The sequence below is a fragment of the Paraburkholderia sp. BL18I3N2 genome, assembly GCF_003001875.1.
GTDB classification, from domain to species: Bacteria; Pseudomonadota; Gammaproteobacteria; order Burkholderiales; family Burkholderiaceae; genus Paraburkholderia; species Paraburkholderia phytofirmans.
Genome location: NZ_PVNC01000008.1, coordinates 56,603 through 114,273, shown reverse-complemented (window position 1 = coordinate 114,273; position 57,671 = coordinate 56,603). Strand labels below are relative to the sequence as shown.

Sequence of the window (57,671 nt, the reverse complement as noted above, 5' to 3'; positions counted from 1 at the left end):
CTCGGTTATCTGCGGCTCGACGAAACGCTGGGGAAATACGCGCTCGACGCGGGTGTGTTGTCGCTCGGTTTCGCGCTGCTTTCGGGTACGGACACGCTCGAACTCGCGCGCCCGCACATGCGCGTATTCGCACGCGACGTAGGCGCGGCAGTTTCGCTGGGTTGCCGCGACGGGCTCGACATGATTTATCTGGAGACGATCCGCAGTGAGACCGCGTTGACGCTTGGGCTGGCGTCCGGCTCGAAACTGTCGATGCTGACGAGTTCGATGGGCCGCGCCTATCTGGCCGTGCAACCGCTCGACGTGCGCGCCGCGTTATTGGCGGAATTGAAAAAAGCGGCGGGCAAAACAGGCGCCGAACTGGTCGCCGACGCCGAGCAAGAGATCGCCGAGTTCGCCGAGCAGCGCTGCTGCTATTCGTTCCGCGCGTGGCATGACGACGTGAACGCGGTCGCCGTGCCATTTCGCGAGGCGCGCGACGGGCGCTGGCTGGTGCTGAGCTGCAGCGGGCCGGCGTCGTCGATGGGAGAGGATGTGTTTCGTGACAACGTCGCGCCGCGGCTGAAAGCGCTTGCGCGGCGTTTAGGCGATACCGGTTGACGCGAGCGGCGCGCGTTTGTCAATGCACCAGGCCAACCCGCTGCTCAAACCGCCCGGTCGTGATAATGCGCATTGAACAACGGCCCTTGCACGAAGCGCACGTCGTACTGCTGCAAAGCCTCGAACTGCGTTTCATCCACCACGCGGTTGAAGATCAGCGGAATCCGCAGCCGGCCCGCATAACCCACTAGCGGTTTAACCGTGGCATCGCGCAAAGCGGTCCCTGCATCCATCTTGAGAAAGTCCAGCCGCGCGGTCTCCGACACCGACAGAATCTGCCCCGCATTGGACAGATTTCCCGCCACCTTGAAGCCGTAGTGCTGGTAGCTCTTGGTCAGATAGCCGAGAAAAGTCTTGTGCGCGACTGCCGCTGCAGGCAGCTCGATCACCACCCGCGACGGGTTCAATCCGAACGACACCAGTACGCTCGAAAAATGCCGCCCGTGGTCGTACTTCACGCTCTTGAGCAGCCGCTCGTGCACGCGCAGAAATAGCAGACCATGCCGCTGGGCGCCAAAAAAATTGATGGCATGCAGCGCACGCGACATGCGGTCGAGCGCGACCAATTCCTGATCGTCGGCGATGCGGTCGAACGGATCGAATACGTCGAACGGCGCCGCGTCGACCTGGTGCGTGACGGCCTGGAAGCCGAGTTCATCGCCGAAACGGTCCACCCCTTCGACTCCGGACGAAAGCGACTGCGCCAACGCATGCACGCTGATATCGAAGATCGGCTCATAGGCACTGGCGAGTTCGAAGCCGTCGAATTGCGCCAGCGCGACGTCGTGATGCAAGCCTTGCCCCATCACCAGATGCTCGCCGAGAAACGGATGATCGGCGGCGCGGGCGATGAGGTTGGGGATGGTCGGCGGAATCATGTAGGCGTATGGATGGCGATAGTGAGGCGCTCGGCGCGCGGCAACGCGACGCGATTGCCGCATCCATTGATGGTAGCAGTCCGTACCGCGCTCACATGAACAAATTGCTCATAACGTTATCCGGCGAACGCTTGTGCCGACGGGCCGTCCGGGGATTTCAGGCGATTTTTCAGGGTTTACGTTAATTTCACTATACGTAATTAGTTTTACTATACGTAAATTACGGCGCGACCGCGAACACGGGATGTCTTGTGCCGTGCATGCAGCCCACCCGCCGGTCACAGGCGCTTCCGGCGGCGCTCAGCCTCATCGCAACCAACGAACAATCCATTCAGTCAGCATCAGGAGACGACCCAATGAGCGCGAAACTGGCCGTGGCCGCCGCCAATGTGATCGAAGTCGAGCACGTGCTCGGTGAAACGCATCACCCGGCATTCCAGTGGCTGCTGCTCGCGCTATGCGGGCTGTGCCTCGTGATCGACGGCTTCGACGCGCAGGCGATGGGCTACGTCGCGCCGAGCGTGATCGGCGAATGGCACGTGTCGAAGGCGGCGCTCGGTCCGGTGTTCAGCGCCAGCCTGTTCGGCATGCTGCTCGGCGCGCTCGGGCTGTCGGTGCTGGCGGACCGCATCGGGCGTCGGCCGGTGCTGATCGGGTCGACGTTTTTCTTCGCGCTGTCGATGCTGGCCACGCCCTTCGTCACCACGATCCCCGCGTTGATCGCGCTGCGCTTCATCACCGGTCTCGGGCTCGGCTGCATCATGCCGAACGCGATGGCGCTGGTGGGCGAATTCTCGACCCCCGCGCATCGCGTCAAGCGCATGATGCTGGTGTCGTGCGGCTTTACGCTGGGTGCGGCGCTCGGCGGCTTTATCAGCGCCGCACTGATTCCGGCTTATGGCTGGCGCGCGGTGTTCTGGGTTGGCGGCGCGGTGCCGCTGCTGCTCGCTTTGGCGATGCTTATTGCGTTGCCGGAGTCGCTGCAATTCCTCGTTCTCAAAGGCCGCAGCGAGCGCGCGTTGCGCTGGCTCGCGAAGTTCAACCCGGCGCTGCCCATCGACGCGAACACGCGGCTCGTCGTGCATGAGAAGGGCAACGGCGGCGCGCCGGTCGCCGAGTTGTTCCGCGCTGGCCGCGGTCCAGTAACCTTGATTTTGTGGGCGATCAGTTTCATGAACCTGATCGATCTGTACTTCCTGTCGAACTGGCTGCCCACCGTGATGCGTGACGCAGGCTATTCGCCGAGCACGGCGGTGATCGTCGGCACGGTGTTGCAGACGGGCGGCGTGGTCGGCACCTTGCTGCTCGGCTGGTTCATCGAACGTTTCGGTTTTGTGCGCGTGCTGTTCGTGTGTTTCGCGGGCGCGGCGCTGGCGGTCGGCACGATCGGCACCGTGGCGCATGCGTTGCCGTGGCTGTTGCTGGTGGTGTTCGCGGGCGGCTTCTGCGTGGTCGGCGGACAGCCGGCGGTCAACGCGCTGGCCGGCCATTTTTATCCGACCACGCTGCGCTCGACGGGCATCGGCTGGAGCCTCGGCATCGGCCGGATCGGCTCGGTGATCGGGCCGCTGATCGGCGGCCAACTGATCGCGCTGAACTGGTCGAACGCCGCGCTGTTTCATGCGGCCGCCCTGCCGGTGCTGTGCTCCGCGCTGCTGGTGATCGCGCTGGCCGCCGCGACGCGCCAACGCGGCCAGCCGTCCGAGCCGCGGACCGCATGAAATGACGAGATCGAGTATCAACGGAGAACCTGACATGGATACCCCAACCCGTACGCCGAACACTGGCAGATCGCGGCTCGAAATCGAGCCCGGTTATCAGTCGGGCTTCGCGAACGAATTCGCCACCGAGGCGTTGCCGGGCGCGTTGCCGGAAGGCCGCAACTCGCCGCAGCGCGCGGCTTATGGTCTATACGCCGAACAACTGTCGGGCACGGCGTTCACCGCGCCGCGCGGCCATAATCGCCGCTCGTGGTTGTACCGGATTCGGCCGGCGGCGGTGCATATGCCGTTCACGCAACTGCCTTCCGAGCGGCTCGTCGCCAACTTCGCCGAGGTGCCGCCGACGCCGCCCAACCAGTTGCGCTGGGACGCGTTGCCGATGCCGGCCGAGCCGACCGACTTCATCGATGGCTGGGTGACGATGGCGGGCAACGGCGCGGCCGAGTCGATGACAGGCTGCGCGATTCACGTGTACGCGGCGAACCGCTCGATGCAGGACCGCTTCTTCTACACCGCCGACGGCGAATTGCTGATCGTGCCGCAGGAAGGACGCCTGCACATCGCCACCGAGTTCGGCAAGCTCGACGTCGAGCCCTTCGAAATCGCGGTGATTCCGCGCGGCGTGCGCTTCGCGGTGAGCCTGCCGGACGGCGTGGCGCGCGGCTACATCTGCGAGAACTTCGGGGCGTTGCTGCGTTTGCCGGATCTGGGTCCGATCGGCTCGAACGGCCTCGCCAATCCGCGTGATTTCCTCACGCCGCACGCGGCCTATGAAGACCGTGAAGGCGACTTCGAACTCGTCGCCAAGATGAACGGCAACCTGTGGCGCGCGGACATCGGCCACTCGCCGCTCGACGTGGTCGCGTGGCACGGCAATTACGCGCCATACAAGTACGATCTGCGCCGCTTCAACACGATCGGCTCGATCAGCTTCGACCATCCGGATCCGTCGATCTTTCTCGTGCTGCAATCGCAAACCGACACGCCGGGCGTCGATAGCATCGACTTCGTGATCTTCCCGCCGCGCTGGCTCGCCGCCGAAGATACGTTCCGCCCGCCCTGGTTCCATCGCAATGTGGCAAGCGAATTCATGGGCCTCGTGCACGGCGTGTACGACGCCAAAGCCGAAGGTTTCGTGCCGGGCGGCGCATCGTTGCATAACTGCATGTCGGGTCATGGCCCCGATGCGGAGACGTTCGAGAAAGCCTCGCACAGCGATACGTCGACGCCGAAGAAAGTCGGCGACACGATGGCCTTCATGTTCGAGACGCGCACGCTGATCAAGCCGACCCGCTTCGCGCTCGAAACGGCGCAATTGCAGGCGCATTACTACGAGTGCTGGCAAGGTCTCACGAAACACTTCAACCCGGAGCAACGATGAACGCATTGAGCGATCTTCAGGCGACGCTCGATCCGTCGCGCAAGAGTTGGGTCGAGTCTGCCAACGATTCGGCCAACGATTTTTCGATTCAGAATCTGCCGTTCGGCGTTTTTAGCGACCACCTGAATGCGACTCGCCGCGTGGGCGTCGCGATCGGCGACAGCATCGTCGATCTGGCCGCGCTTGAAAGCGCGGGTCTGCTGAACGTGCCTTCATCGGCTGCGGGCAACAGCGTGTTCGTGCGCGACGCGTTGAACGATTTCATCGCACTCGGTCGTGACGCATGGCGCGGCGTGCGCATTCAGTTGAGCAAGCTGCTGTCACGCGATAACGCGACATTGCGCGACGACGCCGAACTCCGCAGCCGCGCGCTGATCCGCCAGGCCGATGCGCAATTGCATCTGCCGGTGCAGATTCCGGGCTACACCGATTTCTATTCGTCGAAGGAGCATGCGACGAACGTCGGCTCCATGTTCCGCGATCCGAAGAATGCGCTACTGCCGAACTGGTCGGAGATGCCGATCGGTTACAACGGGCGGGCGTCGTCGGTGGTGGTGAGCGGCACGCCGGTGCGTCGTCCTAATGGGCAGTTGAAGCTGCCGGATCAGGATCGTCCGGTGTTCGGCGCGTGTCGCAAGCTGGATATCGAACTGGAGACGGGCTTCGTGATCGGCGCAGGCAATGCCTTGGGCCAGCCGGTTGCGTGCGCGGATGCGGAAGCGCATATCTTCGGCATGGTGCTGCTGAACGACTGGAGCGCGCGCGATATTCAGCAATGGGAATACGTGCCACTCGGTCCGTTCAATTCCAAGGGTTTCGCCACGACGATCTCGCCGTGGATCGTGACGCTCGACGCGCTCGAACCGTTCCGCGTCGCGCAACCGGCGCAGGAACCGCAGCCGCTCGCGTACCTGCGTCATGAGGGCGAGCATGCGTTCGATATCACGCTGGAAGTGACGCTGCGCCCGCACCGGGCGAAAGAGGCGAGCACGATTTCGCGGACCAACTTCAAGCACATGTACTGGACGATGGCCCAGCAACTAGCGCATCACACGGTATCGGGCTGTAATACGCGCGTGGGCGATCTGATGGGCTCGGGCACGATCAGCGGACCGACGGAAGATTCGTTCGGCAGCCTGCTGGAGTTGACGTGGAACGGCAAGAAGCCGCTGGAGTTGCAGGAAGGCGGCACGCGCAGTTTCATCGAAGACGGAGACGAATTGACGCTCGCCGGATGGTGTCAGGGTGACGGTTATCGTGTGGGTTTTGGCACGTGTGTCGGGGAGATCTTGCCGGCGTTGAAGTGACGCTGTCATAGCGGGCGAGGCGCTCGCAGCGTGCATGACGAAAAACGGGGAAGCCGCGATCGGTGGCTTCGCCGTTTTGTTGTTCGCGCATCATCTTGCGCCGCGCCAGACACTGTTGGTCGAGCTGCGACTGGCGACTGGCGAACCGCCAACTGTGAGCCGCGATCCAACCTCGAGATCCGCACTCGCCGCCTCTCTCAAAGCCGCCGCGAAAAACGCCAAAGCAGCGGAGAGCAGCACGTCGGCGATCGCATCACTGCCGACCCCGCAGTGCCGCACGAAGATCAGCCGATCAACCAGCGACTCGCACCGGCACGCGCCGTCTTTCCCACCAAACCGCCGCCAGAAATGCCAACGCTGCAACGAGCAGCACCGCGACCATCGCGTCATTCCCGACGCCCTTCATCAACGCCCCAGCCACCAGCGGCCCGCCAAAACTCGCCGCGCTCCACGACGCGCCCACCAGCGAACTCGCGGACACCAGTGCGACACCGCGAAAGCGTTCGCCGCAGGCAACCAGCGACAGCGTATAAATCGCGCCGGCTGCCGCGCCGAGCACATACAGCAGCGGCCAGCACAGCCACGGCGAGGCGATCGCCCACGGCAGCAAGGGCAGCAGCGCCACGACGATTACACCGCAACCAATATGCACGCGCTCTCGTCCAAGCCGGTCAGCAAGCCAGCCGATCGGAAATTGCATCGTCGTATCGCCGAGCAACAACGCCGACGCGAACAGCACGGCCACCTCGCTCGTCATGCCGTGCGACATCGCGAAGAGCGGCAGCAACGAGAGCGCGATCGTATCGAACAACGCGAAGAAGCCGGTGCCGATCACGAGCGCGGGCATCCGCGGTAAAACACGACGCCAACTGCCGTGCGCCGCGTGCTCATCCTTGGATGCCTGCGGCGTCTTGCGGATCGTGGCGAGCATCGGCAGCGCCAGCAGGAAGATCACGCCGCAAATCAGGAAGCGCCATTGCGCGAAGCCGGCAATCTGACTCACCAGCACAGGACCGGCCATCTGGAACAGCGTGAAGTTGGTCGCGTAGATAGCGATGACGCGGCCGCGCGTGGCGTCGTCGGCCAGCTGGTTGACCCAGGCTTCGCCGATCGTGAAGAGGAGCATCAGCGCGGCGCCGCACAGCACGCGTAGCACGGCCCAAAGCCACAGGTTCGAGGTGAGTTGCATCAGCGCGGTGGCGTACGCCACCACCAGCACCGCGCCGACGATCACCTGGCGGCCGCCGAAACGCGCGGCGATCCATCCCGCGAGCGGCACGATGACGAGCCCGCCGCCCGCTTGCGCGGCGGTCAGCAGGCCGACGACGTCGGTGCCGTAGCCTGCTTGCGTGAGCGCGAGGGCGGTGAGGGGAAGCGTCGCGCCGCTGCCGAGTCCGACAACGGCGACGCTCAGGATCAAAGCAAGGAAATCGCGAGTGAAGATGACTTTCATCGGCCGAGATGCTACTACGGCCGTGAGTGAACCGCACCTGCGTGCGGTTTGAGAAGACGGCGGAGAGGGGGCGCTTAACCCACCATCGCCATGCGTTGCGCACGCCGGTCGATCGACACCGACCACAGCGTCAGCACCAGCGCGCCGATCGACGTCGCCACGCCGACCCACGGCAGCGTCGTGAGCGGTGCGCCGGCGCCGATCGCCATGCCGCCGAGCCAGGCGCCCGTCGCATTGCCGAGGTTGAAGGCACCCTGATTCAAGGTCGAGGCCAGATTCGGCGCATGGCTCGCGCGGTCGACGATCAGCATTTGCAGCGGCGGCACGATCGCGAAGGCCAGAATGCCCCACACGAAAATCGTGATCATCGCCGGGATCTCCGCATGCATGGTGCCCGCGAAAATGGTCAGGATCACGACGATCGCCAGTAGGAACGCCACCGGCGAGGGCATCAGCCGCCAGTCCGCGAGCTTGCCGCCAAGCGTGCTGCCCACCGTCAGGCCGAGGCCGAACAGCAGCAACACGAGCGTGACGGCGTGCGGCGTGAAGCCGGTCACGTCTTCGAGAATCGGCGTGATGTACGTGAAGGTGGAAAAGAGGCTCGCCGACGCCAGCACGCTGATGCCGAGCACCATCAGCACTTGCGGGTTCTTCAGCACGCTGAATTCGCGCACGAGGCTCGCCTTCTGCATCTCGATCTTCGCCGGCAGGCACACGGCAAGCGCGGCCGCCGCGACGACGCCGATGCCTGTCACCGCCCAGAAGGTGGCGCGCCAGCCGACCGCCTGGCCGAGCGCGGTACCGAGCGGCACACCCAGCACGTTGGCGAGCGTGAGGCCGGTGAACATCAACGCGATGGCTTGCGCGCGACGGTTCGGCGCGACGAGGCCCGCAGCCACCACCGAGCCGATGCCGAAGAACGCGCCATGGCAGAACGCCGTCACGATGCGCGCGGCCATCAGCACCGCGTAGCCCGGCGCAACCGCGCACAGCAGATTGCCGACGATGAACACGCCGATCAGGCTCATCAGCGCCTTTTTACGCGGCATGTTGGCGACGGCGATCGCGACGATGGGCGCGCCGATGGTGACGCCGAGCGCATACGCCGACACCAGCATGCCGGCCGCCGGGATCGACACGGACAGGTCGCGCGCGACATCGGGCAGCAGCCCCATGATCACGAATTCGGTGGTACCGATTCCAAACGCGGCAACGGCAAGAGCAAGCAGGGGTAAAGGCATGGCGAAGGAGCGTGAATCGGCGTGACGGGAAGCGTCGCGCGGCCGGCGCGCGTTTTCGGGGCGAAAACACGTGCGCCGTGCAGGGTAAAGCAGTAGGGGATTCTACCTAAGTCAAAACGGGCTTGCTGATCGTCGGCACGGATGTTGTTTTTTGCAGAAAGCCGCTGTCAGCCGCGAGCCTCGCTGCGTTTTTAGCGGCCGCCGTCATTGGGATCGAGCGAACTGCCGTGCCGACCGGCGCCACTCGCGAAGTGTGCCGCGCCCGCCACGCCCTCGTCGAAAACCGCTTGATAGCCGCCGGCGCCTTCACGGCGCAATGCTTCCGCGACATCGTCGAGCATGCTGTTTTCCAGCACCGAACGACGGTCGGCGAGCAGCGCGGCCTGCGGAAAGGCGGCCAGGTCGGCGGCCAGCTGCTCGGCCGCCGCGCGTGCCGTGCCTTTCGGTACGACACGATTGGCAAGACCGAAGCCCAGCGCTTCCTGCGCGCTCACCGCACGGCCGGTCAGGATCAGGTCCAGCGCGCGTGACAGTCCGATCAAGCGCGGCAAGCGGATCGTGCCGCCGTCGATCAGCGGAATTCCGACGCGTCGGCAAAACACGCCGAGCACCGCGTCCTCTTCGACGACTCGAAGATCGCACAGCACCGCCAGTTCCAGCCCGCCCGCCACCGCATAGCCCGCAATCGCGGCAATCACCGGCTTGCTGAAGCTCATGCGCGTCGGTCCCATCGGACCGGGGCCGCTGCCGTCTGCGTGCAGTTCGTTGCGGCGGGTGTCGTCGGCGAGAGCGGTCAGGTCCGCGCCGGCGCAAAAGGTGCCGCCGGCGCCGAACAGCACCGCCGCGCGCCAGGCCGGCTCCGCCTCGAAGCAGGCGAACGCGGCGCTGAGCGCCTCGGCGACAGGACGATCCACGGCATTTCGACGCGCGGGACGCTCAAGGACGATCGTGGCCACGCCGATATCCCGATTAGCTTCGATGCGCACGTGGTCGTTGAAATTTTGCGTGGTTATCATCGTTGTCACCGTAGAAGTCATCAGCGTCTGCCCGCTCGTTGCGGGGTTGTGAGCAGTGTGCTCATGCAGAGTAATTAATACCGTGGTCTGTCATGCTTCTTACACAATCGGCTCGTAGCGTAAGCGCTCTTCTAACACGCTGGCGTCTTTTCGCCAGCTTATCGAGCCTGCCTTTGCCCTTGTCCAATTCATCGTCAGCCGCCGCGCCGGCTTGTGCCGAAACGGTCTGGACCGTGCCTCTGCAAGAGCATCCATGGTACGACCATGCGCGCCTGAAACGCGTCTTCGTCACTGACGGCACGCGTCATCAGGTCGTGCTCGTCGACGTGCGCAAGCTGCTCGCGTGCGCCGATCGCGACAATACCGATTACGTGCTGAAGCCGGTCGCCGAATGGCATTCGGGCAAGGTGCGCGGCATTCGCGAGTTTCTCGATCCGGAGAATCCGCGTATTCCGCAGATGCCGTACGTGACCATCTCGACGCGTCGCGCGCCGGGTCTCCTGGGCTGGTTCGGACTCGAACGCGAAGGCGTGGTGGCGTTTCGCAACGGCCAGCATCGTGCGCGCTATCTGGCCGATGCGGGCGCGCGCTGGTTTCCGGTGGAAGTGCACGAACGCGAGGCGACGTTGCTGCGCGAACTCTGCGGCGCCGCGGACGACGCGCGCACCGTGGTCCGCGCGACACCGCTGAGCACCGGCGGCGTCTAGGCGGGCGCGCGCACCACGTTGCGCGGCGTGCCGGCTTGCCAGGCCGCGACGTTGTCCAGCGTGGTCAGGGCGATCTCGTTCATCGCCTCGCGCGTGAAGAACGCCTGATGCGCGGTGACGATCACGTTCGGGAACATCAACAGACGCGCGAGCACATCGTCCTGCAAAGGCAGGTTCGAGTGATCCTCGAAGAACAGGCCACTTTCTTCCTCGTACACGTCTAGCCCAAGATGGCCGAGCTGGCCATCCTTCAGGGCGCCGATCAGCGCATTGCTTTCGACGAGGCCGCCACGGCCCGTATTGATCAGCATCGCGCCGCGCTTCATCTTGGCGAGCGCGGGGCCGTCGATGAGATGGTACGTGTCCGGCACCAGCGGACAATGCAGGCTGACCACGTCGGACTCGGCGAGCAGCGCGTCGAGCGGCACATAGCGGGCGCCGAGCGCGAGCAGATCGTCGGCGGGCTTGCCGGGATCGTACGCGAGCACCCGCATGCCGAAGCCCGCCATGATGCGCCCGAATACGCGGCCGATCATGCCGGTGCCGATCACGCCCACGGTCTTGCCATGCAGATCGAAACCGAGCAGACCGTGCAGCGAAAAGTCGCCTTCGCGCGTACGTGCGACGGCGCGCGGCAGCCGCCGGTTCAGCGCCAGAATCAAGCCGACCGCATGTTCGGCCACCGCGTGCGGCGAATAGGCCGGCACCCGCGCGACCGTGATGCCGAGGCGCTCGGCCGCGGCCAGATCGACGTGATTGAAGCCCGCGGAGCGCAGCGCGATCATGCGCGTGCCGCCGGCATGAAGCCGCGCAAGGACCGCCGCGTCGACGTTGTCGTTGACGAACGGACACACCACGTCGTAGCCCTGCGCGAGAATGGCCGTCTCGCTGTCGAGGTGCGACTCCTGGCAGTGCAGCTCATAGCGATGCGTGGCATTGGCTTCGGTGAACGTGTCGCGGTCGTATTGGCGGCTGCTGAACAGGATCATGCGCATATCGGGCTCCGAAGAATGCATGCCGGCGCTAAAGAAGCGGACTCATGACACGGCAGCGAGCGATCCAGTATAGGTTAGCCTCGCGGACGCGACTGCATTGTCAATCCATTCGCCTTTGCTATAAATCATTGTTTTGTGAAGTCAAGTGAAACGCGAGTTAAAAATGATATTGACAGCCACACGAAATTACAATATTTATTAAAAAAGCAGTTCCAAAAATGCGTGTTCACTCATGCTGTATTTAAATTGGCCATCAGCAGGCGATGTCTTTTTCAAGGCGCAACGCGGCTTCGCGAGGGAACAGTGACTGTCGAGCTATCGAAGACTGTTTCAGTAACTGCCGCTGCAGTGCGGCAAATCAGCTCCGGCGCAATTCGCGTCATTTCATTGCCATAAATTAAGTTTCCACTCAATCGCGATGCGGGTTGAGTAAAGCGTGCGTCATACTGCGACGAATTAATCTATTCGAGTTTTTCGAGTGGTTATTCAGTCTCCTGCTAATAAACCCGTCAAGCGGCGAGCCAACATGATCGGTGAATTGCTGAGGTCTCAACCGGAGATCGCGCTGTTCGCAAGCCTTGCAATTGGATATTTCATTGGTTCGTTCCGCATCGGTCCGATTCAGCTCGGCGGCGTGTGCGGCACGTTGATCGTCGCGTTGTTGCTGGGCCAGACGGGCGCGCGCATCGCCCCGGATCTGAAGAACATCGCTTTCGCGCTGTTCATCTTCGCGCTGGGCTTTACCGGCGGCCCGCAGTTCTTTGCCAACATCGGGCGCGGCTGGCGTTACGGGCTGCTGTCGGTGGTCGAGATCGTGTCGGTGCTGGTGCTGATCATGATCGCGGTGGCCGTCATGCGGCTCGATGCCGGCACTGCGGCCGGTTTGCTGGCCGGTGCCGCGACGGAATCGGCCGTGATCGGCACGGCGTCTGAAGCGATCGCCAAGCTTGGCTTCGGCGACGCGGAAACCGTCCGCCTGCAGGCCAATATCGTGACCGCATACAGCGTGAGCTACCTGTTCGGCCTGATCACCATCGTGCTCTTTACGAGCCAGTTCGCGCCGCTGCTGTTACGCGTCAATCTGCGCGACGAAGCCGAGCGCGTATGGCGCAAGCTCGGCGGCGAGGGCTCGTTCGGCGAGGGCCAGCGCGCGGCTGCGCCGGCGCTGGTGGGGCGAACGTTTCTCGTCGGCGCGGCGGCCGGCGCGACGATCCAGGCGTTCGAACAGCAGTACGGCTTCAACCTGACGGTCGAGCGCGTGCGGCGCAACGGCGCGAACGTGGCGGCCGAACCGCAACTGACACTGGCGCCCAACGATGTCATTCTGCTGGCGGGGCGGCGTGAAGCGATCGTGGCGGCCGCGGCCAGTCTCGGCGACGAAGTGAGCGGCGCGGACTTCGGCCTCGTGATCGCCGAAAAGGTCGATGTCGTGCTGACGCGCCGCGATCTGCACGGCCGGACTATCGCGCAGGTGCGCGAACAGGCGACGCCGGAAAATGGCCGCGGCGTCTACATCGCGGCGGTCACGCGGCTCGAAACCACGGTGCCGGCGCTGCCTGGCACCGAACTGAATCGCGGCGACGTATTGACGCTAGTGGGCGCAAAGGCCGATGTCGAACGCGGCGCGAAGCGTCTGGGCTACATAGTCGTCGCGACGCAGAAGACCGACTTCGTCTATCTGGCTCTGGGCGTTCTGGTCGGTATGGCGATCGGCCATCTCGGCGGACGGGTGGGCGGCGTGTCGGTCGCGCTCGGTACCGGCGGCGGTTGCCTGCTGTCGGGGCTGCTGTTCGGCTGGATCCGTTCGCGGTATCCGCTGATCGGTTCGCTGCCTTCGGCGGCCGCGCAAATCCTCAAGGACTTTGGTCTTGCCACTTTTATCGCGGCAGTGGGACTGTCGGCGGGACCGGACGCCATCAAGCTGGTGCGTGAATACGGGCTCGCGTTGCCGGTGGCCGGAATTGTGATGGTGCTCGTGCCGGGACTGCTGTCGCTATGGATCGGCCGCATGTTCCTCAAGCTCGAGGCGCCCATGCTGCTCGGCGCGATTGCCGGCCAGCAATGCAGCACGCCGGCGATCAGCGCACTCGTGGGCGTCACGGGAAATTCCACACCGGTGATCGGCTACACGATCACGTATGCACTCTCGAACATTCTGTTGCCGCTGATGGGGCCGGTAGTAGTCGGCCTCGCCGGGAAATTCCACTAGGCGGGCAGATGTGCCGGAGGTGGCGCGCCATGCCACGTCCGGCCGATGCAGCAGGCGGCATGTGGCGCGCGACACGATGGCGCTCCGTGTACACAGGGCGTACTCAGTAAAGTACTCAGCATCGCCAACTATTCAGCGAGGGCACGATGGACTGGCTACATCACATCTTTCAGAAATCACCCGAGATTGCGCTGTTTCTTTCGCTCGCAGTCGGCTACTTCATCGGGCAGATCAACTTCGGCAAGTTCCAGTTGGGCGGCGTGGGCGGGTCGCTGCTGGCCGCGGTCGTGATCAGCCAGGCGGGCGTGACGATCGATAACGGCGTGAAGTCGGTCATGTTCGCCGTCTTCATCTACGCGGTCGGCTACGACTCCGGGCCTGGGTTCTTCAATTCTCTGAACCGCAAGACGCTGCGCGAGATCGCGATGGCCTTGTTTCTGGCGGCCAGCGCGCTGGTTACGGTGGTTATCTGCGCGAAGCTGTTCCACCTGAACAAGGGACTCGCCGCCGGGCTCGCGGGCGGCGCGCTCACGCAGTCGGCGATTATCGGCACGGCGGGCGACGCGATCGCGCGTCTCGGCTTGCCCGCCGATCAGGTCAAGTCGCTGCAATCGGATGTGGCGATCGCCTACGCGGTGACCTACGTGTTCGGCTCGCTGGGCGCGATCATCGTGTGCGTGAATATTCTGCCCAAATTCATGGGCCAAAGTTTGCGCGACGCCTCGATCCAGGCGGAACGCGAGTTGACGTCAGGCGCGCCGTCCGTCGCGCCGGGGCAGCTCTCCGCGTTGCCCGAGATGGTCGGGCGCGCGTACAAGATCGACGTCAGCGCCGGGAAAACGGTGAAGGCCGTCGAAACGCAGCATCAGGACCTGTTGACGATCGAGCGGATCAAGCGCGATGGCCAGCAACTCGACCCGGCGCCCGACCTCGTATTGAAGCCCGATGACGTGGTGCTGGTCGTTGGCCGCCGCGAGGCCGTGGTCGCATTCGGCGCGAGCGGCGGCGAGGTGGCCACCGTCGAGGACGTCGGCGTGGTCATGCAGACGCGCCAAGGCGTGTTCACGCGCAAAGGTATGAATCACACCACGATCGCCGCCGCGCGAGAAGTGGTCGACCGCGATATGCGCCACGGTGTCTACATCCAGGGTATTTCGCGCGCCGGTCAGCCGTTGCCGATTCTGCCGGAGACCCAACTCGAGCACGGCGACGTCATCACCTTCTATGGTTCGCCGAAAGACACCAAGCGCGCCGTCGATGCCGCCGGCTACGAGTTGCCGTACAGCATCAAAACCGACTTCATCTACATGGGCGTCGGCCTCGTGCTCGGTTTGCTGATCGGGCTGATCGTGATCAACGTCGGCGGTATCCCGCTCACGCTCGGCTCGGGCGGCGGCTGTCTGCTGGCCGGCTTGCTGTTCGGCTGGATGCGCGGCAAGCATCCCATGTACGGCGTGATGCCGTCGGCGGCTTCGCGGCTGCTGCAGGATTTCGGTCTGGCGGCATTCGTGGTGGTGGTGGGGCTCAACTCGGGCTTGCAGGCCGTGGTGACGGTCAAGCAACTCGGCATCACGATTTTCCTGCTCGGCGTATTCGTCACGCTGTTTCCGTTGCTGCTCACCATGCTGTTCGGCCGCTACGTGCTGAAGTACAACAACGCGGCCATTCTGGCCGGTGCGCTGTCCGGCTCGCGCAGCGCGAATCCGGCATTCGGCGGCGTCCTCGACAAGGCGGAAAGCGCTGTGCCGACCGTGCCGTTCGCGATTACGTATGCCATCGCGAACGTCGCGTTGACGCTGCTCGGGCCGCTCGTGGTCGGGCTCGTCTAGCGCGGGCGCAATCGATCTCTTGCGCCGGCGCTCATCGAGCGATCATCGCCGCGCCGGCGTCTTTCACTTGACTCATTGGAGAACGCATCATGGCAAAAGAGAAGGGCGACAGGAAGCATGCAGATATGGCGCAAGCAGGCATGGCCGCGCTCAGCCCGTTCGAGTTGAAGGACGAGCTGATCAAGGCGGCCGGTGGCGGCGCTGTGGAGCGGCCAGCCAATGCATCGATGCTCAACGCCGGCCGCGGCAACCCCAATTTTCTGGCGACGATTCCGCGCCACGGCTTCTGGCAACTCGGCCTCTTTGCGATGCGCGAATCGGAGCGCTCGTTTGCCTACATGCCGGAAGGCGTGGGCGGCTTTCCGCGACGCGAGGGCCTCGAAGAGCGCTTCGACCTGTTCCTGCGCGAAAACAGGGGCGTGGCCGGCATCGACTTCCTGCGCGGCGCGGTGTCGTACGTGCGCGACCAGTTGGGATACTCGGCGGGCGACTTCCTGTATGAAATGTGCGAGGGCATTCTGGCTTCGAACTATCCGGTGCCGGACCGCATGCTCAAGCTGTCCGAGCTGATCGTCGGCCAGTATCTGCGCAAGGAGATGATCGGCGACCATCCTTTTGTCGGCGAGTTCGACGTGTTCGCGGTGGAAGGCGGTACGGCGGCGATGACGTACATCTTCAACACGATGCGCGAGAACCACCTGATCAAGGCCGGCGACACAATCGCGCTCGGCATGCCGATCTTCACGCCGTACATCGAGATTCCGCGCCTGAACGACTACAGGCTCAACGTGGTGAATCTCGAAGCCGACGTGGCGAACGGCTGGCAGTATTCGAAGAAGGAACTCGACAAGCTGCGCGATCCGAAAGTGAAGGCGTTCTTCCTCGTGAATCCGAGCAATCCGCCTTCGGTGAAGATCAGTGACGAAAGCCTTCAGTACATTGCCGACATCGTCAAGGAACGGCCCGATCTGATCCTGCTGACCGACGACGTGTACGGCACCTTTGCCGACGACTTCGTATCGCTATTCGCGCTTGCGCCGAAGAACACCATTCTCGTGTACTCGTACTCGAAGTACTTCGGCGCGACCGGCTGGCGTCTGGGCACGATCGCGACGCATCGCGACAACGTGCTCGACAAGCTGATCGCCGATTTGCCGAAAGACGCGAAGAAGCAGTTGCACGAACGTTACGAGTCGATCACGACGGAGCCGGACAAGCTCAAGTTCATCGATCGCCTCGTGGCCGACAGCCGCACCGTCGCGCTGAATCACACGGCTGGTTTGTCGACGCCGCAGCAGGTGCAGATGGTGCTGTTTTCGCTGTTCTCGCTGATGGACACGCCGGACGCATACAAGAACGCGTTGAAGCGGCTGATTCGCAAGCGCAAACAGGCGCTCTACGAAGAGGTCGGCATTTCGTTCAAGGACGACGATCCGAACCAGGTCGACTACTACACGATTCTCGACGTGGAATTCCTCGGCGAGCGGATGTTCGGACGCGAGTTCGTCGAGTGGTTGCTGAAGAACACCGAACCTTCCGAGTTGCTGTTCCGCCTCGCCCGCGAAGCACGGGTCGTGCTGCTGCCGGGGCTTGGTTTCGGCACGCAGCATCCGTCGGGGCGTGTGTCGCTGGCGAACCTCAACGAGTCCGACTACCGGCAGATCGGCCGCGCCTTGCGCAGGCTGATCGAAGAGTATGTGGAGCGTTTCAACGCCGCAACCGGCAAGAAACTCGACAAGACCAAGGTTAAGTGACGGCTTTGTCGACCGTGTCTTGCGGTCAAGCATAGTCAAAAAACTTGCGCAATCGCGCGGATCGGTGAATGATCGAACAGGCGGCCTCGCCAGCGTCAGAGCTGGCGGGGCCGTTTGCTCCTTTGCGTCCTGACATTCACGTACCGATCATCATGCCGACTTCATCATTCACATCCGCATCTTCCGCAGTGCCATGCCCGGTTGTCGAGTCGCTCGACGCCATTCTTCCCGAAGAGCCGCTCCTGATGATGGGCGCCGGCCCCGTGCCGATTCCCGCGGCGGTGGCCAAGGCCAACGCGATCGTGATCAATCACCTGGGCGGCACGATGGTGAAGGTGATCGGGCAGGTGAAGTCGATGGCGCGCTATGTGTTCCAGACGAACTCGAAATGGGTGCTGGGCGTGGCCGGACCGGGATCGGCCGCGATGGAGATGGCGATTTCGAACCTCGCGTGGGAAGGCACGCGGGTGCTTTCCATTAAGAATGGTTTTTTCAGCGAGCGGATGGCTGAGATGGGGCGGCGCGTTGGCGCGCGAGTGAGCACGCTCGATGTCGCTGATCGCGCGGTGGCGAGTCTCGAAGAGATTGCCGAGGCGATTCGGCGTGAGCGTCCCGAGATCGTGACGGTGGTGCAGGGCGAGACGTCGAATACGGTGTGGAATTATCACCTGAAGGAGATTGCCGAGTTGGCGAAGGCTGCTGGCGCGCTGGTAATTGTCGATGCGGTTTGTACGTTGAGTACGATGCCGTTGGAGATGGATGCGTGGGGGATCGATGCGGTTATCACGGGTGGGCAGAAGGGGTTGTCGTCGATTCCTGGGGTCTCGTTGATTGCGTTTTCCGATGCGGCCTGGGAACGGGTCAAGCGGCGCACGGCGCCGAATGCGCACTGGTGTCTGGATGCTTCGCTCGCGGAGAATTTTTGGCATAACGCGGGGTATCACTATACGGCGCCTGTTTCTGGGGTTCTGGCTTTGCATGAAGCTTTGAGGCTTGTTTGTGCGGAGACGCTGGAGAAGCGGTTTGCACGGCATTTGAAGTGCTCGTTGGCGTTGCAGGATGGGGTCGCTGCGATGGGGTTGCGGTTGTATACGCCTGAGGCTTGTCGGTTGAATTCTGTTGTGGGGATTGAGGTGCCTGATGGGTTCAGTCCGGCTGATGTTTGTTCGCATATTTCGCGGATGCATCAGGTTGAGATTTCTGGGTCTTTTGGATTGCCAATTGTTCGTGTCGGGCAGATGGGGGAACAGTGTCGCGAACATAATCTGTTTCGGACTGTGCATGCGCTTGGGAGGACTATGGTGGATCTTGGGGTTAAGGTTGATTTGCCTGCTGGTGTGGCGGCTTTGGAGAGAGGGTTGTCGGGGGGGAGGTAAGGGCTCTTGTTGCCTGGTCGGCGGTTTTGGTTTTTTGTGATCCTCGTTGTTTTGGCCTTTCCTTGAATTGCTTGTGGTCTATTAGCGTTGCCCCTGTGCGGGGCGGCACCTACTTTCTTTGCCGCGGCAAAGAAAGTAGGCAAAGAAAGCCGCTTCAAACCGCTAGCGCATAAGCGGGCGCCTCGCGCAGTTGCAGTAGTGGTGCATCTGGAATCTGTGCTCTCGCGCATTCGGCGCTTGTGACAAGGCGCTCATCCTTCCCGCCTCGCGCTCCGCGCTCGACGGAATGGTTCGCTTCAAACCCTTGGATTGATCTGTGGGTGGTGGGGGCCATCGGCTTCGCCTCGGCGCTGACGCTGCTTACACAGTGGCTTTGATAGCGTCTCAGTCGGTAGACGGATCTCGCGTACCGAGATGGGTCGTCGGCGTAAGAATGGCGCCGTCCTTTTTCACGGCGCTCCAAGCGCGTTGCGTGATGTCGCACTCTGTCAACTGCCTTCAGGCTCGGTAATGGTCATGTACTTTGATCCTATTTGGCGGATTTCTCTCGGAAGTTTCTTTCGCGCTGTAGTCCTGCATTCTGGCCGTCGTTTGGGACGTTTCGGAATTGATTCCGGTGGGCGCGTTTTAGCCTGTTCGGGTGATCAATCGCCGAACGACATGTTTAAACTTGTCCTGTCGTGTACTTCACGACAAACAGGTTTCGCAGCCTGCATGAGACAGAACACGCGTGCTTGCACGAGCAAGTGCACGGCTGCCTTTGCACGTCTGATTACAACGGGCGGGCCTTGGCGGGGGAGCCCAACGGCTCGCCGGTTCTTGGTTCTGTCTGCCGGTCTGCGAATCCCGTCTTGTGCCCGCTCACCACTGCGCACGCGCGTGTTGAGCGATCTAGGTAAGCTTCAGGGAGATCGCGCCATGAGTAAATCCACAAAGCATTCACGAACCGCATCGCGCCCACCCGTTGACGCGCTTCAATACGAGAAACTCGCACTGTCCGCTTTCGGACTGATTGAACGGCAACTGAGTCAACTGGACAAACTGATCACGCTTACGGCCTCGATAGTTAGGAATCCGGCTGTTACGAGAGAGGAGAGATATTCCCAGCGAAAGTTACTGGAGTTGCTGCTCGACACCAGCGAGGACTACCAGCGCGAAGTGGAGATTGACCACGAGTTGTATCAGGTCATCGCGCTCGATGCGAAGGGAATCCCACAAAGCCGGCTCACGGCGCGCCACGCGTCGGACCTCCTTGCGAAGTCCGGGCGAACGGTCTCGGAGGAGCATGAACGTATCGGAGCAACGAGGGTGGCGCAAAGACGAGCATTCCGCTTCAAAACGACCGCGCGATCAATTGCGCCGGCGCATTGATGTAGTCTCGTTGCACGGCACGGCACGGCACGGCACGGCACGGCACGGCACGGCACGGCACGGCACGGCGCAGCTTGGCAAGGGCATGGCGAGATATGACGAAGGGGGCACGGCACGAAGGCGCCATCCTTGCGCCTTTGTGTTATGAGGATACGGGACGCGATTCGGAGTGAGTGTTGTGCTACTTGGTGATGGCTGCGTTTTGAGCGCTGGCGCCAGCAGACGCGAATGCGCTTACAAAGGCAGAAGTCTGCAGCGGCATTTCGGCGGGGGGGGCGGATGGTTTTCGCCGCGCGCATGCGAGCCCGCGGTTTAAGGCAGACCGTTCCGGCGAACGCGGAGCGTGAGGCGGGAAGAATGAGTGCTTTGTCACTGAGGTGGAATGTGCGAGAGCACAGATTCCAGATGTACCACTACCGCAACTGTGCGGGGGACCCGTTTAAGAATTAGCGGTGTGAGCCGCTTTCTTTTGCCTACTTTTCTTTGCGGCAGGCAAAGAAAAGTAGGTGCCGCCCCGCACAGGGGCAACGCTAATAGACCACAAACAAATCAAGGAAAGGCCAACCCCCGCAGCACATAAATAACGAACCCGCACCGAGCAACCAAACCCCCTCACAACGCCGCAGGCAAATTAGTCACCTTAACATTCCGAAGATAAAGCAAAGTAGACAACCCCACACCTGCAGCAGCGGCAACAGCGGCAAAGAGGAAAACCGACCCATACCCAAACTCCCCTGCGATATACCCGGCCAGCGGTCCAGTAATCCCAAGCGAGAGATCCAGAAACACCGAATAAGCCGACAAAGCCGCCCCCCGACTAGCCGGCGGCACGAGCCCCACAGCCTCGACCCCGAGCGCCGGAAACACCAACGCAAACCCAAACCCGGTCAAAGCGGCCCCAGCCAGCGCAACATGAGGCTCAGGCGCCAACCACAACATCAACAACCCGGCACACTCAAACGAAAACGAAGCAATCGCGACCCGAAACCCGCCATAGGTCTTGATCGTATTGGCAAACAACAACCGCGCGCCAATGAACAGCGTCCCGAACACCGTCAACGACAAAGCCGCATTCGGCCAATGCTTAGCCGCATAAAACAGCGTGATAAAAGTAGCAATCGACCCAAACCCGGCCGAACCGAGCGCCAATCCAATCCCATGCGGCAACACCCGCGTGAACACGCTCCGATACGACATGCGCTCGCCATGCACAATCGGCACCGGCGCGATCGGCCGAGCCAGATAAAAACCAAGCGCCGCGAGCAGAATCACCAGAATCCCCAACGCGGCAAACCCAACCGTATGCTCGATCGCCACGCCCAGCGGCGCGCCGACTGCCAGCGCGCCATACGTCGCGATACCGTTCCACGAGATCACCCGGGCATTGTTGCTGGTGCCGACCCGGCCGATGCCCCACAGAATCGCACCCGTGCCGCACAGACTCTCACCGAAGCCCAACACAAGACGGCTGCAGACCAAAAGCCCGAGACTCACCACCGGCCAGCGCCCACACAGCACAGCCAGCAGCAACAAAACCCCGCTCGCACCACAACCTAGCAAACCGATCGTCACAGTCCGCTTCGGCCCCAACGTATCCGCAGAACGTCCAGCCAGCGGCCGCGACGCCAGCGTCGCCAGGTATTGCACGCTGATCGCCGCACCGGCCAGCACGGCGCTATAACCCAGGTCGTCGTGGACGTAGCCCGGCAGCACCGCGAGCGGGATTCCGATCGTCAGATAGCAAAGAAACGTGAAAAAGACGACCGGAATGATCTGCATGGTCGTCGCGAATTCGCTGCGAGGTGTCGCTGAGTCGGTGGACATGGGGAAAACGAGACTTGAAATCGGCGGGAAGGCGTGATTTTCCCATGGAACCGATTCTCTTGCAGGACTTGCTTAATAATTCATCGGACGAAAAGCTGATCCGGGAACCATATAGTGATCCGTTTTTGCCCCTTCGGTGCCTAATTTTTGAGCTCAACCGGCCAAACTGCGCGATTTAAAATGTCCGTTGTGCCGTAGTAAATTCAAAAACACAGCGAAACATCCTAATCACCATAAGCCAAGCACCTCACAAACCCATCTCGATATCTTTTCGCGGATATGTCCCGCATTCGATCCGAGCTATGGGTTGTATTTATTGACGGTGATAGTTTTCGAACCATCACTGCTGCAGGTCCCCACGGACACAGAACATTCGAGAGTAACGAGACATGACTGAGCCGATTCGCTTCTACCACCGCAACGCGATCCGCGAGATCAAGGACGCGCCCGTCACCCGCACCGTCCTGCAATATCTGCGCGAAGATGCGCATTGCACCGGCACCAAGGAAGGCTGCGCCGAAGGCGATTGCGGCGCGTGCACGGTCGTGATCGGCGAGCGAAACGAGGCAGGCGGCGTCGACTTCAAGGCGGTCAACGCCTGCATCCAGTTCGTGCCGACGCTCGACGGCAAAGCGCTCTACACGGTCGAAGACCTGCGCCAGCCGGACGGCTCGCTGCATCCGGTGCAGGAAGCGATGGTGGAGTGCCACGGCTCGCAGTGCGGTTTCTGCACGCCAGGCTTCATCATGTCGATGTGGTCGCTGTACGAAAAGCACGGCCACGAACATAGCTGCGCGAACAAGACCGTGCCGTCGCGCGACACGATCAGCAACGCGCTGACCGGCAACCTGTGCCGCTGCACGGGCTATCGTCCGATCGTCGACGCCGCCGTGCGCATGTTCGAAGCGCCCGCGCCGAAAGCGCCGGTCGACATCGAAGCGCTGTCGAAAACGCTCGCCACGATCGAGCGCAAGGACACCTTCCACTACCAGCACGCCGGCCAGCAATTCGACGCGCCGCGCACGGTCGAGGCGCTCGCGAAGATCAAGGAAGCCGCACCGGCCACGCGCATTCTCGCCGGCAGCACGGACATCGGCCTGTGGGTCACCAAGATGATGCGCGACCTCGGCAACATCGTGTATGTCGGGCAGATCGCCGAGTTGCAGAAGCTCGAAACCAACGACGAATGGATCGAGATCGGCGCAGGCGTGAGCGTCGAAAAGGCCTACACGGAAATCGTCAAGCAGTACCCGGAACTGTTCGAAATGCAGCAGCGCTTCGCGTCGCTGCCGATTCGAAACGCCGGCACGCTCGGCGGCAATATCGCCAACGGTTCGCCGATCGGCGATTCGATGCCGGGCCTGATCGCCCTCGGCGCGCGCGTGATCGTGCGGGGCGGCGAGATCGAGCGCGAAATGCCGCTCGAAGACCTGTACCTCGCGTATCAGAAGAAGGACATGGCGGAGCACGAGTTCGTCGTCGGCCTGAAGGTACCGTCGCGCACCGGTGTACGCAAGAACCTGCAGTTCCGCTCTTACAAACTCTCGAAGCGTTTCGATTCGGATATCTCGGCGGTGTGCGCCGCGTTCTCGTTCATCGCGGACGGCAATGTGATTCGCGAGCCGCGCATCGCGTTCGGCGGCATGGCGGCCACGTCCAAACGCGCGACGCACGCGGAAGCCGTGTTGCGCGATGCCGAATGGCACGAAGCCACGGCACAAGCCGCGATGCTCGCGCTCGGCAACGACTACGCACCGCTCTCGGACATGCGCGCGACCAGCAACTATCGCCTCGAATCGGCGAAGAACACGCTGTACCGCTTCTGGCTCGAAACGCGGCCGAACAATCCGCTGCCCAGGAGCGCGCTCGATGTGCGCGCGGTGGCCGCGGCGTGTGCGCCTGCAGGCGTCTAAGCAGAAGCCCAACGGATACGGAGAACACACACAATGAATCAGCATGCCGAACCGTTCCTGAAAGATCTCAAGGAGCTCGACGACTTCACGCAGGTCCACGTCTCGCGTCCGCACGAGTCCGCGCATTTGCATGTGAGCGGCCGCGCGACCTACACCGACGACATCCCAACGCTCGCCGGCACGCTGCACGCCGCGCTCGGTTTGTCGTCGAAAGCGCATGCGAAGATCGTCTCGATATCGCTCGACAAGGTGCGCGCCACGCCGGGCGTGGTCGCGATCTTCACCGCCGACGACATCCCGGGCGTCAACGACGTCGGCCCGATCATCCACGGCGACGATCCGATTCTCGCCGACGGCCTCGTGCAATACATCGGCCAGCCGATCTTCATCGTAGTCGCAACATCGCATGACATCGCGCGTCTCGCCGCGCGCCGCGCCGAGATCGTCTACGAGGAACTGCCGGCGATCCTGACGGCGCAGCAGGCGCGCGCCGCGAACCAGCACGTGCTGCCGCCGATGAAACTCGCGCGCGGCGAAGCGGACACGAAGATTGCCCGCGCCGCGCGTCGCGAAGCCGGCGAAATGCTGCTTGGCGGCCAGGAGCAGTTCTATCTGGAAGGCCAGATTTCGTACGCGGTGCCGAAGGACGACGACGGCATGCACGTCTACTGTTCGACGCAGCACCCGACCGAAATGCAGCACATGGTCGCGCATGCGTTGGGCGTGGCGTCGCACAACGTGCTGATCGAGTGCCGCCGCATGGGCGGCGGCTTCGGCGGCAAGGAATCGCAATCGGGTCTGTTCGCGTGCTGCGCCGCGCTCGCCGCATGGAAGCTGCTGTGCCCGGTGAAACTGCGTCCGGACCGCGACGACGACATGATGGTCACGGGCAAACGCCACGACTTCCACTACACGTATGAAGTCGGCTACGACGACACGGGCGTGATCGACGGCGTGACGGTCGACATGACCTCGCGCTGCGGCTTCTCCGCCGACCTGTCCGGTCCCGTGATGACGCGCGCGCTGTGCCACTTCGACAACGCGTACTGGCTCTCCGACGTGACGATCGACGGCTTCTGCGGCAAGACCAACACGCAGTCGAATACGGCGTTCCGCGGCTTCGGCGGTCCGCAAGGGGCGTTCGCGATCGAATACATCATGGACAATGTCGCGCGCTCGGTGGGCGAAGATTCGCTCGACGTGCGCCGACGCAATCTGTACGGCAAGACCGAGCGGAACCAAACACCGTACGGCCAGATCGTCGAAGACAACGTGATCCACGAGTTGATCGACGAACTCGAAGCGACCAGCGAATACCGCGCACGTCGCGCGGCGATCAACGAGTTCAACGCGAACAACGAAATCCTGAAGAAGGGCATGGCGCTCACGCCGGTCAAGTTCGGCATCGCGTTCAACGTGACGCACTTCAACCAGGCCGGCGCGCTCGTGCACATCTATACCGACGGCTCGGTGCTGGTGAATCACGGCGGCACCGAAATGGGCCAGGGCTTGAATACCAAGGTCGCGCAAGTCGTCGCGCATGAACTGGGTATTGGCTTTAACCGCATTCGCGTCACGGCGACCGACACCAGCAAGATCGCCAATACGTCGGCGACGGCGGCATCCACAGGCTCCGATCTGAACGGCAAGGCCGCGCAGGACGCCGCGCGCCAGTTGCGCGAACGTCTGTCGGCGTTTGCCGCCGAGCGTTTCGGCGCGGGGAATGTGAGCGCGTCGGAAGTGCGTTTCATGCATGACCGCGTCGTGGTCGGCGAAATGATCGTGCCGTTCGAAGAAGTGATCGCGAAGGCTTATGTCGCGCGTATTCAACTCTGGTCGGACGGTTTCTACGCGACGCCCAAGCTCTACTGGGATCAATCGAAACTGCAAGGCCGGCCGTTCTACTACTACTCGTACGGCGCGGCCGTGTCGGAAGTGGTGATCGATACGCTGACCGGCGAAATGCGCGTGCTGCGCGCGGACGCATTGCATGACGTAGGCGCTTCGTTGAATCCCGCGCTCGACGTCGGCCAGGTGGAAGGCGCGTTCATTCAAGGCATGGGCTGGCTCACGACCGAAGAACTGTGGTGGAACGCGGGCGGCAAGCTGATGACGCATGCGCCGTCCACCTACAAGATTCCGACCGTCAACGATACGCCGCCCGACTTCCGCGTGCGTCTCTTCAAGAACCGCAATGCGGAGGACAGCATCCATCGTTCGAAGGCAACCGGCGAGCCGCCGCTGCTGCTGCCGTTCTCGGTGTTCTTCGCCGTGCGCGATGCGGTATCGGCAGTCGGCGACCACAAGGTCAATCCGCCGCTCAATGCACCCGCGACCAGCGAGGAAATCCTCAAGGCGGTCGGCGCGGTGCGGGCCGCAACCGTAGCGGCGCGTCAATAAGCGTGGCCGTAGCGCAGCAATGAGCCGGGAAAGAAGCACGTGAACAACACACTCACTGGAATGATCGCCATGAACGATTTTTCATCCGTTCAGATCGGCCGAGGCAGCGCCGTGCAGATGCCGCGTCCGGCGCCGATGCATATCGTGCTGTTCGGCGCGGGGCACGTCGGGCACGCACTGATCAAGCTGCTTGGCAGCTTGCCGTGCGTGGTCCAGTGGGTCGACGAACGCGACGAACTGTTCCCCGACGAGACGCCCGCCAACGTGCAAGTCGAAGCGACCGACACGCCGGACGCGATCGTCGATGCCGCACCGCCCGGCGCCTACTTTCTCGTGATGACGCATAACCACGCGCTCGATTTTTCGCTCGCCGCACGCATCATGCGGCGGCGCGATTTCACCTACTTCGGCATGATCGGCTCGAAGACGAAGCGGGTGAAATTCGAGCGTCGTTTGCTCGATCGTGGCGTCGATCTGGATCGGCTGGTGGAGATGACGTGTCCGATCGGCGTGGCCGGCATCGTCGATAAGGCGCCTTCGGCGATTGCCGTGGCGGTGTGCGCCGAGTTATTGCAGATTCGCACGCGGCAGGTCGTGGCGCAACGCGCAACGCAGCAGTTCTGCGCGAGCGTTTGATGTCTGAGCAATAGACCGAATCAGAACGAGACGCTCGACCGGCGCCGATCGAACGGCAAAACTCAAAACGTCAGCCCGTTGCGGCTGACGTTTCCTTTTTGGGCACCCGCTTCGCACGCCGCACCTTCTGCGCGACCAGCGTATCCGACACCTGCGACATGAGCGTACGCAGCCAGCCGACGTCGCTCGGCCGGTCCGGCTGCGGATGCCACAACTGATAGCACTTGATGCGCGGAAACGGAATCGGCACGTCGATCACCGCGAGCGGCAGCATGCCCGCGTAGTGCATCGCAAAGCGGCGCGTCGTCGTGAAGATCAGATCGGATTGCAGCAGCGTCTGCGGCACCAGCCCGAAGTAGGGCAGCGTGGCGACGATGCGGCGCTCGGCGCGCGCCCGTGCGAAGCCGATGTCGATGGCGCCGCTGCTCGCGCCGCTATACGGCGTCGGCGCGAGATGCGGCGCGGCGAGATACGCTTCGCGCGTCAACGGCATGCGCGTCAACGGATGATCGGCGCGCATCATGCACACGACGGTGTCGGAGAACAGATCGCTGCGCTCGAAACGCGGCTCGGGCTTCGGCCAATTGCCGATCACAAGATCCAGTTCGCCGGCGTCGAGCGCGGCGGAATAATCGAGCAAAGGGCTGAGCGAACCGATCTCGAGCCGCGCATGCGGCGCCGCCTCGCGAAACTGCGCGATGACCGTCGGCATGAAGAAGTCGTTCAGATAATCCGGCGCGGCCACGCGAAACGTGCGGCGCGAGCGGCCGGGATCGAAGTCGCCGTGCGGCGTCGCCACGAAGTCCACGTCGCGCAGCACGCGTTGCGCGGAAGCCAGCAGCGATTCGCCATATTCGGTCGGCACCATGCCCGACTTGCCGCGCACGAGGATCGGGTCGTTCAGCGTTTCGCGCAGTTTGCGCAGCGCAGTGCTGATGGCGGGCTGGGTCTGATTCAGACGCAATGCCGTCTGCGTGACGCTACGCTCGACCAGCAGCGTGCGCAGCACGCGCACGAGCCAGATATCGAGGGAAGCGGCGGTGTCGTCCATGGTTTAGGCAAGGCGGGGCAAACGAATCGGATCCGATGAGGCGTCTTACGGAGCCGCACGCGAGATTCTCGCAAGCGCGCAGCGCCAACGCGCAAGGCGCGAAGGTCATAACCTTAGGCCCGTTTGCCGTGTAGCGGCATAGCGGGCACGGTATGGCCGGCATCAGCAAGGCTGTTTTGCCGCGACAAAGCCACGTAAGCGCCGTGCGGCGCGCGTTTTGTCCGAGCTACGCTTACGTATCGCCTACGTTTGAATGTTCGCGAGCCCCGACGGCAGCGAACTGATCCGTTTGACTTCTCTCGATTCGAGCCAGTTCGGCGTGCGCGCGCAGTACAGCACCATGGGCAACGCGTCTTCGCCCCAGAACAATTGATCGTTCAGAAAGAAGGTCGGCACACCGTAGACGCCGAGGCCGATCGCATCCGCGGTATTGCGCTGCAATTGTTCGAGTACGGCTGGGCTTTTGATGATCTCCGGACCGTCGGGCATGCCGACGCGGTCGCACAACTCGGCAAAGGCTGCCTCGGTGGACGGATCACGTCCTTCACGCCAGATGAAACGGAATATCTCGCGCACGAACTGGACGTCGCCGTTCGCCGCGGTGGCTAGCAACAGCGGCTTCATGGAGTCGAACGGATGCGCCGGCGGCATCTTGTACGGAATGCCGAGTTGCTCCGCGCGAAACAGCGCGTGCCGGTACAGGAAAGTGCGTTTCGAGGGCACCCCGTAAGCCGGCCGCTGTCCCCAGTGACGATAGAGATCGTTCAGTACGACCGGCGTAAACACGAAGTCGAAGCCCGGCCATTTGTCGTGTTGCTCGAGCAACAGGTAGGTAAACGGCGAGACAAAGTCGTAAAACCACAGCGGTTGCCTGGCGTCGATGCCAACGGTCATAAATGTCTCCCGAATTGCCTGTTCCTCACGGCGCGTCTGCTGCACCGTCGGAATTGTAATGATCTTACGCGGTGCAGCCGCGGCTTGCACCCGTCAATATGGTTTGGCGTTGCCTTCGTCGCTGCCGTCGCGTGTTTCGCCGATTTCGGCCGCTTCGTTCGCGGCCGGCGGCGTGGGCTCCCTACGACGTTCGCCTGAATGGCTCTGCGCGCTTTCCGTTTCGTTGGCGGCGTCGTCGCGTTGGGCGTCGCGGGCCTGCGTGAGCCGCTGGCGCACGAAGCCGATGTGCTCGCGCAGCACGTAAAACTGATCCGCATAGGCGAGCGGCATCTTCAGACCGTTGACCGACTCCTCGATCGCGTCGAGCCGCTCGATCAGCGTCGCGCGCTCGGCCGGCGAATGGTCGCTGAGCGCGCTGCGTTCGATTGCGATCAGCGCGCCGTACCAGCGATAGATGCGCGATTTCACCCGCCATGCATAGAGAGACGGCACCAACCGCAAGGCCGGCACCAGCAATACGATCAGCGGCACTACGACCACTAGCAGCCGGTCGGCGAGACTCGCGAGCCAGAACGGCAGGATGCGGTAGAGGAAACCTTTGCCTGACTTGTAATAGCGGGCGGCGTCGTCGCTGATCGGGAAATCGTGCGCGCGCGGCGCGGGGAATTCGCCGGCGCGCTGCATGATGTTCGCCTTGCCGTGCACCTCGCGCGCGGCTTCGATCAACAGGTCCGATAGCGCGGGATGCAGCGAGTCGCGCGCCACCAGTTCGGCGGTCGGCGCCACCATGTGAATCGGCGCGGAAGGCAGGTTCTTGCCGAGATCGAACGCGCCCATCGGCATTTCGAGTTGCGTCAGGTAGGGAAAACGGCGCGTGTAGGCGTCGGCCTGCGAGAAATCGTAGAACTGCACGTTCGGCGTGCGGTATAGCTTGCCCATCACCGCGGGTTGCGCCGAATCGCCGGCAAGGAACGCCGCGTCGACTTTGCCGGAGACGAGTGCCTCCGCGGCGTCGTCGCCGGAGAGCGGCAGCAGTTTGGTCGCGCCGCCCGGCACGATGCCGTTGGCCTTGAGCAGCGCGAGCGCCAGTTCGCGCGTGCCGCTGCCTTCGGCGCCGACCGCGAGCCGCTCGCCCTTGAACTCGGAAAGCCGAGTGACGGTCGGCCCGTGATAGAAGATCGCCAGCGGCACATACGCCACGCTGCCGAGTGACATCAGCCCATCGGCGGCCGGGCCGGGCGCGATGCCGTCCTGCACGAAGCCGACATCCACATCCGACTTCGGGTCGGACAACCGCTTGAGATTCTGCAGCGAGCCTTCGGACGACAGCACCTTCAGCGTGATGCGATTACGAGCCAGAATCTCCTTGTACTTTTGCGCGGCATTCCAGAAGGTGCTGCCTTCGGGGCCGGCGCTGACGGTCAGCGTGCTGGGCGGCGCGGGCTGGATCAGCCGCACGGCGACCCAGATCCCCACGGCGACGATCAGCAGGATCGGCCCGAACGAGACCGCGAGATCGCGCCAGGAGATCGCGACGAAACGGGCGACGAGACGGGGAGGGCTTTTGCGGCCGGTGGCTGGCTTCATCGGATGACGTGACGGCTACGGTCGAAAGTGAACAGGGGCGGCGCACTGCGGCACGCAAGCCGCGCGGCGGTGCGGCAGCGGGCGTCGCGCCGATGGTACCTGAGATTCGCCGCCCGGCGAAACGCGTGGCGGCGGCCGGCGCCGACAAACCCGTAACAAATCGTGAGCGTGGCATGACAGTCCGCGCGCCTGACGCGATTTGCATCTTAAGCATCTCGACTATCACTAAACCCGACTAAACCCTTTGCGATTCTGGCCCGGCTAGATTAAATTGTGCATCGCTGCCGCGATCGGATGTTTGCGCGGCGCGACCCGGCACGACACACAAGAACCGGGCGCGTCGGCGGACCTCGCGGCTTGCCGGTTTTCGTACCGCACTGCATGCCCGTCATCGCGGGCGGCAACGGCAACCGGCCTCTCTCGCCTCTCGCACATCGTGTTACAGCCATAGTCGGCCGTCGCTCGCGCGCGCCTTGTCGCGTGCGCCTCGCATGGCCGCCGGAAGTCGTAACGAAGCCGCTTGTCTATGCGGTCCAATGTGAAGCAAAGGAGAAGAAAAGCTATGAAATCGGTCGGTTTTCTGAAAACGCTGGGTTCGGTTGTGGCAATGGTGGTGGCGTGCAATGTGTACGCTCAGGCAAGCGACGCAACGGCAACCGGCACGACCGCCGCGCCGGCTGCGAGCGCCAAGGCGACCAAGAAGGCGAACAGCCAGCTGGGCCGCAAGGTGCGTAGCGCGCTGGCCAAGACACAAGGTGTCGACGTGTCGAGCATCGCCGTGCGTGCTCGTGGCGGTGACGCTGACGGGTTCGGTGCCTGACCAAAGCCAGATCGACGCTGCCGGCCAGGCCGCCAAGGGCGTCGCCGGCGTGACGTCGGTGTCGAACAAGCTGACCGTTGTGCAGCAGTAAGCAGGCTGCGGCACCTGGCGCGGACGGTTCACGCCGTCATGCGCCATCGTGATGCAGACGTGCACCAAGGTTCCGGCAAAAAACCGGAGCCTTTTTTTATTTTTATTCGGCGATTATTGAAGCGGCGATGATGAGGTTCAGCCGTTTCGAACGGGACGGCGGCGCAGCCACGGTCCGTCTGTGCGCTGTGACACACTGCTGACGCATTGCAAAGCGTACTGTGATGGATAGGAAACCGGAGTCAACGCCATGGAAACCTCGCCTTTGCGCTATACCGATCTGCCTATCGGCGATCGGGCGGCTTTCGAACTGGTGTGCGCGCGGCACGGTTTCGCACCGGCGCATTTCGACATCAGCGCCTGCGCGGATCCGGGCGATGTGGCGCACGAACGTCTCGTCACCGTGCGGCGCGGCGGCTGGGCGCAGTCCTATCATGACCGTCACGGCCAATGGATCCGGCAGTTCGAGTCCGATCTGACCTGCCGGTTCTTCAAATAGCCGCTGGACGTTTGCGTCGGCGCGTTTGCGCCGGCGTGCGTAGAGATTCTTCAGGCGGTTTCAGGCCAGCACGAGGCGCACGCCAACCAGCGTGAGCGTGGCGGCGAGCAGGTTGCGCAGCAGCTTGTCCGGCGCGCGCGACGACAGATAGCTGCCGATCGCGATGCCCGGCAGCGAGCCCACCAGCAACGACAGCAGCATCGACCAGTCGACCGAGCCGAGCAGCCAATGGCCCGCGCCCGCCAGCAGGGTGAGCGGCACCGCATGCGCGATGTCCGAGCCGACAATGCGCATGGTCGGCAACAGCGGATACAGCAGCAGCAACACCGTCACGCCGATCGCGCCCGCCCCGACCGAAGTCAGCGACACCAGCACGCCGAGCACCGCGCCGGTCAGCACGGTGAGCGCGAGCGTGCGTCCCTGACTCGGCGTGCGCTGCTTGCGCGCGCCGAGCGCCGCGAGTTGCGGACGAAACACCAGCGCCACCGCCGTCACCAGCAACGCCGCGCCGAGCACGACCTGGATCAGTCGGCCGGCGCCCGGCGTGTCCATCCCAAAACGATGCAGCAGGATCAGCGTGATGGTGGCCGCCGGCACGCTGCCGGCGGCGAGGCGCAGCGTCACCTGCCAGTCGACCGAGCCCTTCAGCCCGTGCACGAGCGTGCCGGTCGCCTTGGTGGCGGCCGCGTATAGCAGGTCGGTGCCGACCGCGGTGGCCGGATGCACGTTGAACAGCAGGACCAGGATCGGCGTCATCAGCGAGCCGCCGCCGACGCCCGTCAGTCCGACCAGAAAGCCGACAAACAGGCCGGAGACGGAGTACAGCAGATCGATGTGGGGAAGTGCCATTGAGCGGACCGCTGACGGTCGGGTGAATTGGACGGGTTATAGGCGGCAAGGCCGGCGCGCCGGCCTTCGACGGTCGATGGAGAGCGGCGCCAAGGCCGCCGTCGCGCGGCGAAAGCCGCTATTGTCGCAAAACTGCCGCGTTTGCGTATGAAGCGGCATGCATACGGTCGATCAACGCCCGCACTTCAGGCCGGGTTTCGCCTTTCGCGTGCACGAAGTAGTACGTCAGCGGCGAGGCGACTTCATGGCGGCTCACGCGCACGAGACCGCTACGCTGCAGATAGGCATCGGCGAGCGCCTGGGGTTCGCGACGCTATGTGGTGGGTTGATGGCGATTGCCGGCATGGTGGTCGTGGCGCTGCGCGGGCGCTCGTGAGGCTGGGGCCGCAGTTGCAGCCGCAGCGTTAACGCAAGGCGATGTCGATGTGTTCTAACGCCCGCTCAAAGTGCCCGGCGAATTTCCACGACGCCGAACGCCGCCAGCGTGAACCCGACAATCCGGTCGATGGCCACGCGCAGTTTGCTGCCGATCGCATGGCGCGCGAGCGACACCACGGTCACGAGAAAACACCACCACGCGATCGAGCCGCAAAACACGCCGCCGACCGTGGTCAGGGCAATGCTCGATGAGAACGCGCCGCGCGGGGCGAGCGTCGTGAACAGCGCGGCGAACATGATGACCGTTTGCGGATTGGTCAACGTGAGCAGCAAGGAACTCGCGTACGCGCGCAGCGCGCCGGCGCGGCCCACTTGCGCGAGCTTGCCGTTGCCTTCGCCGTTGCCGTTCGACGCATCGGCGGGCGCTTTCTGCAGCAGCGTGCGCACACCCAGATATAACAGGAACAACCCGGCCAGCAGATGCAAGGGCCGGTCGTACGCGAGCATGAACTGCGAGATGCTGACGAGGCCGAGCGCCGCGATCAGCCCATAGGCGGCGTCGCCGGTTGCGATGCCGAAACCGATGGCAAGCCCGGCCCGCGGACCTCCGGCCAGCGTCCGGCGGATACACAGCATGCCCATCGGGCCGACCGGCGCGGCAATCGCGAGGCCGACGCCAGCAGCGGTAAGGAAAAGACTGGTGGTGGACATGGCTATCTCTGGAGGATTGTTCTGGTGTTTCTGCCGTGATGCGCGCGCTGCAAAGATGCGTGCTGCCGACAAGCCCCTCAGCATAGCCAGACCGGAAAGGCCCGGCAAGTGCGGGCGCGGTCATGAGTTCAGGTGGATCTGGCGGCTTGGGCGTCTCAGGCAGCGGTGAGCGCCTCCGGTGCCCAATCAGTCCGCACGACTCGACAGTTCAAGCAACTCCCGCGGTGGATACCCTGAGATGGCCTCAGCCGCCGTCATCGTCGGGCATAATTTTCCCACTTCGAACCTTGGGAGCACGCCAGCTCATGTGGCAGATCGATCAGGTCACCTTGCGCTTGTTCATCGCCGTCTGCGAGGAAGGCACGATCGCGCGCGCGGCCGAACGCGAGTTCATCGCGCCGTCGGCGGTCAGCAAGCGGCTCGCCGATCTCGAGGCGCTGGTCGACGTCGCGTTGCTCTCGCGCAGCCAGCGCGGCGTGCGCGCGACCGCCGCCGGCGAGGCGCTGCTGCGGCATGCGCGGCTCATCATGCGCGGCCACGAACGCCTGCAGGCCGAACTCAGCGAATACGCGGCCGGCGCGCGTGGTCACGTGCGCGTGCTGGCGAACGTGTCGTCGATGGTCGAGTTTCTGCCCGAGGCGCTCTCGGCGTTTCTGAAGGCGAACCCGCGAATTCGCGTGGACGTCGAAGAGCGCGTGAGCGCGGAAATCGTGCGAGGGTTGGAAGAGGGCGTCGCCGATCTCGGCATTTGCCGCGACGTCGTGCCGATGGGCAGTCTCGACGTTGTGCCCTATCGCTCCGATCATCTCGCGCTGATCGTGCCGCGCGATCATCCGCTCGCGGGCGAGGCGGCGATCAGCTTCGAGCAGACGCTGGCGTTCGATCACCTCGGGCTCTCGTCGAATGCGTCGGTGAACGCGCTGATGCAGCGCATCGCGGTGGAAAAGGGCCACGAACTCAACTATCGCACCTACGTGTCGACGTTCGACGCCGCCTATCGTTTCATCCAGGCCGGCCTCGCCGTGGCGATCCTGCCGCGCGAAGCGCTGCCCCGCCATGCCGCCGACGAATACGGCATCATCGCCGTGCCCCTGCGCGAAGCCTGGGCCGAACGGCGCTTCGTGATTTGCATGCGCGACCGTCAGGCGCTGACGCTCGCGGCGTCGCATCTGCTCGATCATCTGTTGAACGCGGTGTGAGGCGCGGCCTGCGAACCCAACGGCGATCCGCCCATCAAGGCCCTCTGAAAAGCCCTTAAGGGTTTCCCCTTTGCGACGGCTCACGCCCGTCCCGCCTGCCTGAGCCGCCATCGCGAGCGGCGATGGAGTGCGTCGCCAACGCAGACTTTCCCGCGCGCCGACGCGCGGGCACGCTGTCACTCAGTTGCTTCATTCCCCGCATTCTCCGCGGCATTCAAGACCGGGATACAAGACCATGAGTGACATCCAGGAGCGCGTCGTCGTGACCGAAGTCGGTATGCGAGACGGCCTGCAAAGCATCGCCCGCACGATGCCCACCGAGTTCAAACGGCGCTGGATCGACGCCGCGTATGCCGCCGGCGTGCGCCATATGGAAGTCGCCTCGTTCGTGCCGGCGAAGCTGCTGCCGCAAATGGCCGACGCCGACGAAGTCATCGCCCACGCGCTGACCTACGACGATCTGATCGTGACGGCGCTGGTGCCGAACCTGAAGGGCGCGCAACGCGCGCTCGAAGCCGGCGTGCACCGCATCGTCGCGCCGATCTCGGTGAGCACCGCGCATAGCCTCGCGAACGTGCGCAGGACGCCGGCCGAAATGATCGAGGCGTTCGCGGCAATGCGCGAGTCGATCGACGGCGCGTCGAAAGCGGGCGCGCGGCGCGTTGAACTGATCGCCGGGTTGTCGACGGTGTTCGGCTGTACGCTGCAAGGGGCGGTGCCGTACGCGGATATCGCCGCGATCGCTCGCGCCGCGGTACAAGCGGGCGCCGATGTGATCGCGCTCGGCGACACCACCGGGGAAGCGACGCCACGCCAGGCCGGCGAGATCATCGAACTGGTGCGCGACGTTGCGGGTGGCAAGCTGCGCTCGCTGCATTTCCACGACACGCGCGGTCTTGGCCTCGCCAACACGCTGGTCGCGCTGCAACACGGCATCCGCGAATTCGACGCGTCGCTTGCCGGACTCGGCGGCTGTCCGCACGCGCCGGGCGCGACCGGCAACGTCAACACCGAAGACCTCGTGTTCATGCTCGACAGCATGGGCTATGAGACCGGCATCGACCTCGGCCGTCTGCTCGCGTCGCGCGCCGTGCTCGCCGACGCTTTGCCCGGCGAACCGCTATACGGCTATCTGGCGCGCGCCGGCTTGCCGAAACAGTTCCGCGCTACCCGTCAACGCTTCGAATCCTCCGACTCGCAGGTACTGCAATGAATCCGCTTTCCTCTACTTCTTCTTCGGCGGCTCAGCCGCAGTCTGGCGCGCTGCCGCTCGCCGGCATTCGCGTGATCGAGTTGTCGCATATGGTGATGGGCCCGACCTGCGGGATGATTCTCGGCGACCTCGGCGCCGAAGTGATCAAGGTCGAACCGCCGCGCGGCGACGGCACGCGTCGTTTGCTCGGCACCGGCGCGGGCTTTTTTCGCACCTTCAATCGCAACAAGAAGAGCGTGGCGCTCGACCTCGATAGCGACGCGGGACTGGCCGCGCTGCACAAGCTGGTCGATACCGCCGATGTGTTCGTCGAGAACTTCAAGCCGGGCCGCATGGCGAGCCTCGGCCTCGATTACGCCTCGCTGCGCGAGCGCAATCCGAAGCTCATCTACGTCTCGCACAAAGGCTTCCTGAACGGTCCGTATGAACACCGTCTCGCGCTCGACGAAGTCGTGCAGATGATGGCCGGCCTCGCCTATATGACGGGACCGGTGGGCCGTCCGTTGCGCGCGGGCAGTTCGGTCAACGACATCATGGGCGGCATGTTCGGCGCGATCGGTGTGCTCGCCGCGTTGCATGAGCGGAACGCAAGCGGCCGCGGCAAGGAAGTGCAGAGCGCGCTGTTCGAGAACTGCGTGCTGCTCTCCGCGCAGCACATGCAGCAGTTCGCCGCGACCGGTGTGCCCGCCGCGCCGATGCCCGAGCGCATCAGCGCATGGGCGGTGTACGACGTGTTCACGCTCGCCAACGGCGAGCAGATGTTTATCGCCGCGACTGGCGACGGTCAGTGGCGCGCGCTGTGCGCGATTCTCGGCCGCGCGGATTTGTTGGCCGACCCGCGCCTCACTACCAACAACGACCGCGTGCAGGCCCGCGAATGGCTGCTGCGGACGCTCGGTGAAACGCTGAGCCAGTTCGAAGGCGCGGCGCTCGCGCCGCAGTTCGAGCGCGACCACATTCCGTTCGCCTCGATCACGAAACCCGAAGCGTTGTTCGACGATCCGCACCTGAACGAGAGCGGCGGTCTTGCGCGCCTCACACTCGACGACGGCAGCGAAACCGCCATGCCTCTGCTGCCGATCTCACTTGACGGCGCGCGTCTGCAACCGCGTCAACCGATCGCGAAGATCGGCGAGCACACCGCGCAAGTGCTGCGCGATCTGGGCTACGACGAAGCGCAGATCGCGGCGCTGGGCGGCGGCTCGACGCAGGTTCCGCGCGAAGCCGCGGCCTGAGCGCTGCGCTCGACGCATCGAACGCAATCAAATCAATCTCATCCGGCGCGAGACCGGACCAAGGAGACAGACGATGAAGTCGTCGAATCAAGCGGTGTATGCAACGGCGGTCGGCGATGCCGGCGCGCTCGGCGGATTACCCTCCGGCGCGGGCGCATCCGCGGACGGCCGCGCGGACGAAATCGCGCTAGACGGCGCGCGCATTTCCGCGCGGCTCGACCGCCTGCCGGCCACGCGGTCGATCTGGAAGCTGGTGATGCTGCTGAGCCTCGGGCTCTTCTTCGAACTGTACGACCTGATGTTCTCCGGCTACATCGCACCGGGACTCGTGCGCAGCGGCATTCTCACCGCGACCACGCACGGGTTGTTCGGCACGAGCGGTGTGGCGAGCTTCATTGCGGCGTTGTTCGCTGGACTGTTCATCGGCACGGCCGCGTGCGGGTTTCTCGCCGATCGTTTCGGCCGTCGCGCGATCTTCACGTGGTCGCTGCTCTGGTACACGGCGGCCAATATCATCATGGCGTTTCAGGACACGGCGCTCGGACTCAATCTCTGGCGTTTCATCGCGGGGATCGGCATTGGTGTGGAGATCGTCACGATCGGCACGTACATCTCCGAACTCGTGCCGAAGCATGTGCGCGGACGCGCGTCGGCGTGTTCGCAGGCGGTCGGCTTTTGCGCGGTGCCGATCGTCGCGTTTATGTCGTATCTGCTGGTGCCGCATCGTTACTTCGGTCTGGATGGCTGGCGTCTGGTCGTGCTAACCGGCGTGGTCGGCGCGATCGTGGTGTGGTGGATCCGTCTGCGTCTGCCGGAGAGCCCGCGCTGGCTCGCGCAGAAAGGCCGCATCGACGAAGCGGACGCGATCATGACGCGGCTCGAAGCACGCGTCGAGCGTGAGTACGGACGGCCGCTGCCGGAACCCGCGTTGCCCGAACCGGTCCGCGCACGGGCGGCGTTTCGCGATCTGCTGGTGCCGCCGTACCGCAAACGCACGCTGATGCTGATCATCTTCCACGTGTTTCAGACAATGGGGTATTACGGTTTCGCGAACTGGATTCCGACCTTGCTGATCAAACAGGGCATTACGGTGACGACGAGTCTGATGTACGCGAGCATCATCGCGATTGCGGCTCCGCTCGGGCCGTTGCTGGGCTTGCTGATTGCCGACCGCTTCGAGCGCAAGACGGTGATCATCTGCATGGCGGCAGTCAACGTGGTGTGCGGGCTGGCATTTAGCCAGGCGCGCGAGACGGTCTTGCTGGTCAGCCTGGGCGTGTGTCTCGTGCTAGCGGGAAATATTATTTCGTATAGCTATCACGCTTATCAGGCCGAGTTGTTTCCGACCAGTATCCGGGCGCGGGCCGTGGGGTTCGTTTATTCGTGGAGCCGGCTCTCGGCAATGTTCTCCGCGTTCGTGATCGCGGGATGTTTGAGCCGCTTCGGCGTGGACGGCGTGTTCGTGTTTATCTCCGGAGCGATGGCGGTAGTGATGCTGGCCATTGGGATGCTTGGACCGAAGACACGGGACGTGGCGCTGGAGGATATTTCGAAGTAATTCGTTGAGGAGAATGCCCGCCTGTACGTGGCGGGCCTGCTCGTTTTAGTGCTTCTTCTGGGTCGCTGACACGCTCGGTGCTACGCGGATCGGCGGCGCGCCGGATGGCGAAGTGGCGGGTTGGGGTTTCTTCGCCTGCTTCGGTTTCTTGACTTCGCGGTTACTGCGCATTTGACCTTTTGCCATGATGGACTCCCCAATTGGCGGTTTTTGCTCCGCATACGAGCAATACGTTAGTGTGCGCCTGTTTTAGCGCTTTATGTTGGGGTTTCTCGTTTTTAAGACGCTTGCATGGCCTGGGTCGCAGCGAAGCTTACTTCAGGCCCAGCAGCCTGGCCGGCGCGCAAGTCACGCAAGAAATCTGACCGGTTTTTTCCAGTGCGATGAAAGCAATCGCCAGCGCCACGAGAATAATCGACGCGACGGCGAATGTCTGTTTCTTGCGCGAGTGTCGCGGAGCGGCCTGCATCTCCGTTCCGGCAGCCACGGTCCGCACCGCTACTGCGGGCTCCGCATGCAGCGCGTCGACATCCTTGACGAGTTCCGACAGCACGCCCAGTTTTTTGCCCACAATCTTTCGTTTGAGATGGACGCGCTTGAGTTCGTTCTCGAGTTCGGTGAAATACGACTCCAGCGAATTCGATTCGGCTTTCAACCGTTCGAGCATCGACGAAACGTCATCTGCTGCTTCAGGTGTGGGCAGGGGAATGTTGTGGTTCCAGCTTTCAGCGATCGGAGTTCTGTAGTTCATCTGGTAGGTGTTGCTCACGTCTTACCTCGCCCGCTGGGATTGCCGGCCTGTTGACCGTTTAAAGGAGTAGCGGATTCTAGGCAGCAGGAACCTGCTTCGCTATAAGACAAATCTCAAGGTTTTGATGCGCTGCTATGACAGCATGACTCGCTTTCGACGCCGACTTTGCGGTGCCTGTTTCGAGCGGCCAAAAAATAACGTCAGCCGGCCCATGAGCCGGCTGACGTTTTTCATGTCCGCCGAGTACCCGAGTTCGGGTTCATCAAACGCGCGTCTTACATTCCGATGTATCCCACCGGCGTCGTCGCGTTGCCCTTGGCGACCGACGCATTGTTCGACACCACATACACCGGCGATTCGGTCAGGTTGAGCGTCAGCACACCGTTGCTGTAGTTTGCATTGGTCGCGTTGCCCATCATGTCGACCACCTTCACGGTGCCGCTCGTGCCCGGCGCGTCGACGTTGAGGCTGTACGCGACGCTATAGGTCGAGCTGAAGCCCGCGCTCGCGCTCCACACGTTGTTGTTGTGCGCCCACAAGGCGGTGACAACCGCGCCGTTGCCTACCTGCTGGAAAGCGTACGCGTAGACGCCGTTCGGCGTTCCGTTCACCGGACCGAGCGTGGTGGTGCCGTCGAGCGTGTGCGTCATCGCGCTGATCGCCATGGCGACCGGCTTCGGGCTGATGTTGGTCGCGCCGTACGCGCCTTGCGCATCGCTCAGGTCGAAGAAAGTGCCGTAGCCGACTTCATCCGGATAGTCCGCGCCGTAGAACACGTAGGTCTGGTCCGCGCCTTCGCCGAGCGTGATGATGTGCATGCGCGCCGCGACCGCCGCTTGTGCGTACAACACGTTTGCGCTCGGATAGTTCGGGCCGTACGACGTTCCGAGGTCGTAGCTGATGCCCGCTTCCGTCGAGAACAGATGCATGCCGGTGCGATAGTCGGTGGCCATTTCCGCGCGCAGGTTGCGCATCTGGCCGCGCAATGAACCGTCGGCGGTGGACGGATCGCTGTCGTAGCGCTCAGGCGGATGCGACGGCGAGGTGCCCGCGTCGTAGTAACCGTGCGTGGCGACCGCATCGATGTATTGGCCGAAGCCGAGCGACGCGAGGCGCTTCAGGTGCGAAGTGGTCAGGCTCGGGAAGGCATCGGCCGGGCCCATCACCATCGCGTGCGGATCGGTTGAATGAATGCCCTGGTAGGACGCCTGGTACAACGCGACGAAGTTGGCGTCGGTGTCGGTCCACATCTGGTTCGGTTCCCACGTCACCTGATAGTAGTTCGCCGATTGAGTCGGGAAGTACGCGGCGCGGATCGCGTTCGATTCCGTGCCGACACGGCTCATATAGCTCTGGTAGTACGACATGTCGGTCGGCAGCGTCGTGTCGTCCTGGAAGGCGCCGGTGCTGCTCGTCCACGCGGGAATGCCGTCGAGGCGGATCAGGCGCATCACGTTGCCGCTCTTGTAGAACGAATCGAGATTATCAGCCGACGGGTTGAACGTGTTCCGTCCGTTCGGTTCCATGGTGGAGAGCTGGCGGTCGTCGATCGTCGACGAAATGCCCAGCGCTGCGAGCAGCGGACCGTTGTCGTTCGCGCCTTGCATGCCGAAGCGATGCTGCTCCTGGCGCGCATAGGTCACGGCCGGAACGACGCCGGACAGGTTCGGCGTTACGCCGAAGCTGGCGATGCCGACCGGACGCGTGCCGGCTTGCGGCAACTGGCCGCCGTTCTTCGCGAGCGTGCCCGTCGCCGCGAAATAGCCGGCGAGCGTCGAGGTGCAATTTAACGTGATGGTTTTCGCGCCGCTCGGCACGGCGGTGCTCCCGCTCGCGGCGACGCGGCCGAGCGTGTCCGTGACGGCCCAGTTCAGCGTGTCCGCGCTCGGCGCGTTGGTGTTGAAGACGAGCTGGAAGGTGCTGCCGGACGCGAAGATGCGCGTGTTGTCGGCACTCGGCGTATCGGCGGAGATCGTTGCGCTGCCCGAGCCGCCCGACGTGGTGGGCGAGGCGCAGCTCATGGCCGCGGTGCCGCCTGCGGCGTTCAGTGCAGCGGTGCCGGTGCTGGCGTTGCCAGCCGCAGACGTGCTGGCCGAACTGTTTGAGCCGGCGGTGCCCGTTTGGGCTGCCGCGGTGCTGGCGGCGCCGTTACTGCCGCCGCCACCGCCGCATCCGGCGAGTGCGAGGGAGAGTGTCGAGAGAAGGAGTAGTCGTGATTTCATCAATCTGTAAGCAATGCGTTAGCTGATCATGGGTCGACGTCCTCGCGCAAAGCGCGTTGGGAGGTCGAGTGAACAGCGGGGTTCATTTGCAAGCCAGCCGATGACCGAGGCTTCGACACTGGCGTCCTGAGTGCGCAGCTTCGCCGCTGCGCGAGGGTGATCCCTTCCCGGGATGCCGGCCCCGAAGCGCTTCTCTGCGGAGAAACGTTCGTCATACGAAACCCACCGCTGACACGAGCGGATTTGGCGGAATCGGACGACCGGGGAAGGTATGACGAAAACGGCCGGCGTGTTGAGGAACAGCGCGATTCAGATCGCAGTACGTGAATTCATGGCTGGGCCAACGAATTTTTTACTGTCCTGCAAGCTAAAGAAGCCTGATTTGGGAAGAATCGACCGCAACGATACGCATTAGTATGCTTAAAAGAAGTAACGAGTCGTTACGTATGAACATTAATGCAGTACTAATTGCTTTGATCGCACGAAAATATCAGTCAGGCGAAACCAGCATTTTTCCGCCACGACGAGTTGGGGTCGAAAGAATTTGAAACGGATGCCTAACTATCCGGCGCGGTCAATCGACTGAGAAATGGGCGTTAGCGCTCATTGGTCAGCCGAAAAGCTCTTGGGGTTGGCGTAAAAGTGCTGAACCTTGGGTGTAAGGTTTCTTCGCGACATGGACTTCGCAGCGGAACTGTCGCTGTTTTACGAAGACATTGACGCGCTCCGCAAAGCGGAACGCGCCAACCACGATGCTGGATGCCGACGTTACTTTGCGTCTGCAATAACGGGGGCGGCATCCCTCCGCTGCGCAAAAAGGGCGGTTATCCAGAGAGATAAATCGTGAGAATTCTTCAACTGGTTCATGCGCCGCGTTTGTCCGGCGCAGAAGTACTCGTAAAGGGATTGGCCATTCATCATCAGCGCGGTGGCCATGAGGTCTGCATGACATCGCTGCTTCCGGAGCAGGAGGATTTCGCCGCCATTCATGCAGAACTTCAGGCTGCCGGCGTCACGTGTCTGTTTCCCGAGGTTCGCTACGGCAGAGCGGGAAAGCTGCTGCACCTGTATCGCGTGGTGCGGCGGTTCCGGCCCGATTTCATCGTCGCTCATGCCACGCTTGCCGCGCTGTATGTGCGCCTTCTGCCGGTCCATACGCCGATTGCGTGGGTCATGCATTCCGGCGTCAACGATTTCGAGAACGGCGCGCTCAAGCGGGCCGAACGCCTGCTCTCACGGCGGGCGAGAGCCATCATCGGCGTGTCGCAGCAGAATATCGACGACTACCTTCGGGAGATTGGCCGGCATCCCTCCATGGTCGTGATTCCGAATGGCGTGGATGCGCAATTGTTTTCGGAAGGCAACGACGTCGCCGCGCCGGACATCGGCGTGCACCCGAAGCAGATCGTCCAGCTCGGCCGCTATATCGAAGGCAAGAGCCAGCTGGACACGATCCGCGCATTCGAGCGCGTGCTGCAATCGGAGCCGGAGGCGCGTCTGCTGTTATGCGGCGTCGTCGAAGATCTTGACTATCACCGGGCGGTGCTGTCGCTGGTTCGTCAGCTCGGCCTGGAAAACAGGGTGACGGTGGGCGGGCCGCGTTCCGACGTCGCCGCGATTCTGCGCGCCTCGCGGGTCTTCGCGATGCCGTCGCGTTTCGAAGCACAGAGCATTGGTTTTCTCGAGGCGCTTGCGTCGGGCATTCCAGTCGTGGCGAGCCGGATTCCCTCGTTCGGTTTTGCGAGCGCGTTCGCCGGCGTCAGCCTGGTCGACACGACCGACGCCGAAGCCTACGGCCGCGCGTTGTTGCACGCGCTCGACACGCCGCGCGCGAACCGGCAGCTGGCCGGCTACACGCTGCACGACACCGCGGATCGTTACATGACGATCGCGCGGAAGTTCGTTCACCCGCTGCAGGTTTCGGCCTGAGGTCGATCGGACCGGCCGGCTTGCTTAACGTTACTGCGGTTACTGCGCGAGCCGGTCGATTCGCACCGTCTCCGAGAAAAGCCCCGGCAGTTTGCCGAGTTCCTGAGCTTCGCCCAGCGCCAGGCCGTTTCCGGATGGATAGCGCGTGATTGCCGCCGCGCCGCCGGTGAAATAGAAATCGCCGAGGGTCGCGTCGGTCCGGCGAAACAGCACGAGTGCCGCCCCCCGTTTGTCGCGCACGAATTCCGGAAACACATCTGACCACGACATGCCATGCAATGTCGCCGCCTGGGCCGGCGCGCTCGCCGCGCCGCTCAGGTCGAGCGTGGCGACGTCGATCACGGCTTCTTCGCTCGATTCGTCCAGATGCGGCGTCAGCAGAATCAGCGTGTTGCTGTCGCGCCCAAGCACGGCGCCCATGGTCACTTTCACGAAGTCGGGCGCAAAACTCGCCGGCAAGACGTTACGCTCACCGACGCTCATGCGCGTGCCCTCGTTGGCGATCGGCGTGAGCGCGAGGCGTCCGTTGGCGCTGTCCATCGCGACCAGAGAGGCGCGCGAGCCCGCCGTTTCGCGCGCCAGCAGATTGACGTTCTGCGGCAGATTCCTCGCCTGCGCCCAGAGCACCGGCGCCGATCCCGTCGAGGCGCCCGATCCTTGCGAAGACGCCATCCATAGATCGAGCCCGCTGTCGGGTCGCTTCTGCGCGATCAGCACGCTGGCCCGTCCCGTTCCGGTGAAGTTCGCCGCCACATATTGCTGCGTCAGTTCCGGCAGGAACGCGTTGCTCGTCTGCAGCCAGAGGCGAGGCGCCTCGAACGACTCGCCGGCACTGCGAAGCAACCAGAACGCGGTCCCGCCCTGGCGCGCAGCGACGATCATCAGATCCGCCTTGCCGTCGCCGTCGAAATCGCCGAGCAGGAAGCGCACGCTGTCGAAGCACAGCTTGTCGTCGGTGCAACTCGGTGCGGTAGCCTGAGGATCGAACGGGACGGCGCTCGCGTACCACAGCGCGGGCGCCGAAGCTTTGGCGAGGGAAGCGGCATACACGTTGAATCCCGGCCCGTCGTGTTGCCGCTGGACGTACACCACGGACTGCTCGCCCGAGCCGGCAATATCACCGGCCATCGCCGTGGCGAGCCTCAGGTCGTTCGCCTGCGTGTGCTGCGTGGTGGCCCAGCGGTAGCGCGTGGTGAGCGCAGTGCAGCCGCGCATGGTCAGCTTGCCGTCGTTTTCGCCGAGGCAATGCCGCAGCGGCGTATAGACGAGGCCGAAGTCCCACGGCGTCCAGCTTTGCGCCACGTCCCATTGATCGCAAGTCTCGGCGACCAGATAGCCGTCGCGCTCGGCAATACATTGCGAGGTCGCGACGCTCACGAGTGCGGCGTTGCGCGTATTGCCGGGATACACGGTCAGCGGGTCCCATCGCCATTGCTGCGTGGACGAGTCCGTGCAGGCGGCGAGCGTCGGCGCGCGTCCAGGCCCCGCGGAAGTCAGGCAGCGGCTCGCCGCCGCGTTGAACAGCTGGATCGGATGAGACACGAAATCCGGTACGCGGCGATCGGCGCGATCAGCAAATGCGTAGCGTCGCGAAATCCAGTTACCGTCCCATTGAAACTCGCCGAATACATGCGAAGACTCGCTGCCGTCGATCGAAAAATAACTGGCGACGATGTCGCGCTTGCGCTGTACTTCGGCAGCGGGAAGATTGCCGGGCCAGCCCCCGGTCGGATAAGTGACGTGGTAGACGATCGGCACGCCTTTGCCGAGCGTCTGCGCGACGTGGCGAGTAATACGCGCCGAATAGATATGATCGGGATGCTCGATAAACGGCACGGTGTCCGGATTGAGCGTGTAGATCAGCGTCGCTGGCGCGAGCATCGCTTTTAAAGTGGCCGACAAGGAGTCGCGATCGTATTTCACGCGCACGGAGCCGTCCGCGTTCATCGGATACGTGGAGATCGTGGCGTGTTGTTCCCACAGCAGGCCGAGCGGTACGCGGCCGCCGCGCACGGCGCCGCCGGGCAGGCGAAGTTCGAGCAATCGCACTTGCGGCCTGGCCTTCAGCACTATCTGATGCACGAGCTTGCCGGCAATCGTTACGTTGGATTCCAGCCACTCGTCGGGCACGCCGGCCATGCGCGCGTAAGCGAGCCGCGAGGCCCGCTCGCGGGTTTGCACGTAAGCGAAATCCGCGCCGTTGGCGCCGCCGATCAGATGCACCGTGGTGATGCACCAGCCCGCATCAAGACGCTCGCTGATGGCGGGGTCGACGAAAAGCAGATCGTCGTCGAGATGCGCGACCACCGTAACCAGTGTGCCGGGGCCGCACTCGGCCGCGCGCGCCGCGCCCGGCAGGAAGGCGAAGAAGAGAACCGCGACAAAAGCAAAGAATGAATCGCGAACGAGCGGGCTTGCCGATAATCGCATAGTGATTCGAGCTCTGACGGTGAGCTCGCATCATACTGTAGCGGCCATGGCCGGCACGTTGCCGAACTGACAGTCAGTGGCAATTCGCGATCCGGCGGCGCGGGCTCAGCCTCGTGCGGCAGCTCGCGGCTGCGTTAGCGGAAGTAGGCTTTGGTGTTGTCGTGGACATCGGCGCGCGCGAGCAGTTCCGATGGCGCAAGCCACACATATTCGCTGTGCTGCTCGGGCCGTCCGAGCGGCGCGGTGCCCGTAAGCGTGAGCGAATAGGCGAGCACGATGTAGTGCGTCGACACATCCGGCTCGCCCGCGAAGTTGTCGCTGTAGTGATGTTCGAACACGCCTTCGAAGCGTGCGGTCGAGCGCGCCAGTTTCGCGATGCCCAGTTCGGCGTCGGCAATGCGGGCAAACGCGGCGTCGAGTGTTTCGTCTTTGTGGATGCGGCCGCCGGGAACGAACCAGGTGCCGCGGGCAGGGCGGTTGCGGCGGCGGCCCACCAGCACGCGCCCTTGCGCATCGCTGACGATCAGATCGAACGCAACCAGAGGCGTGAGGCGGACCACGTCCAGGAAATCGATCTCGGTCAGCAGCATGTCATCTCCCGCGGTTCTCGCGCCGCTTGAGCGCGTCATCGACTAATAGTCGCGATGGTGATCGTCGTGTCGCGTGAGCCGGCCCGAGACGCTCGTCAGAAAAAGCGCGAGCACGATCGCGCCGATCGTCGCAAAGAAAAACGCGCCGATCATCGCGGCCAGTATCAGCGTCATCCATGCAAGGCCGTTCATGTCTCGGCTCCGGCGTGTTGATAGGCATGCTAACGTGCCTCCGCTTGCATACTATGTGCGCCAGTAGCCGCAGAGGCTGTCCCATCACGCCGAAGTATCGGCACATCGCGCCGCTAATGCGCCACGTAAGCCTCGGGTGTGATGACCGCGTCCTTGAATACGTCGGCGTTGCCGGAGACGACATAGACCGGCGCGGGCGAGAGTTTCAGGTTAGCCACGCCGTCGCGGTACGGCAAGCTCGTCGCGTTGCCCATCATGTCGAACGCCGTCACTTCGCCGCTCGTGCCCGGCGCGTCGACCCGCAGACGATAGTCCACGCTGCGGCTCGCATCGAAGCCGCTTTTGGCGTTCCACTTGTCGTTGTCATGCGTCCATAGCGCGGTCACGATCTTGCCGCCGCCGAGCCGGCGAAACGCGTAAGCGTAGACGCCTTTGGGCAGATCCTTGAGCGGGCCGAGCGTGTCGGTGCCGTCGATGATGCGCGTCATCGCTGCCACCGCGAGCGCCGCGGGTTTCGGGCTGATGCGGGCCGGACCGTAAGCGCCTTTCGGATGATCGAGCTCGAAGAAAATCCCGTAGCCGGGCGCGGCGTCCGGCATATCCGCGAGATAGAACACGTAGGTCGTGTCGGCGCCTTCGCCGAGCAAGATCAGATGCGTGCGCGCCGTCACGGCAGCTTGTGCGTACAGCACGTCCGCGCCCGGATAGTTCTTGCCATACGATTGCCCGATGTCGTAGCTGATGCCGGTTTCGGTCACGAAGAGCGGCGCGCCGGGCTTCAGGTACAGACGCATTTCGTGGCGCAGCGCACGCATCGCGGCGGGCAGCGCGCCCGGCACGGTGCCCTGATTGCCGGTGTCCACGACGCGCTCGGGCGGATGCGAGGGCGTCGTGCCGATATCGTAGTAGCCGTGAACCGTCATGCCATCCATATAGCGGCCGATCCCTAGCGGACCGAGCTTGCGCATCCACGTGACGTTGCCCTGCACCGACGAATAAGTCAGCCCCATGACCATCGCGTGCGGATCCGTCTGATGGATGCCTTCCCAGACCGCCTTGTACATGGCGACGAAATTCGCGTCGGTGTCGCGCCACGGCAGACCGCCGTCGGCGTCCGGTTCCCACGTCACCTGATAGTAGTTGTCGCGCTGTTTGGGAAAGTAAGTCGTGCGCACACGATTCGATTCGGCGCCCACCTTGGCCATGTAGTCCTTCATTTGCACGAGAGATGTCGGCGCATAGCTGTGCGTTTCGGTCCTGGTCGGGCTCGCCCACTGCGGAATGCCGTCGAGCTGGATTAACCGCAGCAGGTCGCCGCGCCGGAAGAACGGCGTGAGTTGTTTGCTCGCGGGCTCGAAGGTGCCTGCTTTTTTCGGCTCCTCCATATACCAGTTGCGATTGTCATTGACCCACGTGAGGCCGAGCGCGGTATAGACAGGCCGATAACCGTCGCCGTCGCAGCAGTGTTGCCCCGGCGCAAGATAAGCCGCGCCCTGTCCGCCGAAGCGGTGCAGATCTTCGTACGGAAAACGGACGGCGGGTAACGCAGCGGACACATCCGGCAGCACGCCGAACGTCGCGACGCCCGCGGGGCGCGTGCCGCGCGATTCGAGCTGACCATGTGCACGTTCCAGCGACGCGGACACCGCGAAGTAGCCCGCCACGCTCGATGCGCAGCTCAACGTGGACAGCGTCGCACCCGCCGCAACGGGAAAGCGCCCGCTGGCGCGCACGCCATTCCACGCGTCGCGTATCTGCCAGCCGAGCGTGTCGGCTTGCGTCGGGCGTGTGGCGAAAACCAGCGCAAACGGTTTGTTCGCGGCGAAGAGACGCGTGCCGTCGCTGGGCGTATCGGCTTCGAGCAGATCGCCATGCGCCGCTGCAGGAACTTGCGATGAGGGCGGCGAGCAACGCAGCCCTTGCCCGGGTGGCGCCTTCAGGTCTATTGGTGTGGCAGATTGCATTGCAGCGCTCGGCGCTGCGTCCTGCTTCGCGACCGGCGCGGGTGCATTGCTCGCCGCCGCCGGCGCCATCGCGCAACGCTTCTCCACCCCGGGCGCAGGATCGCCGAATACGCCGTTATTGCACTCGGCGCTACTCGAGAATGTTTTGACGACGTGTTGTTGCGGCGTGCCGTACAGCACGTCGCGCGTGCCGTTGAAACGGCAGGTGCCGTATTCCGCCGCACACGGTGTCCAGTTCCTGCCATCCGCGCTGAACTCGCCATTGCTCACACCATTCGCTTGCGGCGCAGCATCCGAGGCTGCGCATCGGCCGGCCGCGAAGCCAAGCAGAATGACCGTCATCGTCGAGATGGCGATGGCAATGGTGGGGCTTCCAGCGCCGCCGGAAAAGGCGCCGTCGCGCTTTCGCGGCGCGCGCTGCTCGCGTACATTCGACATGTGTTCCCCGTGTCGTTCGCAGTCCGTCCAAAGGTTAGAGACGCGTCGCCCAACTACTAGTTCACCAGGTCAGAGCCGCCTCGCGTGACATCTTTAAGCAATGTGTTGCGGAAACCGCATAGTGTATTTCCGCAAACCGGTGGCGGAAATAGCTCGGTGCCCTCTCGACACATTCGGCCATTGGCCCGTCTATTGCCGTGCGGCCTAAAGTTTTCTTATTTCCGTGTTTCACGTTTGAAACATTAATCGTCACGTTTATATTCCTGAGATCCAATAACAACCAAGTAAATAATTTTGTCGAACTCTCAAGTGTTTATATTGGTTGTTCGTTTTACTTATTGCCATCCCCACTCATATATCGTCAGAAGAAACCCAGGTGCGCAAGGGGCGCGGCGGATGCCGGGATTGCAAAGCCGGTTGCACTCATTCTGACGTCCAGGCCGGAAAAAATCACTTTAAATCGGCATGGCGATGGATGGATCAAATTGTAACTGCGCCGTTTTCGAGTAGTCGTGGTGTGTGCGGTGGCGTACGAAATGGCGTTTTTATTTGCATTAACATTCGCAGAATGCAAATTCATTCCTATGCGGAATCAGCAATTAATTCGTTGAAAAGACGGCGGTAGCGGGGTTGTTCCGAAAATCCCTGGTTGGTCACCCTGTCCATACGCCAACATGTCTGCGCTTTCGGTCATGGCGGCAAAGTGCTTGAGTGGCGGTGACTATGATGCGCTGCACAGAGGATGGCCTCTTTGTGGCCGTCCAAGGTGAAAAGTAGAGCCGTTTTCTGGTGAGAGGATGACTATGACCTGCGCAAGTCTCGAGTCCGCAATGCTGCGCTGGGTGCACGCTCCGAGTAAGGGTATGCGTCGCATCGCGATACTGATGTTCAACGACTGCTCGCTGCAGGGAGCAGGTGTTGTTGCCGAGGTGTTCCAGGCAGCGAACGAAATGGCCTCGTCCGGCTCGGGCGGCTGGTTATACGACGTTTCGTTCCTGTCGGCCGACGGCGGCATGGTGACGTCGTCGTCCGCGCTGCGGGTCTGGACAGACGGACTCGACGCGCGGCATTACGGCGGTTTCGACGCGTTGTATGTCGCGGGCGGTAAAGGCGCATTGGCTGCCGCGAGCGATGAACGCCTGATTGCGTGGCTGCGTCGTGTGCGCCGCAACACCGGCATGATCCGGCCGATCGCGGAAGGTCGCGCGTTGCTCGATGCAGCCTATGTGCCCGACAGCCAGGAGGTCGGCGATGCGCATGCGCAGTCGGCATCGGCGCGCCAGCCCGAACAGACGGCCGATGCGGGCGATCGTCTCGAATCGATGCGAAGCGCGCTCGCCATGATCAAGCGCGATCTCGGCGGCGCCACGGCGCGCACCGTTGCCGAGCGCCTGCTGGCGGACTCGTGCTCGAATCTCGCGCCGCTGCTTGGCGAAGACGGCGGCCTGAGTCCTGGCGACAAGGTTCGCGCGGCAGCTCGCTGGCTGCAAGAGAATTGCCAGCAGGCGATCTCGATTGCCGACGCGGCGCAGTTCGCCGCGATGAGCGAGCGCAACTTTCTGCGCCGCTTCAAGATGGAAATGGGCATTACGCCGTCGAGTTTTCTGTTGCACGAGCGCCTTGCGGTGACTTGCAGCCTGTTGACCGAATCGGAATTGCCGGTCGACAAGATTGCCCGGCGCACCGGCATGGGCAACGGCGATCGACTCGCGAAAGTGTTTCGCAAGCGGATGAGAATTTCGCCAACCGAATTTCGGATTCAAAGTCGCCGACTAGTCGGCGAATAGCGCGACGGGGCCAGCCGGATGCCGTGTGACAACACGGCATCCGGTCCTACTTCTGTCGAACTTTGGGAATTATAAGGAATGCGAATATGTTGACTCAGGGAGCTGTAGGCGCCGCATCGGTCGACACGAACGGTGCGGATGCCGCGACGGCGGGCACGCGTTGCACGCGCATCGTCCCAGTCATTCTGGCAGGCGGCTCGGGCACGCGGCTGTGGCCGGTGTCGCGGGAGAACTATCCGAAGCAACTGATCGACGTCGTCGGTTCCGACTCGCTGCTGCAAGCTACCGCGCGGCGCATGGATGGCTTTCCGGCCGGCTGGAGCGTGGATGTCTCGCCGATCATCGTATGCGGCGAAGAACACCGCTTCGTGATCGCAGAACAACTTCATGAAAATGGCGTCGACGCTCGTCTTATTGTCGAGCCGGCGCGTCGCGATACGGCGCCCGCGTTGACACTGGCGGCGTCGCTCGCGTGCGCGGACGATAGCGACGCGATTCTCGTCGTCATGCCCGCGGATCACTCGATCGCCGACGTGCCCGCCTTGCAGGCCGCGCTCGAACTTGCAGCGCGCTATGCCGGGCAGGGTTCGATCGCGACGCTGGGCGTGCCGCCCACGCGCCCCGACACCGGTTTTGGTTATATCCGCGTCGGCGCCGAGCTGGCGGGCGGCGGCCACGCAATCGACGGTTTCGTCGAAAAGCCCGCGGAAGAACTCGCGGCGAAGTATGTCGCGGCAGGCATGTATTGGTGGAACAGCGGCATCTTCATCGTGCGCGCGAGCGTGTGGCTCGATACGTTGAAGCGTCTGCAACCGGACATGCACGCGGCCTGCGAGCGCGCATTCACTGGCGGCCGTCTGGACGGCGCGTATTTCCGGCCGCTGGTCGACGCGTTCCTCAGTGCGCCCGCGAACTCGATCGACTATGCGGTGATGGAACGCCTCACCGAGACTGCCGGCCCCGAAGCGCCGGATAGCGCGCCCGCAACGCCGGCGGGCGTGGTAGTCGGACTGAATGCCGGCTGGTCGGACCTGGGTTCCTGGGACGCCGTCTGGGCCGCGATGGAGAAGGACGCCAACGGTAACGCGGGGCGCGGCCGCGTGACATTCGAAGGGGCGGTATCGAGCTACGCGCACTCGGAAGGCCGGCTGGTCGCTTGTGTCGGCACCACCGACGTGGTGGTGGTCGAAACCGCCGACGCGGTGCTGGTGGTCGACCGCGCGCATGTGCAAGACGTCAAGGGGCTGGTGTCGCGCATCAAGGCGCAGCACGCGCCAGAGGCCGACGCGCATCGCAAGGTGCGCCGTCCTTGGGGTTTCTACGATTCGATCGACCATGGCGAGCGTTTCCAGGTCAAGCGCATCGTGGTGACGCCGGGCGCGCAACTGTCGTTGCAATTGCATCACCACCGCGCGGAACACTGGGTCGTCGTGCGCGGCACGGCGCTCGTCACACGCGGCGAAGAGCAGTTTCTGTTGAGTGAAAACGAATCGACTTACATCCCGCTCGGCATCAAGCACCGGCTCGAAAACCCGGGCAAGGTGCCGCTCGAAATCATTGAAATCCAGTCAGGCGCCTATCTCGGCGAAGACGACATTGTGAGGTTTAACGACAACTACGGCCGCTGCTCCTAAACAGCACGCCGGACTCAACTGCGGACAAGAACGGCAAGAACGAGGTGACCAGAATGCGCAAGTTTCAGGATTTGCTCGCGCGGATTTTTGATGTTGCATTGGTGTTGGCGGGCGCGGCGGTGGCGTCGCAGATCCGCTTCGATTACCTCGCTCAGTCCGGATTCTATTGGGCGCTCGTGATGTTCTCCGCAGCCTTCGCACTGGCCATCTTTCCGGCGTTTGGTGTCTACGAATCATGGCGCGGCCGCTCCAAGCTGGTGCTGGCCGGCCAGGTGTCGCTCGCGTGGCTGATGGTGCAGGTTAGCGCGCTCGTGCTGATGTATTCGCTGCATCGTATCGACTTCGTGTCGCGGCTGTGGTTCTCGTACTGGACTGCAGTAACCGGCGGCCTGCTGATCTCGTACCGCCTGATGACGCACGCCGTGTTGGCAAGGGCACGCAGCGCGGGTTTGAATCTGCATCAGGTCGCGATTGTCGGCAGCGGCTCGCAGTGCGACGCGATTATTCGCCGGATCAACGCCGCGCCGACTACCGGTTTTCGCGCCACGGCCGTGTACAACGCGCGTCCGGACGTCTCGCCGGTCGCAAGCCCTGGCGTCCCGGTGTTCGACACCGTCGACGCGCTCGCCGACTACATGCGGACCAACGACGTGCACGAACTGTGGCTGATGCTGTCGCTTTCCGAAGAGCCGCTGATCTGTTCGCTGGTCAGCGAATTCCGCGACGATCTGGTGAACATCCGCTTCATGCCGGACGTGCGCAGCCTCGCGCTCTTCGAGGGCAGCGGCGTGATCGATCTGCTCGGCGTGCCGGCGATCAATCTCGTGGCTTCGCCACTGTCCGCCAGCTCGATGCTGAAGAAGGAAATCTTCGACCGCCTGTTCGCCTTGACCGCCTTGATCGCGCTCGCGCCAATCATGCTCGTCATCGCAATCGCGGTGAAACTGTCCTCGCGCGGTCCGGTTCTGTTCAAGCAGAAACGCAAAGGCGCCGACGGTCACGTCTTCACAATCTATAAGTTCCGTTCTATGCGGTTGCACACGGAGCAAAAAGGCACCGTCAGGCAAGCTACGCGTAACGATCCGCGAGTCACCAAAGTGGGCGCCTTTCTGCGCCGCACGAGCCTCGACGAATTGCCTCAATTCTTTAACGTGTTGCGTGGCGACATGTCGGTCGTAGGACCGCGTCCCCACGCACTCGAGCACGACGACCTCTATCAGAAAGTGGTCGCGGGCTATATCAATCGCTACCGCATAAAACCGGGGATCACGGGGTGGGCACAGATCAACGGTTTTCGTGGCGAAACCGACCGCATCGAGAAGATGGAACGTCGCGTCGAACATGACCTGTATTACCTGGGCCATTGGTCGTTCGCGCTCGACATGCGGATTATCGGCGCGACGATAGTCGCCGGACTGGTGCATCGAAACGCTTATTAGTTGTTAACAAAACGCTGCGCGCTTCGTCCCTCGAGGAAAAACGCCGTGGCACACGGAGGAACATCATGAGCTCGCTTGGTCTACGCACGGGAAGTCTCCTGGTTTTCGCTGCTGCAACGCTGCTTTCCGGATGCGGAATCGCACCGGGCCAGCGGATGGTTACGCCTGCCGCAATTCAGGACACGGGTGGTGATTTCAGTACTGAAGCGGCAACGCAACAACAGATTCCGATCACGGATATCAATCTCTCGCTGCTGCGCAAGATGAACCAGGCGCAGACGGCTTCGACGCTGCCGCCGGCGACGACCGCGCTGTTCGGCAAGCCGACCGCTTACAAGGTCGGCCCTGGCGACGTGCTGCAGATCGTGGTGTGGGATCACCCGGAACTCGCGGCCGCGCTCGGTCAGCCGCAGCAGAACACGAAGACGTCGGACGCCGCACCCGGCTTCCTGATCGACGAAAACGGCGACGTGCAGTTCCCGTATGCCGGCACGGTCCATGTGGCCGGCAAGGACGCCACGACGATCCAGAAGGAGCTCTACAAGCGTCTGAGCAAGGTGTACCAGAAGCCGGAAGTGACGGTGCGGGTGGCCTCGTTCCGCGCGCAGCAGGTCTATATCGACGGCGAAGTGCGCACGCCTGGCGCGCTGTCGGTCACGGACATTCCGATGTCGCTGACGAACGCGATCGGCCAGGCCGGCGGCCTCAGCGCCAATGCGGATCGCAGCCGCGTGGTGTTGCTGCGCAACGGCGTGCCGTATCAGCTGAACGTGGATGACCTGATCAAGCGCGGCAAAAATCCGTCGGACATCTACCTGCAACCGGGCGACGTGCTGCGGGTGGCATCGCGTGAAGACAGCGGTGTCTACGTGATGGGCGAAGTCAACAAGCCGGCGACCATCCTGCCGATGCGCAACGGTTCGTTGACGCTTTCGCAAGCGATCTCCGACAGCGGCAGCTTCGACTCGAACACGGCCGCGGCGCGGCAACTGTTCGTGATCCGCAACTCGACGAGCGAAACGCCTCAGGTGTACCACCTCGACGCGACCTCGCCGGTGTCGATGGTGCTCGCGAATCAGTTCGAACTACAGCCGAAAGACGTGGTGTATGTCGGTCAAGGCGGGCTGGTCCGCTTCAACCGTGTGTTGAACCTGCTGCTGCCGGCGATCAATGCGGCTGTAACGGGCGCCGTTCTCGCGAAATAGTAACCGCACAGTGTGAACTTGAACCTCCGGACCTTGTTGGGTGAAGAAAATGGCAATCAACTTTGAAAACCGTTACACCGACGTGTCCGGTCCGGACGAGCTTCACTTGTCGGACTATCTGCGCACGATCGTGCGAGGTTGGCGCACGATCGTCGTGGTGACGTTGATCGCGCTCGCGCTCGGGTGCGCGTACGCTTTCCTCGCGCCGCCGACGTACCGCGCGGATGTTCTGTTTCATGTAGAGGACAAGACGGCGAATGCCAACGCGAACGGCAAGGATTCCTTGCCGCCGCTCACCGGCATGTTCGACACCAAGCCTTCGACGGCGGCGGAGATCGAGTTGCTGAAGTCGCGGCTTGTCACGGAAGAGACCGTCAAGAAGCTGCACCTCGATATCACGGCTACGCCGCGCTATTTTCCGGTTATCGGCGGAATGATTGCGGGGTTGGTGAACGGGCAATGGGGCTTCAAGTTGCCGCAGTTCATCAACCTGTCCGGCTATGCATGGGGTGACGAGAGCATTTCGGTGTCGCAGTTCGACACGTCCAAGGAAATGTACGACGCGACCTTCACGTTGATTTCCGGCAATGACGGATCGTACGTGCTGCGGGACAAGAACGGCATTGCGATTCTGTCGGGGAAAGTCGGCGAAACCGTGCAAACGGATACCGCCGACGGCCCGATCACACTGCGCGTCGATAAGCTGGTCGGCCCCGCCGGCTCGCGTTTCGAATTGCAGCGCGCCTCGACACTGAGCACCGTGGACCGTTTGCAAAAAGCTCTGTTGGTGCAGGAAACCACGCTGCAATCCGGCGTGATCCGCGCGAGTCTGGAAGGCGGCGACGCCGGCCTGACTGCCGCGATCGTCAACAGCATGGCGCGCGAGTTCGTGCGTCAGGATGTGGAGAGCCGTTCGACCGAAGCCGAGCACATGCTGGCCTTCCTCGATCAGCAGCTGCCGGGCTTGCGCAAGGAACTCGACGACGCCGAGCAACGCTACAACAAGTTCCGCAACACGCACGGCACGGTCGACCTGGGCGAAGAAAGCCGCCTGCTGCTGCAACAGATCGTCGATAACAAAACCAAGCTGATGGATCTGCAGCAGCAACGCGCGGAGATGTCGCAACGCTTCACCGCAAATCACCCGGCAGTGGCCTCGCTCGACGCGCAGATCGCGGCATTGCAGGGCGCGGCGGCCAACATGAATCGCAGCGTGGCGGTGATGCCGGATACGGAGCAGACCGCTTTGCGTTTGCTGCGCGACGTGCATGTCGACACGGAGCTGTACACCAATCTGCTGAACAGCGCGCAGCAACTGCGCGTGGCGAAGGCGGGACAGGTGGGCAACGTGCGCGTGGTCGACTTCGCCGAAGCGCCTGATGAACCGGTACGGCCGAAGCGCGTGATCGCAATTCTGATCGCGCTCGGCGGCGGCCTCGTGCTTGGCATTCTGCTGACCTTCTTCAAGCGCGCGATGTACGGCGGCGTGGAACGCCCGGACGAACTCGAAGGCATGCTCGGCGTGCCGGTATTCGCGGTGGTGCCGCGCAGCCAGACGCAGTTGAAGCTGCAGGAAAACGTCATGCTGCGCCGTCGCGGGCTGCATGTGCTTGCGCAGCAGGCGCCGGAAGACATCGCCGTGGAAGGCGTGCGCAATCTGCGCACCTCGTTGCAGCTCTCGCTCGATCACGCGGAGAACAACGTGGTGATGATCACCGGCTCGCGGCCCGATTCCGGCAAGTCGTTCCTGTCGGTGAATCTGGCGGCGCTGGTGGCGTCGGCGAACAAGCGCGTGCTGATCATCGACGGCGACATGCGGCGCGGCGACGTGCACTCGCATTTCGGTGTCGCTCATCAGCCGGGTCTGTCCGACGTGCTGAGCGGCGGCGATCTGGGCTCGATGATTCAGCGCGACGTGCTGCCGGGTCTCGACGTGCTTGCCAAGGGCACGCTGCCCTCGCATCCGGCCGAACTGCTGATGAGCAAGCGCTTCGAAACGATGCTCGAAGAACTGAAGGCGCATTACGACCTCGTGATCATCGATACACCGCCGGTTCTCGCGGTGACCGACTCGACGGTGATCGGCAAGTACGCGGGCACGACGCTGCTGGTGGTGCGCCACGGCCGCCATCCGCTCAACGAAGTCATGGAAACGGCCAAGCGGCTGCGCAATGGCGGCGTGGGGCTCAGAGGCGTTCTGTTGACCGATGTGCCGCAGGAAGGCGCGTTCCTCGGCTCGGGCTATCAGGGCGGCTACTACGGCTACGACAGCATCGCCGGTTGAGGCAGCGGCCGACGGCCGGCCGCTCGGCAAAGCCGCGCAGCAAAGCTTCCGGCATTGATGGGATTGCAAAGATTAACGAGGAGAAGGCTCCATGAAACGTAAGGTCGCGCT

General features: G+C 63.1%; 45 protein-coding genes and 2 pseudogenes (2 of these 47 running past the window's edge). 27 read left to right on the top strand and 20 right to left on the bottom strand.

Features of this window, described 5'->3' with window-relative positions:
* On the top strand, positions 1–600 hold the 3' portion of the coding sequence (locus B0G75_RS22245; protein ID WP_106310374.1) for an IclR family transcriptional regulator. 186 nt of this gene lie to the left of the window's left edge; the window shows 600 of its 786 coding nt (coding positions 187–786); its start codon lies off the left edge, out of view; the stop codon is at positions 598–600.
* Between the two features lie 44 nt (positions 601–644).
* Here the strand turns inward: B0G75_RS22245 and B0G75_RS22240 are convergent, their stop codons facing one another.
* The gene (locus B0G75_RS22240; RefSeq protein ID WP_106310371.1) at positions 645–1,478 is read right to left on the bottom strand and encodes an EAL domain-containing protein; all 834 of its coding nucleotides are present in this window, start codon (positions 1,476–1,478) and stop codon (positions 645–647) included.
* Positions 1,479–1,834: 356 nt separating this feature from the next.
* Between B0G75_RS22240 and B0G75_RS22235 the strand changes: the two genes are divergently transcribed.
* Genes B0G75_RS22235 through fahA form a run of 3 tightly spaced genes read left to right on the top strand, consistent with a single transcriptional unit; the run spans position 1,835 to position 5,887 of the window.
* Positions 1,835–3,199 carry an MFS transporter gene (locus B0G75_RS22235; protein WP_106310368.1) on the top strand — a complete coding sequence of 455 codons (1,365 nt, stop codon included), beginning with the start codon at positions 1,835–1,837 and terminating at the stop codon, positions 3,197–3,199.
* Between the two features lie 34 nt (positions 3,200–3,233).
* A complete protein-coding gene (gene hmgA, locus B0G75_RS22230; protein WP_106310365.1) occupies positions 3,234–4,580 on the top strand; it encodes a homogentisate 1,2-dioxygenase in 1,347 nt (448 codons plus the stop codon).
* Positions 4,577–5,887, top strand: coding sequence for a fumarylacetoacetase (gene fahA, locus B0G75_RS22225; protein ID WP_106310362.1), 1,311 nt, complete (start codon positions 4,577–4,579; stop codon positions 5,885–5,887). Before hmgA ends, fahA begins: the two co-directional genes overlap by 4 nt.
* Positions 5,888–6,179: 292 nt before the next feature.
* Here fahA and B0G75_RS22220 read toward each other — a convergent pair whose 3' ends face one another.
* From B0G75_RS22220 to B0G75_RS22210, 3 genes are all read right to left on the bottom strand, one after another.
* Complete coding sequence (locus B0G75_RS22220; RefSeq protein WP_106310359.1) at positions 6,180–7,340, bottom strand: MFS transporter; 1,161 nt, start codon at positions 7,338–7,340, stop codon at positions 6,180–6,182.
* Between the two features lie 74 nt (positions 7,341–7,414).
* Complete coding sequence (locus B0G75_RS22215) at positions 7,415–8,581, bottom strand: MFS transporter (protein ID WP_106310356.1); 1,167 nt, start codon at positions 8,579–8,581, stop codon at positions 7,415–7,417.
* 191 nt (positions 8,582–8,772) lie between these two features.
* A complete protein-coding gene (locus B0G75_RS22210) occupies positions 8,773–9,597 on the bottom strand; it encodes a crotonase/enoyl-CoA hydratase family protein (protein ID WP_106310354.1) in 825 nt (274 codons plus the stop codon).
* 92 nt (positions 9,598–9,689) lie between these two features.
* Between B0G75_RS22210 and B0G75_RS22205 the strand changes: the two genes are divergently transcribed.
* Positions 9,690–10,304 carry a hypothetical protein gene (locus tag B0G75_RS22205; protein WP_106310351.1) on the top strand — a complete coding sequence of 205 codons (615 nt, stop codon included), beginning with the start codon at positions 9,690–9,692 and terminating at the stop codon, positions 10,302–10,304.
* Here B0G75_RS22205 and B0G75_RS22200 read toward each other — a convergent pair.
* Positions 10,301–11,299: a 2-hydroxyacid dehydrogenase gene (locus B0G75_RS22200; protein ID WP_106310348.1), complete on the bottom strand. Its 999-nt coding sequence runs from the start codon at positions 11,297–11,299 to the stop codon at positions 10,301–10,303. The two genes, B0G75_RS22205 and B0G75_RS22200, sit on opposite strands and share 4 nt — an antisense overlap.
* A 526-nt stretch (positions 11,300–11,825) precedes the next feature.
* Between B0G75_RS22200 and aspT (B0G75_RS22195) the strand changes: the two genes are divergently transcribed.
* The 5 genes from aspT (B0G75_RS22195) to B0G75_RS42045 all read left to right on the top strand — a co-directional run bounded on the left by aspT (B0G75_RS22195) (position 11,826) and on the right by B0G75_RS42045 (position 19,636).
* Entirely contained in the window at positions 11,826–13,508 is a 1,683-nt protein-coding gene (gene aspT / locus B0G75_RS22195) for an aspartate-alanine antiporter (protein WP_106310346.1), read from the top strand.
* Positions 13,509–13,654: 146 nt separating this feature from the next.
* The gene (aspT, locus tag B0G75_RS22190) at positions 13,655–15,337 is read left to right on the top strand and encodes an aspartate-alanine antiporter (RefSeq protein WP_106310343.1); all 1,683 of its coding nucleotides are present in this window, start codon (positions 13,655–13,657) and stop codon (positions 15,335–15,337) included.
* An 89-nt stretch (positions 15,338–15,426) separates the two neighbouring features.
* Positions 15,427–17,091 (top strand): bifunctional aspartate transaminase/aspartate 4-decarboxylase, encoded by a 1,665-nt coding sequence (locus B0G75_RS22185; RefSeq protein ID WP_106310340.1) that lies wholly within the window; start codon positions 15,427–15,429, stop codon positions 17,089–17,091.
* Positions 17,092–17,243: 152 nt separating this feature from the next.
* Positions 17,244–18,467 carry an alanine--glyoxylate aminotransferase family protein gene (locus tag B0G75_RS22180; protein ID WP_106310807.1) on the top strand — a complete coding sequence of 408 codons (1,224 nt, stop codon included), beginning with the start codon at positions 17,244–17,246 and terminating at the stop codon, positions 18,465–18,467.
* A 1,097-nt stretch (positions 18,468–19,564) separates the two neighbouring features.
* Positions 19,565–19,636, top strand: a complete 72-nt coding sequence (locus B0G75_RS42045) for a hypothetical protein (protein WP_146142533.1) — start codon at positions 19,565–19,567, stop codon at positions 19,634–19,636.
* Positions 19,637–20,450: 814 nt separating this feature from the next.
* Here B0G75_RS42045 and B0G75_RS22165 read toward each other — a convergent pair.
* Positions 20,451–21,662 (bottom strand): MFS transporter, encoded by a 1,212-nt coding sequence (locus B0G75_RS22165; protein ID WP_106310333.1) that lies wholly within the window; start codon positions 21,660–21,662, stop codon positions 20,451–20,453.
* Between the two features lie 389 nt (positions 21,663–22,051).
* On the opposite strand from B0G75_RS22165, the gene xdhA reads away from it, so the two are divergent.
* From xdhA to xdhC, 3 genes are all read left to right on the top strand, one after another.
* On the top strand, positions 22,052–23,575 hold the full coding sequence (gene xdhA, locus B0G75_RS22160; RefSeq protein ID WP_106310330.1) for a xanthine dehydrogenase small subunit: 1,524 nt from the start codon (positions 22,052–22,054) through the stop codon (positions 23,573–23,575).
* Between the two features lie 33 nt (positions 23,576–23,608).
* A complete protein-coding gene (gene xdhB, locus B0G75_RS22155) occupies positions 23,609–25,975 on the top strand; it encodes a xanthine dehydrogenase molybdopterin binding subunit (protein WP_106310327.1) in 2,367 nt (788 codons plus the stop codon).
* Between the two features lie 69 nt (positions 25,976–26,044).
* On the top strand, positions 26,045–26,611 hold the full coding sequence (gene xdhC / locus B0G75_RS22150; RefSeq protein ID WP_106310324.1) for a xanthine dehydrogenase accessory protein XdhC: 567 nt from the start codon (positions 26,045–26,047) through the stop codon (positions 26,609–26,611).
* A 70-nt stretch (positions 26,612–26,681) separates the two neighbouring features.
* Here the strand turns inward: xdhC and B0G75_RS22145 are convergent, their stop codons facing one another.
* From B0G75_RS22145 to B0G75_RS22135, 3 genes are all read right to left on the bottom strand, one after another.
* Positions 26,682–27,662 carry a LysR substrate-binding domain-containing protein gene (locus B0G75_RS22145; RefSeq protein ID WP_106310321.1) on the bottom strand — a complete coding sequence of 327 codons (981 nt, stop codon included), beginning with the start codon at positions 27,660–27,662 and terminating at the stop codon, positions 26,682–26,684.
* Positions 27,663–27,905: 243 nt separating this feature from the next.
* On the bottom strand, positions 27,906–28,556 hold the full coding sequence (locus B0G75_RS22140; RefSeq protein ID WP_106310804.1) for a 2-hydroxychromene-2-carboxylate isomerase: 651 nt from the start codon (positions 28,554–28,556) through the stop codon (positions 27,906–27,908).
* A gap of 93 nt (positions 28,557–28,649) precedes the next feature.
* Positions 28,650–30,143: a TAXI family TRAP transporter solute-binding subunit gene (locus tag B0G75_RS22135; protein ID WP_106310318.1), complete on the bottom strand. Its 1,494-nt coding sequence runs from the start codon at positions 30,141–30,143 to the stop codon at positions 28,650–28,652.
* Between the two features lie 562 nt (positions 30,144–30,705).
* On the opposite strand from B0G75_RS22135, the pseudogene B0G75_RS22130 reads away from it, so the two are divergent.
* Positions 30,706–31,054 (top strand): annotated as a pseudogene (locus B0G75_RS22130) (BON domain-containing protein).
* Between the two features lie 249 nt (positions 31,055–31,303).
* On the top strand, positions 31,304–31,552 hold the full coding sequence (locus tag B0G75_RS22125) for a hypothetical protein (RefSeq protein ID WP_012431859.1): 249 nt from the start codon (positions 31,304–31,306) through the stop codon (positions 31,550–31,552).
* A 60-nt stretch (positions 31,553–31,612) separates the two neighbouring features.
* Here B0G75_RS22125 and B0G75_RS22120 read toward each other — a convergent pair whose 3' ends face one another.
* From B0G75_RS22120 to B0G75_RS22105, 3 genes and pseudogenes are all read right to left on the bottom strand, one after another.
* Entirely contained in the window at positions 31,613–32,401 is a 789-nt protein-coding gene (locus B0G75_RS22120) for a sulfite exporter TauE/SafE family protein (protein ID WP_106310315.1), read from the bottom strand.
* A 118-nt stretch (positions 32,402–32,519) separates the two neighbouring features.
* A pseudogene (locus tag B0G75_RS41415) lies at positions 32,520–32,696 on the bottom strand (LysR family transcriptional regulator); the annotation flags it as partial.
* A gap of 146 nt (positions 32,697–32,842) precedes the next feature.
* A complete protein-coding gene (locus B0G75_RS22105) occupies positions 32,843–33,490 on the bottom strand; it encodes a LysE family translocator (protein ID WP_106310312.1) in 648 nt (215 codons plus the stop codon).
* Positions 33,491–33,795: 305 nt separating this feature from the next.
* On the opposite strand from B0G75_RS22105, the gene B0G75_RS22100 reads away from it, so the two are divergent.
* The 4 genes from B0G75_RS22100 (at position 33,796) to B0G75_RS22085 (ending at position 38,695) form a co-directional block, all read left to right on the top strand.
* Positions 33,796–34,689, top strand: coding sequence for a LysR family transcriptional regulator (locus tag B0G75_RS22100; RefSeq protein WP_106310309.1), 894 nt, complete (start codon positions 33,796–33,798; stop codon positions 34,687–34,689).
* 235 nt (positions 34,690–34,924) lie between these two features.
* Positions 34,925–35,902, top strand: a complete 978-nt coding sequence (locus B0G75_RS22095) for a hydroxymethylglutaryl-CoA lyase (protein WP_106310306.1) — start codon at positions 34,925–34,927, stop codon at positions 35,900–35,902.
* On the top strand, positions 35,899–37,137 hold the full coding sequence (locus B0G75_RS22090) for a CaiB/BaiF CoA-transferase family protein (RefSeq protein WP_106310303.1): 1,239 nt from the start codon (positions 35,899–35,901) through the stop codon (positions 37,135–37,137). Before B0G75_RS22095 ends, B0G75_RS22090 begins: the two co-directional genes overlap by 4 nt.
* Before the next feature lie 73 nt (positions 37,138–37,210).
* Positions 37,211–38,695, top strand: a complete 1,485-nt coding sequence (locus B0G75_RS22085; RefSeq protein ID WP_106310300.1) for an MFS transporter — start codon at positions 37,211–37,213, stop codon at positions 38,693–38,695.
* 45 nt (positions 38,696–38,740) lie between these two features.
* Here the strand turns inward: B0G75_RS22085 and B0G75_RS40775 are convergent, their stop codons facing one another.
* From B0G75_RS40775 to B0G75_RS22075, 3 genes are all read right to left on the bottom strand, one after another.
* On the bottom strand, positions 38,741–38,881 hold the full coding sequence (locus tag B0G75_RS40775; protein WP_166679071.1) for a hypothetical protein: 141 nt from the start codon (positions 38,879–38,881) through the stop codon (positions 38,741–38,743).
* A 127-nt stretch (positions 38,882–39,008) separates the two neighbouring features.
* Positions 39,009–39,464: a hypothetical protein gene (locus B0G75_RS22080; RefSeq protein WP_146142532.1), complete on the bottom strand. Its 456-nt coding sequence runs from the start codon at positions 39,462–39,464 to the stop codon at positions 39,009–39,011.
* A 257-nt stretch (positions 39,465–39,721) separates the two neighbouring features.
* Positions 39,722–41,263 carry a hypothetical protein gene (locus B0G75_RS22075; RefSeq protein WP_258194627.1) on the bottom strand — a complete coding sequence of 514 codons (1,542 nt, stop codon included), beginning with the start codon at positions 41,261–41,263 and terminating at the stop codon, positions 39,722–39,724.
* Here B0G75_RS22075 and B0G75_RS41410 point away from each other — a divergent pair.
* The gene (locus B0G75_RS41410; protein WP_258194625.1) at positions 41,238–41,678 is read left to right on the top strand and encodes a hypothetical protein; all 441 of its coding nucleotides are present in this window, start codon (positions 41,238–41,240) and stop codon (positions 41,676–41,678) included. The genes B0G75_RS22075 and B0G75_RS41410 overlap by 26 nt on opposite strands.
* A 758-nt stretch (positions 41,679–42,436) precedes the next feature.
* Here the strand turns inward: B0G75_RS41410 and B0G75_RS41405 are convergent.
* Positions 42,437–42,604: a hypothetical protein gene (locus tag B0G75_RS41405; RefSeq protein ID WP_258194642.1), complete on the bottom strand. Its 168-nt coding sequence runs from the start codon at positions 42,602–42,604 to the stop codon at positions 42,437–42,439.
* Between B0G75_RS41405 and B0G75_RS22070 the strand changes: the two genes are divergently transcribed.
* Complete coding sequence (locus tag B0G75_RS22070) at positions 42,527–43,597, top strand: glycosyltransferase family 4 protein (RefSeq protein ID WP_258194641.1); 1,071 nt, start codon at positions 42,527–42,529, stop codon at positions 43,595–43,597. The genes B0G75_RS41405 and B0G75_RS22070 overlap by 78 nt on opposite strands.
* 39 nt (positions 43,598–43,636) lie before the next feature.
* Here B0G75_RS22070 and B0G75_RS22065 read toward each other — a convergent pair whose 3' ends face one another.
* The 4 genes from B0G75_RS22065 to B0G75_RS22055 all read right to left on the bottom strand — a co-directional run bounded on the left by B0G75_RS22065 (position 43,637) and on the right by B0G75_RS22055 (position 49,211).
* A complete protein-coding gene (locus tag B0G75_RS22065) occupies positions 43,637–46,027 on the bottom strand; it encodes a PIG-L family deacetylase (RefSeq protein ID WP_106310287.1) in 2,391 nt (796 codons plus the stop codon).
* A 134-nt stretch (positions 46,028–46,161) separates the two neighbouring features.
* A complete protein-coding gene (locus tag B0G75_RS22060; RefSeq protein ID WP_106310801.1) occupies positions 46,162–46,614 on the bottom strand; it encodes a GDP-mannose mannosyl hydrolase in 453 nt (150 codons plus the stop codon).
* Positions 46,615–46,659: 45 nt separating this feature from the next.
* Positions 46,660–46,809 (bottom strand): hypothetical protein, encoded by a 150-nt coding sequence (locus B0G75_RS40770; RefSeq protein ID WP_012431871.1) that lies wholly within the window; start codon positions 46,807–46,809, stop codon positions 46,660–46,662.
* 113 nt (positions 46,810–46,922) lie between these two features.
* Positions 46,923–49,211, bottom strand: a complete 2,289-nt coding sequence (locus B0G75_RS22055; protein ID WP_106310284.1) for a hypothetical protein — start codon at positions 49,209–49,211, stop codon at positions 46,923–46,925.
* 803 nt (positions 49,212–50,014) lie between these two features.
* On the opposite strand from B0G75_RS22055, the gene B0G75_RS22050 reads away from it, so the two are divergent.
* The 6 genes from B0G75_RS22050 to gmd form a co-directional block, all read left to right on the top strand.
* On the top strand, positions 50,015–50,998 hold the full coding sequence (locus B0G75_RS22050) for a helix-turn-helix domain-containing protein (protein ID WP_106310281.1): 984 nt from the start codon (positions 50,015–50,017) through the stop codon (positions 50,996–50,998).
* A gap of 86 nt (positions 50,999–51,084) precedes the next feature.
* Positions 51,085–52,632, top strand: coding sequence for a mannose-1-phosphate guanylyltransferase/mannose-6-phosphate isomerase (locus B0G75_RS22045; protein WP_106310278.1), 1,548 nt, complete (start codon positions 51,085–51,087; stop codon positions 52,630–52,632).
* Between the two features lie 53 nt (positions 52,633–52,685).
* A complete protein-coding gene (locus tag B0G75_RS22040; protein ID WP_106310275.1) occupies positions 52,686–54,071 on the top strand; it encodes an undecaprenyl-phosphate glucose phosphotransferase in 1,386 nt (461 codons plus the stop codon).
* A 65-nt stretch (positions 54,072–54,136) separates the two neighbouring features.
* Positions 54,137–55,276, top strand: coding sequence for a polysaccharide biosynthesis/export family protein (locus B0G75_RS22035; protein ID WP_106310272.1), 1,140 nt, complete (start codon positions 54,137–54,139; stop codon positions 55,274–55,276).
* Between the two features lie 49 nt (positions 55,277–55,325).
* Positions 55,326–57,560 carry a polysaccharide biosynthesis tyrosine autokinase gene (locus B0G75_RS22030; RefSeq protein WP_106310269.1) on the top strand — a complete coding sequence of 745 codons (2,235 nt, stop codon included), beginning with the start codon at positions 55,326–55,328 and terminating at the stop codon, positions 57,558–57,560.
* 91 nt (positions 57,561–57,651) lie between these two features.
* On the top strand, positions 57,652–57,671 hold the 5' portion of the coding sequence (gene gmd, locus B0G75_RS22025) for a GDP-mannose 4,6-dehydratase (protein WP_012431878.1). It continues 1,099 nt past the right edge of the window; the window shows 20 of its 1,119 coding nt (coding positions 1–20); the start codon lies at positions 57,652–57,654; its stop codon lies off the right edge, out of view.

Coding starts and splice junctions, on each gene's coding strand:
- B0G75_RS40770 (WP_012431871.1), bottom strand. CDS start 46,809: ATGAACGGCCTTGCATGGATGACGCTGATACTGGCCGCGATGATCGGC.
- B0G75_RS22185 (WP_106310340.1), top strand. CDS start 15,427: ATGGCAAAAGAGAAGGGCGACAGGAAGCATGCAGATATGGCGCAAGCA.
- fahA (WP_106310362.1), top strand. CDS start 4,577: ATGAACGCATTGAGCGATCTTCAGGCGACGCTCGATCCGTCGCGCAAG.
- B0G75_RS22035 (WP_106310272.1), top strand. CDS start 54,137: ATGAGCTCGCTTGGTCTACGCACGGGAAGTCTCCTGGTTTTCGCTGCT.
- B0G75_RS22180 (WP_106310807.1), top strand. CDS start 17,244: ATGCCGACTTCATCATTCACATCCGCATCTTCCGCAGTGCCATGCCCG.
- B0G75_RS22100 (WP_106310309.1), top strand. CDS start 33,796: ATGTGGCAGATCGATCAGGTCACCTTGCGCTTGTTCATCGCCGTCTGC.
- B0G75_RS22050 (WP_106310281.1), top strand. CDS start 50,015: ATGACCTGCGCAAGTCTCGAGTCCGCAATGCTGCGCTGGGTGCACGCT.
- B0G75_RS22095 (WP_106310306.1), top strand. CDS start 34,925: ATGAGTGACATCCAGGAGCGCGTCGTCGTGACCGAAGTCGGTATGCGA.
- B0G75_RS22135 (WP_106310318.1), bottom strand. CDS start 30,143: ATGAAGCCAGCCACCGGCCGCAAAAGCCCTCCCCGTCTCGTCGCCCGT.
- aspT (WP_106310346.1), top strand. CDS start 11,826: ATGATCGGTGAATTGCTGAGGTCTCAACCGGAGATCGCGCTGTTCGCA.
- B0G75_RS22140 (WP_106310804.1), bottom strand. CDS start 28,556: ATGACCGTTGGCATCGACGCCAGGCAACCGCTGTGGTTTTACGACTTT.
- B0G75_RS22235 (WP_106310368.1), top strand. CDS start 1,835: ATGAGCGCGAAACTGGCCGTGGCCGCCGCCAATGTGATCGAAGTCGAG.
- B0G75_RS22090 (WP_106310303.1), top strand. CDS start 35,899: ATGAATCCGCTTTCCTCTACTTCTTCTTCGGCGGCTCAGCCGCAGTCT.
- B0G75_RS22085 (WP_106310300.1), top strand. CDS start 37,211: ATGAAGTCGTCGAATCAAGCGGTGTATGCAACGGCGGTCGGCGATGCC.
- B0G75_RS22120 (WP_106310315.1), bottom strand. CDS start 32,401: ATGGCACTTCCCCACATCGATCTGCTGTACTCCGTCTCCGGCCTGTTT.
- B0G75_RS22105 (WP_106310312.1), bottom strand. CDS start 33,490: ATGTCCACCACCAGTCTTTTCCTTACCGCTGCTGGCGTCGGCCTCGCG.
- B0G75_RS22210 (WP_106310354.1), bottom strand. CDS start 9,597: ATGATAACCACGCAAAATTTCAACGACCACGTGCGCATCGAAGCTAAT.
- B0G75_RS22040 (WP_106310275.1), top strand. CDS start 52,686: ATGCGCAAGTTTCAGGATTTGCTCGCGCGGATTTTTGATGTTGCATTG.
- B0G75_RS22065 (WP_106310287.1), bottom strand. CDS start 46,027: ATGCGATTATCGGCAAGCCCGCTCGTTCGCGATTCATTCTTTGCTTTT.
- B0G75_RS22165 (WP_106310333.1), bottom strand. CDS start 21,662: ATGTCCACCGACTCAGCGACACCTCGCAGCGAATTCGCGACGACCATG.
- B0G75_RS22030 (WP_106310269.1), top strand. CDS start 55,326: ATGGCAATCAACTTTGAAAACCGTTACACCGACGTGTCCGGTCCGGAC.
- xdhA (WP_106310330.1), top strand. CDS start 22,052: ATGACTGAGCCGATTCGCTTCTACCACCGCAACGCGATCCGCGAGATC.
- B0G75_RS22205 (WP_106310351.1), top strand. CDS start 9,690: ATGCTTCTTACACAATCGGCTCGTAGCGTAAGCGCTCTTCTAACACGC.
- B0G75_RS22145 (WP_106310321.1), bottom strand. CDS start 27,662: ATGGACGACACCGCCGCTTCCCTCGATATCTGGCTCGTGCGCGTGCTG.
- B0G75_RS22240 (WP_106310371.1), bottom strand. CDS start 1,478: ATGATTCCGCCGACCATCCCCAACCTCATCGCCCGCGCCGCCGATCAT.
- hmgA (WP_106310365.1), top strand. CDS start 3,234: ATGGATACCCCAACCCGTACGCCGAACACTGGCAGATCGCGGCTCGAA.
- B0G75_RS22200 (WP_106310348.1), bottom strand. CDS start 11,299: ATGCGCATGATCCTGTTCAGCAGCCGCCAATACGACCGCGACACGTTC.
- B0G75_RS22125 (WP_012431859.1), top strand. CDS start 31,304: ATGGAAACCTCGCCTTTGCGCTATACCGATCTGCCTATCGGCGATCGG.
- B0G75_RS41405 (WP_258194642.1), bottom strand. CDS start 42,604: ATGGCCACCGCGCTGATGATGAATGGCCAATCCCTTTACGAGTACTTC.
- B0G75_RS22220 (WP_106310359.1), bottom strand. CDS start 7,340: ATGAAAGTCATCTTCACTCGCGATTTCCTTGCTTTGATCCTGAGCGTC.
- aspT (WP_106310343.1), top strand. CDS start 13,655: ATGGACTGGCTACATCACATCTTTCAGAAATCACCCGAGATTGCGCTG.
- xdhB (WP_106310327.1), top strand. CDS start 23,609: ATGAATCAGCATGCCGAACCGTTCCTGAAAGATCTCAAGGAGCTCGAC.
- B0G75_RS22045 (WP_106310278.1), top strand. CDS start 51,085: ATGTTGACTCAGGGAGCTGTAGGCGCCGCATCGGTCGACACGAACGGT.
- B0G75_RS22215 (WP_106310356.1), bottom strand. CDS start 8,581: ATGCCTTTACCCCTGCTTGCTCTTGCCGTTGCCGCGTTTGGAATCGGT.
- B0G75_RS40775 (WP_166679071.1), bottom strand. CDS start 38,881: ATGGCAAAAGGTCAAATGCGCAGTAACCGCGAAGTCAAGAAACCGAAG.
- B0G75_RS22055 (WP_106310284.1), bottom strand. CDS start 49,211: ATGTCGAATGTACGCGAGCAGCGCGCGCCGCGAAAGCGCGACGGCGCC.
- xdhC (WP_106310324.1), top strand. CDS start 26,045: ATGAACGATTTTTCATCCGTTCAGATCGGCCGAGGCAGCGCCGTGCAG.